The organism is Streptomyces sp. NPDC056486, from assembly GCF_042795295.1.
GTDB lineage: Bacteria > Actinomycetota > Actinomycetes > Streptomycetales > Streptomycetaceae > Streptomyces.
In genome coordinates this window covers 1-56,430 of record NZ_JBHTSF010000028.1, presented here as the reverse complement: position 1 = coordinate 56,430, position 56,430 = coordinate 1, and the positions used below count along the sequence as shown (strand labels likewise).

The 56,430-nt window shown below is 66.8% G+C and carries 49 protein-coding genes, 1 tRNA gene and 1 riboswitch (1 of these 51 only partly in view); of the genes, 27 read left to right on the top strand and 23 right to left on the bottom strand.

Features of this window, described 5'->3' with window-relative positions:
• Window positions 1-368, bottom strand: the 5' portion of a protein-coding gene (locus tag ACFQ7F_RS14475; protein ID WP_383270272.1) for a winged helix-turn-helix transcriptional regulator. It extends 163 nt beyond the left edge of the window; the window shows 368 of its 531 coding nt (coding positions 1-368); the start codon lies at window positions 366-368; the stop codon falls past the left edge of the window.
• Window positions 369-542: 174 nt separating this feature from the next.
• Here ACFQ7F_RS14475 and ACFQ7F_RS14470 point away from each other — a divergent pair, with 174 nt between their 5' ends.
• A complete protein-coding gene (locus ACFQ7F_RS14470; protein WP_383270271.1) occupies window positions 543-2,024 on the top strand; it encodes an MFS transporter in 1,482 nt (493 codons plus the stop codon).
• A gap of 36 nt (window positions 2,025-2,060) precedes the next feature.
• Here ACFQ7F_RS14470 and ACFQ7F_RS14465 read toward each other — a convergent pair whose 3' ends face one another.
• On the bottom strand, window positions 2,061-2,876 hold the full coding sequence (locus tag ACFQ7F_RS14465) for a class E sortase (protein ID WP_383270270.1): 816 nt from the start codon (window positions 2,874-2,876) through the stop codon (window positions 2,061-2,063).
• 197 nt (window positions 2,877-3,073) lie between these two features.
• Here ACFQ7F_RS14465 and ACFQ7F_RS14460 point away from each other — a divergent pair, with 197 nt between their 5' ends.
• The 6 genes from ACFQ7F_RS14460 (at window position 3,074) to ACFQ7F_RS14435 (ending at window position 11,625) form a co-directional block, all read left to right on the top strand.
• On the top strand, window positions 3,074-4,096 hold the full coding sequence (locus tag ACFQ7F_RS14460; protein WP_383270269.1) for an SEC-C metal-binding domain-containing protein: 1,023 nt from the start codon (window positions 3,074-3,076) through the stop codon (window positions 4,094-4,096).
• Window positions 4,097-4,290: 194 nt separating this feature from the next.
• Complete coding sequence (locus ACFQ7F_RS14455; RefSeq protein ID WP_383270268.1) at window positions 4,291-5,841, top strand: ATP-binding protein; 1,551 nt, start codon at window positions 4,291-4,293, stop codon at window positions 5,839-5,841.
• Window positions 5,841-8,837: a Z1 domain-containing protein gene (locus tag ACFQ7F_RS14450; RefSeq protein WP_383270267.1), complete on the top strand. Its 2,997-nt coding sequence runs from the start codon at window positions 5,841-5,843 to the stop codon at window positions 8,835-8,837. Before ACFQ7F_RS14455 ends, ACFQ7F_RS14450 begins: the two co-directional genes overlap by 1 nt.
• A 12-nt stretch (window positions 8,838-8,849) precedes the next feature.
• Window positions 8,850-9,305 carry a very short patch repair endonuclease gene (locus ACFQ7F_RS14445; RefSeq protein ID WP_383270265.1) on the top strand — a complete coding sequence of 152 codons (456 nt, stop codon included), beginning with the start codon at window positions 8,850-8,852 and terminating at the stop codon, window positions 9,303-9,305.
• Window positions 9,302-10,309, top strand: coding sequence for a DNA cytosine methyltransferase (locus ACFQ7F_RS14440; protein WP_383270264.1), 1,008 nt, complete (start codon window positions 9,302-9,304; stop codon window positions 10,307-10,309). The genes ACFQ7F_RS14445 and ACFQ7F_RS14440 overlap by 4 nt, the downstream gene beginning before the upstream one ends.
• Window positions 10,306-11,625: a DNA cytosine methyltransferase gene (locus ACFQ7F_RS14435; RefSeq protein WP_383270263.1), complete on the top strand. Its 1,320-nt coding sequence runs from the start codon at window positions 10,306-10,308 to the stop codon at window positions 11,623-11,625. The genes ACFQ7F_RS14440 and ACFQ7F_RS14435 overlap by 4 nt, the downstream gene beginning before the upstream one ends.
• Here the strand turns inward: ACFQ7F_RS14435 and ACFQ7F_RS14430 are convergent.
• The 3 genes from ACFQ7F_RS14430 to ACFQ7F_RS14420 are packed head-to-tail and all read right to left on the bottom strand — an operon-like array spanning window position 11,594 to window position 17,111.
• On the bottom strand, window positions 11,594-12,481 hold the full coding sequence (locus ACFQ7F_RS14430; RefSeq protein WP_383270261.1) for a DUF6339 family protein: 888 nt from the start codon (window positions 12,479-12,481) through the stop codon (window positions 11,594-11,596). The two genes, ACFQ7F_RS14435 and ACFQ7F_RS14430, sit on opposite strands and share 32 nt — an antisense overlap.
• On the bottom strand, window positions 12,478-13,470 hold the full coding sequence (locus ACFQ7F_RS14425; RefSeq protein WP_383270259.1) for a hypothetical protein: 993 nt from the start codon (window positions 13,468-13,470) through the stop codon (window positions 12,478-12,480). Before ACFQ7F_RS14425 ends, ACFQ7F_RS14430 begins: the two co-directional genes overlap by 4 nt.
• Window positions 13,467-17,111 carry a sigma-70 family RNA polymerase sigma factor gene (locus ACFQ7F_RS14420; RefSeq protein ID WP_383270258.1) on the bottom strand — a complete coding sequence of 1,215 codons (3,645 nt, stop codon included), beginning with the start codon at window positions 17,109-17,111 and terminating at the stop codon, window positions 13,467-13,469. Before ACFQ7F_RS14420 ends, ACFQ7F_RS14425 begins: the two co-directional genes overlap by 4 nt.
• 149 nt (window positions 17,112-17,260) lie before the next feature.
• Between ACFQ7F_RS14420 and ACFQ7F_RS14415 the strand changes: the two genes are divergently transcribed.
• From ACFQ7F_RS14415 to ACFQ7F_RS14400, 4 genes are read left to right on the top strand one after another with little or no spacing between them, the layout of a single operon-like run.
• Window positions 17,261-18,877, top strand: coding sequence for an NERD domain-containing protein (locus tag ACFQ7F_RS14415; RefSeq protein WP_383270256.1), 1,617 nt, complete (start codon window positions 17,261-17,263; stop codon window positions 18,875-18,877).
• Window positions 18,874-22,035: a helicase-related protein gene (locus ACFQ7F_RS14410; protein WP_383270255.1), complete on the top strand. Its 3,162-nt coding sequence runs from the start codon at window positions 18,874-18,876 to the stop codon at window positions 22,033-22,035. The genes ACFQ7F_RS14415 and ACFQ7F_RS14410 overlap by 4 nt, the downstream gene beginning before the upstream one ends.
• Complete coding sequence (gene drmB / locus ACFQ7F_RS14405; protein WP_383270253.1) at window positions 22,032-23,924, top strand: DrmB family protein; 1,893 nt, start codon at window positions 22,032-22,034, stop codon at window positions 23,922-23,924. Before ACFQ7F_RS14410 ends, drmB begins: the two co-directional genes overlap by 4 nt.
• Window positions 23,921-25,024, top strand: coding sequence for a hypothetical protein (locus ACFQ7F_RS14400; RefSeq protein WP_383270251.1), 1,104 nt, complete (start codon window positions 23,921-23,923; stop codon window positions 25,022-25,024). Before drmB ends, ACFQ7F_RS14400 begins: the two co-directional genes overlap by 4 nt.
• Before the next feature lies 1 nt (window position 25,025).
• Here the strand turns inward: ACFQ7F_RS14400 and ACFQ7F_RS14395 are convergent, their stop codons facing one another.
• Entirely contained in the window at window positions 25,026-25,718 is a 693-nt protein-coding gene (locus tag ACFQ7F_RS14395; protein WP_383270308.1) for an ATP-binding protein, read from the bottom strand.
• Window positions 25,719-25,890: 172 nt separating this feature from the next.
• On the opposite strand from ACFQ7F_RS14395, the gene ACFQ7F_RS14390 reads away from it, so the two are divergent.
• The 7 genes from ACFQ7F_RS14390 (at window position 25,891) to ACFQ7F_RS14360 (ending at window position 32,085) form a co-directional block, all read left to right on the top strand.
• Window positions 25,891-26,736, top strand: a complete 846-nt coding sequence (locus ACFQ7F_RS14390) for a helix-turn-helix domain-containing protein (RefSeq protein ID WP_383270249.1) — start codon at window positions 25,891-25,893, stop codon at window positions 26,734-26,736.
• Complete coding sequence (locus tag ACFQ7F_RS14385) at window positions 26,736-26,933, top strand: DUF397 domain-containing protein (RefSeq protein ID WP_383270248.1); 198 nt, start codon at window positions 26,736-26,738, stop codon at window positions 26,931-26,933. Before ACFQ7F_RS14390 ends, ACFQ7F_RS14385 begins: the two co-directional genes overlap by 1 nt.
• 96 nt (window positions 26,934-27,029) lie before the next feature.
• The gene (locus tag ACFQ7F_RS14380; RefSeq protein ID WP_383270246.1) at window positions 27,030-28,763 is read left to right on the top strand and encodes a hypothetical protein; all 1,734 of its coding nucleotides are present in this window, start codon (window positions 27,030-27,032) and stop codon (window positions 28,761-28,763) included.
• A complete protein-coding gene (locus ACFQ7F_RS14375) occupies window positions 28,760-29,281 on the top strand; it encodes a hypothetical protein (RefSeq protein ID WP_383270244.1) in 522 nt (173 codons plus the stop codon). The genes ACFQ7F_RS14380 and ACFQ7F_RS14375 overlap by 4 nt, the downstream gene beginning before the upstream one ends.
• Window positions 29,282-29,310: 29 nt before the next feature.
• Window positions 29,311-29,823, top strand: coding sequence for a nucleoside deaminase (locus ACFQ7F_RS14370; RefSeq protein WP_383270242.1), 513 nt, complete (start codon window positions 29,311-29,313; stop codon window positions 29,821-29,823).
• 164 nt (window positions 29,824-29,987) lie between these two features.
• A complete protein-coding gene (locus ACFQ7F_RS14365; protein WP_383270240.1) occupies window positions 29,988-30,944 on the top strand; it encodes a DUF1963 domain-containing protein in 957 nt (318 codons plus the stop codon).
• A gap of 421 nt (window positions 30,945-31,365) precedes the next feature.
• Window positions 31,366-32,085 carry a 1,4-alpha-glucan branching protein gene (locus tag ACFQ7F_RS14360; RefSeq protein ID WP_383270238.1) on the top strand — a complete coding sequence of 240 codons (720 nt, stop codon included), beginning with the start codon at window positions 31,366-31,368 and terminating at the stop codon, window positions 32,083-32,085.
• A 316-nt stretch (window positions 32,086-32,401) separates the two neighbouring features.
• Here the strand turns inward: ACFQ7F_RS14360 and ACFQ7F_RS14355 are convergent, their stop codons facing one another.
• Both ACFQ7F_RS14355 and ACFQ7F_RS14350 read right to left on the bottom strand, forming a co-directional pair.
• Window positions 32,402-32,734, bottom strand: coding sequence for a hypothetical protein (locus ACFQ7F_RS14355; RefSeq protein WP_383270236.1), 333 nt, complete (start codon window positions 32,732-32,734; stop codon window positions 32,402-32,404).
• Between the two features lie 104 nt (window positions 32,735-32,838).
• Window positions 32,839-34,101 carry an FAD-dependent oxidoreductase gene (locus ACFQ7F_RS14350; RefSeq protein WP_383270235.1) on the bottom strand — a complete coding sequence of 421 codons (1,263 nt, stop codon included), beginning with the start codon at window positions 34,099-34,101 and terminating at the stop codon, window positions 32,839-32,841.
• Window positions 34,102-34,273: 172 nt separating this feature from the next.
• Between ACFQ7F_RS14350 and ACFQ7F_RS14345 the strand changes: the two genes are divergently transcribed.
• Entirely contained in the window at window positions 34,274-34,603 is a 330-nt protein-coding gene (locus tag ACFQ7F_RS14345; RefSeq protein ID WP_383270233.1) for a hypothetical protein, read from the top strand.
• A gap of 23 nt (window positions 34,604-34,626) precedes the next feature.
• Here ACFQ7F_RS14345 and ACFQ7F_RS14340 read toward each other — a convergent pair whose 3' ends face one another.
• The 3 genes from ACFQ7F_RS14340 to ACFQ7F_RS14330 form a co-directional block, all read right to left on the bottom strand.
• The gene (locus ACFQ7F_RS14340) at window positions 34,627-35,088 is read right to left on the bottom strand and encodes a hypothetical protein (RefSeq protein ID WP_383270231.1); all 462 of its coding nucleotides are present in this window, start codon (window positions 35,086-35,088) and stop codon (window positions 34,627-34,629) included.
• Window positions 35,089-35,304: 216 nt separating this feature from the next.
• Window positions 35,305-36,291: a GlxA family transcriptional regulator gene (locus ACFQ7F_RS14335; RefSeq protein WP_383270229.1), complete on the bottom strand. Its 987-nt coding sequence runs from the start codon at window positions 36,289-36,291 to the stop codon at window positions 35,305-35,307.
• Window positions 36,292-36,442: 151 nt separating this feature from the next.
• Window positions 36,443-37,654, bottom strand: coding sequence for a DUF445 domain-containing protein (locus tag ACFQ7F_RS14330; protein ID WP_383270307.1), 1,212 nt, complete (start codon window positions 37,652-37,654; stop codon window positions 36,443-36,445).
• Between the two features lie 389 nt (window positions 37,655-38,043).
• Here ACFQ7F_RS14330 and ACFQ7F_RS14325 point away from each other — a divergent pair, with 389 nt between their 5' ends.
• Entirely contained in the window at window positions 38,044-39,366 is a 1,323-nt protein-coding gene (locus ACFQ7F_RS14325; RefSeq protein WP_383270227.1) for an SGNH/GDSL hydrolase family protein, read from the top strand.
• Between the two features lie 49 nt (window positions 39,367-39,415).
• Here ACFQ7F_RS14325 and ACFQ7F_RS14320 read toward each other — a convergent pair whose 3' ends face one another.
• Genes ACFQ7F_RS14320 through ACFQ7F_RS14305 form a run of 4 tightly spaced genes read right to left on the bottom strand, consistent with a single transcriptional unit; the run spans window position 39,416 to window position 42,809 of the window.
• Window positions 39,416-40,138: a DUF1707 domain-containing protein gene (locus tag ACFQ7F_RS14320; protein WP_383270225.1), complete on the bottom strand. Its 723-nt coding sequence runs from the start codon at window positions 40,136-40,138 to the stop codon at window positions 39,416-39,418.
• A gap of 9 nt (window positions 40,139-40,147) precedes the next feature.
• A complete protein-coding gene (locus ACFQ7F_RS14315) occupies window positions 40,148-41,122 on the bottom strand; it encodes an ATP-binding cassette domain-containing protein (protein ID WP_383270223.1) in 975 nt (324 codons plus the stop codon).
• Window positions 41,123-41,128: 6 nt separating this feature from the next.
• Window positions 41,129-41,995 carry an ABC transporter permease gene (locus tag ACFQ7F_RS14310; RefSeq protein ID WP_383270221.1) on the bottom strand — a complete coding sequence of 289 codons (867 nt, stop codon included), beginning with the start codon at window positions 41,993-41,995 and terminating at the stop codon, window positions 41,129-41,131.
• Window positions 41,988-42,809, bottom strand: a complete 822-nt coding sequence (locus ACFQ7F_RS14305) for an ABC transporter permease (protein ID WP_383270219.1) — start codon at window positions 42,807-42,809, stop codon at window positions 41,988-41,990. Before ACFQ7F_RS14305 ends, ACFQ7F_RS14310 begins: the two co-directional genes overlap by 8 nt.
• Window positions 42,810-43,028: 219 nt before the next feature.
• Between ACFQ7F_RS14305 and ACFQ7F_RS14300 the strand changes: the two genes are divergently transcribed.
• Window positions 43,029-45,596 carry a transglycosylase domain-containing protein gene (locus ACFQ7F_RS14300; protein ID WP_383270218.1) on the top strand — a complete coding sequence of 856 codons (2,568 nt, stop codon included), beginning with the start codon at window positions 43,029-43,031 and terminating at the stop codon, window positions 45,594-45,596.
• Between the two features lie 30 nt (window positions 45,597-45,626).
• Here the strand turns inward: ACFQ7F_RS14300 and ACFQ7F_RS14295 are convergent, their stop codons facing one another.
• From ACFQ7F_RS14295 to ACFQ7F_RS14285, 3 genes are all read right to left on the bottom strand, one after another.
• On the bottom strand, window positions 45,627-45,947 hold the full coding sequence (locus ACFQ7F_RS14295) for a DMT family transporter (protein WP_383270217.1): 321 nt from the start codon (window positions 45,945-45,947) through the stop codon (window positions 45,627-45,629).
• A 48-nt stretch (window positions 45,948-45,995) separates the two neighbouring features.
• Window positions 45,996-46,064: riboswitch (guanidine-III (ykkC-III) riboswitch) on the bottom strand.
• A gap of 64 nt (window positions 46,065-46,128) precedes the next feature.
• Window positions 46,129-46,431, bottom strand: coding sequence for a GroES family chaperonin (locus ACFQ7F_RS14290; protein WP_383270305.1), 303 nt, complete (start codon window positions 46,429-46,431; stop codon window positions 46,129-46,131).
• 120 nt (window positions 46,432-46,551) lie between these two features.
• Window positions 46,552-46,881 carry a DUF3618 domain-containing protein gene (locus ACFQ7F_RS14285; RefSeq protein WP_383270215.1) on the bottom strand — a complete coding sequence of 110 codons (330 nt, stop codon included), beginning with the start codon at window positions 46,879-46,881 and terminating at the stop codon, window positions 46,552-46,554.
• Between the two features lie 205 nt (window positions 46,882-47,086).
• Here ACFQ7F_RS14285 and bcp point away from each other — a divergent pair, with 205 nt between their 5' ends.
• The 3 genes from bcp (at window position 47,087) to ACFQ7F_RS14270 (ending at window position 49,409) form a co-directional block, all read left to right on the top strand.
• Window positions 47,087-47,554, top strand: coding sequence for a thioredoxin-dependent thiol peroxidase (bcp, locus tag ACFQ7F_RS14280; RefSeq protein WP_383270214.1), 468 nt, complete (start codon window positions 47,087-47,089; stop codon window positions 47,552-47,554).
• Window positions 47,555-47,689: 135 nt separating this feature from the next.
• Window positions 47,690-49,186 (top strand): glycine betaine/L-proline transporter ProP, encoded by a 1,497-nt coding sequence (proP, locus tag ACFQ7F_RS14275; protein ID WP_383270212.1) that lies wholly within the window; start codon window positions 47,690-47,692, stop codon window positions 49,184-49,186.
• Between the two features lie 139 nt (window positions 49,187-49,325).
• Window positions 49,326-49,409: transfer RNA gene (locus tag ACFQ7F_RS14270), tRNA-Leu, on the top strand.
• A 69-nt stretch (window positions 49,410-49,478) separates the two neighbouring features.
• Here ACFQ7F_RS14270 and rdgB read toward each other — a convergent pair.
• From rdgB to ACFQ7F_RS14250, 4 genes are all read right to left on the bottom strand, one after another.
• Window positions 49,479-50,084 (bottom strand): RdgB/HAM1 family non-canonical purine NTP pyrophosphatase, encoded by a 606-nt coding sequence (gene rdgB / locus ACFQ7F_RS14265; RefSeq protein ID WP_383270211.1) that lies wholly within the window; start codon window positions 50,082-50,084, stop codon window positions 49,479-49,481.
• A gap of 27 nt (window positions 50,085-50,111) precedes the next feature.
• Window positions 50,112-50,507 (bottom strand): hypothetical protein, encoded by a 396-nt coding sequence (locus ACFQ7F_RS14260; protein ID WP_383270210.1) that lies wholly within the window; start codon window positions 50,505-50,507, stop codon window positions 50,112-50,114.
• 137 nt (window positions 50,508-50,644) lie between these two features.
• Window positions 50,645-51,385 carry a ribonuclease PH gene (gene rph, locus ACFQ7F_RS14255; protein WP_383270208.1) on the bottom strand — a complete coding sequence of 247 codons (741 nt, stop codon included), beginning with the start codon at window positions 51,383-51,385 and terminating at the stop codon, window positions 50,645-50,647.
• A 156-nt stretch (window positions 51,386-51,541) separates the two neighbouring features.
• The gene (locus tag ACFQ7F_RS14250) at window positions 51,542-51,775 is read right to left on the bottom strand and encodes a glucose PTS transporter subunit EIIB (RefSeq protein WP_383270207.1); all 234 of its coding nucleotides are present in this window, start codon (window positions 51,773-51,775) and stop codon (window positions 51,542-51,544) included.
• Window positions 51,776-52,010: 235 nt separating this feature from the next.
• Between ACFQ7F_RS14250 and ACFQ7F_RS14245 the strand changes: the two genes are divergently transcribed.
• Both ACFQ7F_RS14245 and ACFQ7F_RS14240 read left to right on the top strand, forming a co-directional pair.
• A complete protein-coding gene (locus tag ACFQ7F_RS14245; RefSeq protein WP_383270205.1) occupies window positions 52,011-53,336 on the top strand; it encodes a PTS transporter subunit EIIC in 1,326 nt (441 codons plus the stop codon).
• 265 nt (window positions 53,337-53,601) lie between these two features.
• The gene (locus ACFQ7F_RS14240) at window positions 53,602-54,867 is read left to right on the top strand and encodes a PTS transporter subunit EIIC (RefSeq protein ID WP_383270203.1); all 1,266 of its coding nucleotides are present in this window, start codon (window positions 53,602-53,604) and stop codon (window positions 54,865-54,867) included.
• A 75-nt stretch (window positions 54,868-54,942) separates the two neighbouring features.
• Here ACFQ7F_RS14240 and ACFQ7F_RS14235 read toward each other — a convergent pair whose 3' ends face one another.
• Window positions 54,943-55,695: an MBL fold metallo-hydrolase gene (locus tag ACFQ7F_RS14235; RefSeq protein ID WP_383270202.1), complete on the bottom strand. Its 753-nt coding sequence runs from the start codon at window positions 55,693-55,695 to the stop codon at window positions 54,943-54,945.
• Between the two features lie 224 nt (window positions 55,696-55,919).
• On the opposite strand from ACFQ7F_RS14235, the gene ACFQ7F_RS14230 reads away from it, so the two are divergent.
• Window positions 55,920-56,393, top strand: a complete 474-nt coding sequence (locus tag ACFQ7F_RS14230) for a type II toxin-antitoxin system PemK/MazF family toxin (protein WP_383270200.1) — start codon at window positions 55,920-55,922, stop codon at window positions 56,391-56,393.
• The last annotated feature ends 37 nt before the right edge of the window (window positions 56,394-56,430 follow it).

The following is a 56,430-nucleotide window of genomic DNA, read 5'->3' as shown; positions in this document are numbered from 1 at the left end:
AGCTCCGTACCGCAGGTCGCATGCCGGAAGTACCGCAGCCGCTCGGTGTCCGAGAAGTTGTCGCGCCCCCAGACGCCGAGCGCGCGCAGGGCCGGCCAGAGGGCGCGGCCCCGCTCCGTCACGACGTACTCGTGCCGCGACGGCGCCTGCGCGCACGGCCGCTTCTCCAGGACACCGGCGGCGGTGAGCGACTGGAGGCGCGAGGCGAGGACCGCGCGGGGGATGCCGAGGTGGACGAGGAAGTCGTTGTAGCGCCGCACCCCGTAGAGCGCGTCGCGGACGACGAGAAGCGTCCAGCGCTCCCCGACGACCTCGAGCGCGCGGGCGATGGAGCATTCCTGCGCCGCGTAGTCCTTGCCGAGAGCCATGGGTCCACCTTAGCGACTTTCCGACTTCTAGGTTCAATGACTGAACCTAACCTGCTACGGTCATCGAGTCGAGCAGGTTCAATGACTGAACCTTAGCTATGACCTCTGAACTCTGAACTCTTCTGAACTCTGCACCTGAACTTTTGGACGCCGATGCCCCTGAAGGAGCAGGCCATGTCCCCACGGCCGGACCACACCGCCACAGCCCCTGAGGCCTCTGAGGCCCGTGAGGCCACTGAGGCCCTCGGGGTCCCCGCCCCACCCTCGGCACCCGCGGCACCTGGGACGCCCGCGGCATCTGCGGCACCCTCCGCCCACCCGCGCCCCGGCGCCACACTCGCCGTCACCAGCGCGGCCACCGCCGTGGCCCTGATGACGTACACCGCGCCGATGATCACGCTCCCCGACACCGCCGCGTCCCTGCACACCCCGCTCTCCGCCCAGGCCTGGCTGCTCAACGGCACCCCGCTCGGCCTGGCCGCCCTGCTCCTGGTGGCGGGCAGCCTCGCCGACGACTACGGCAGGCGCCGGATCTTCCTCGCCGGGACGGTCGCGCTCGGCATCACCACGGCGCTCGGCGCACTCGCGGGCTCGACGTGGCTCTTCACGCTCGCCCGCGTGGCACAGGGCGCGGCGAGCGCGGCGATCCTGGCGGCCAGCCTCGGCCTGCTGGTGCACGCGTTCCCCGCGGGGCCGGGCCGGATCAGGGCGACCGGCATCTGGGGAGCGTTCGTGAGCGGCGGCATCGCGCTGGGCCCTGTCCTCGCGGGCGGCATAGCGACACTCGCCAACTGGCGTCTGTCGTACGTGGTTCTGGGCGCGGCGGCGCTGCTCGTGGCCGCCTTCGCCCCGCGCGCACTGACGGAATCCCGCGCCCCGCACAGCGGCCGCCCGGACCTGGCGGGGGCACTCGCACTGGGCCTCGCCCTTGTGGCGCTGGTGGCAGCGCTGACCCTTGGCAGGGACGGCTGGCTGCGTACGCCGGTGGCGGCGCTGCTCCTCGCGTCGGCCGTCCTGATCGCCGCGTTCGTGGCGGTGGAACGCCGGTCCGCGTCCCCCATGCTCGACCTGGCCCTCCTGCGCCAGGCACCGTTCCTCGCGTCGTCGGCGGGCGGCTTCTTCACGGGCTTCGCGGTGATCGCCCTCTTCAGCTACCTCCCGACGTTCCTCCAGCAGACGCTCCCCATGTCGGCGATGGCCACGGCGGTCCTGCTCATGATCTGGTCAGGTACGTCGTTCGCGGTGGCCCTGCAGACGCGCCGCCTCGCGGGCAAGGTCTCGCCCCGCCACCAACTGGCCCTGGGCTTCGCCCTGCACGCGGCCGCGGTCCTGACGATGCTGACCGCGGTCGATGCGGGCCCCTGGCCCCTGCTCCTGCCCGGCCTCGTGATCTCGGGCGCGGGCAGCGGCCTCCTGAACGCCGCACTCCCCCAGCTCGCGGTCGCCTCCGTACCGGCCGACCGCGCGGCGATGGGCTCGGGCGCGAACAACACGGCGCGGTACATCGGCTCGGCGGCGGGTGTGGCGCTGATGATCGCGGTATCGACGTCGACGGATTCACTGGCGCACGGGGCGCAGGTGGCGCTGGTGGTGTCGGCGGCGCTCGGGGCGGCGGGGGCGCTGTCGGTCCTGGCCCTACGGGGCCGAGGACGCTGATCCGGGGGAGGGCGCGAGGGGCCCCCTCACCTCGGCTCACCTCGGCCGCATGGACCGCAGCTTCCCCCACACGATGAGCCGGTACTTGGAGGTGTACTCGGGGGTGCAGGTGGTGAGGGTGATGTAGTACCCCGGGGAGCTGTACCCGTGCCCGGCCTTCACCAGGCTGCGGGGCACAGCCCGGATGACGCCGCTGTCACGGGCGGAGGTCTGGGCGAGCGTCTTGCCGACGACGTACGTGTAAACGGCCTTCCGGGTCTCGACGACGACCTCGTCACCGCCCCGGAGCCGATTGATGCGGCGGAAGGGCTCGCCGTGGGTGTTGCGATGCCCGGCGAGCGCGAAGTTCCCGCCCTGACCGGGCTGAGCGGTACGCGGGTAGTGGCCGACGTATCCCTTATTGAGTACGGCGCTCTTGCTGACCCCCTCGGCGACGGGCACCCGTATCCCGATGCGCGGAATGCGCAGGACGGCGTAGGCCTGGTCCCAGCGGGGCGCGGGGGCGGCGACGGGTTGCTGACCGGAAGGGGCGTCGGCGCCTGAGCCACGCGACTCGGGCTCGTCGGCGGCGCCAGGGGAGGCCGAGACAGATGGAGACGACTGGAGACGACTCCCCCGCTCCTGCTCCTCCTGCCCCTGCTCCTGCCCCTGCGCCCATTCCCGCTCCAGGGCGTGGACCTTGCGCTCGGCGCCTTCGCGGGCCTGCCGGTTGGTCCACCAGAGCTGATGGGCGACGAGCAGCAACAACACGAGCCCGCAGGTGACGGCAACTTCGGCGCCACCCCACACAAGGCGAGTACCTCTCCCCCGCCCCTGCACAACAACAGGAACCCGCTCCGCCCGCTCCCGCACGTAGGCACCTCCCCTCTCAAGAGGGCAGCAGATTAAGCCCAAGCCCGCGAACTAGCCATGGCGACCACATGTCGGCCACATCCCGACCACACCCCGGCAGCGCCCCTCGAATCCACAAAAGTGTGGCGGTCCTGATCTGCCCTGATCTGCACGGCAACCCTGCTGCAACGCCCCCTCTCGGCAGTACGGTGTCCCGTATGCGCCCCGACACGCCTGCCGACCACATCGCCGAAGCCGAGCGCCTGGAGCGGACCGCCGGCTTGTACCCCGAGGACACCGAGCACCTGCTGCTCCAAGCCGCGGCCCACCTAGAACTGGCGGGCGAACGCGACCGCGCGACCACGCTCTACGACCGTCTACTGGCCCCGGACGCCCCCCACCCGGCAACGGCCCCGATCCTCATCCGCGCCCTCAAGGCCTCGAACCTCTGGGAGTACGGCCACGAGGCGGAGGCAAGGGCGATCATCGACGGCGTACGGGCGTCGGCACCTCGCGACCCGGCCCCGTGGGTGATCGCGGCGGAGTCCCTGGAATCGCACGACGAGCTGGCGCAAGCGCAGGAAACTTTCACGCAGGCGCTGGAACTCCTCCTTCCTTCCAGCTCCGGCGGCACCCCGTCCTACGAACAACGCCCGTTGCTGTTCGGCCGCCACCGGGTACGCCGCTTGCTGGGCGCGACCCACGACGAGTGGGACGCGCTCGCGGACCAGATCTCGACGTCCCCCGTCCCCCTGGACGAACTGCACGACCCGAAGCGCATCTGGTCCCTGGGCTCGGACAACCCGGCAGAACTCCGCGCGGAAATCTCCCGCATCCAGGCGGAGTTGGGCTCGTACAGGGAGGCCCTGTCCCGCCCGTTCCCGGTGGCGATCCTGCTCTGGCCGACAACGGAACTGGAAGAACTCCTGACGGCGTACCCGGCCCTGGAGTCCGAATACCCCTCCCACGAGGCGCACTTGTCGACCATAGAGTCCTCCCTGCGCGAACTCTCAGCCTCGGGCACCCCCAACTTGGGCATCGTCACAGGCACGGTCCCGTCGTACGAGGCCTTCGCAGCCTCAGAGGGCGCACAGCCGACGGACGTCTCCCTACTACCGCAGTACGCGACGACGCTGGCCGCACGGGGCCGCGCCGTGGGGTGGCCACCGGAGGCGGGGGCGGCTTGTTGGTGCGGGTCGGGGGCGGCTTACTCGACGTGCCACGGCACCTCACAGCCCTAGAGCTGTGACTGGTCGACCTTGAGGGACCGCGGCACAAGAGCGCGACACGGTCGGACATAAGGGCCTGCACCCCTTCACATTCAGAACTTGAGCCCCCTATGTCCGACCTTTGCAGTACCGTCACACTGATTCAGTTCAACTGTCAGGCCGACCCTCCCCCACGCAGGCTCTGACCTGTGTGCGCGAGGAAGCCCATGCCCCATCAGCCCGGCATCGCTTGGCAGTACGAAGTTCCCACCACAGGCAGCATCCGCCTGCCACCGGACGCCGGATACGGCAAGGCGCTGACCAATCAGGGCTACGGCTTCGAAGTAGCCGTAGCAGACCTGATCGACAACTCCATCGACGCCGGTGCCCGTAACGTCGTCGTGCACTTTTTGCGTGACGACACCCGCGTCAGCAGCCTCCTGATTGTCGATGATGGCCGCGGCATGGACGACGAAGACCTCAACGCAGCGATGACTGTCGGCCGGCGTCGCGACTACGGCGGCCACGCACTCGGCCTCTACGGCACCGGCCTCAAGGCGGGCTCGCTCTCCAACGCCGCCTCGCTCACGGCCATCAGCCGCACCCGGCGCAGCCGGGCAGCCGGTCGCAGGCTGACCGCTGCGGGCGTCGAGGACGGATTCCGCTGCGACACAGTGGACCCCATATACGCACAGCGACTTATCGACCGCTATGACGGGGTGATCCAGTGGCAGGGCACAATCATCCGCTGGGACCAGGTGCGGGCCTTCGAGACGATGGCGCCCGGCCAGACCGAGCGCTTCCTCTCCGAGGCGATCAACCGCCTGGAGCGCCACCTGGGGCTGCACCTGCACCGGTTCCTGGCCAGCGACGGCTTCAACATCGACATCGTCGTTGAGCACGTGGATCTACCGGGAGAAGAGCTGGAGCACATCGGTGTGGAGCCGCTGGATCCGTTCGGTTACCGGATCACGGGCCGCTCCGGATTTCCAACCGTCCTTACAGCGCCCCTGGAAGGGGTTGGTGACCTCGCCCTGCACACCCACATCTGGCCGGCGAAATCCAAGCTGCCCGGCTATCGCGATATCGGCCCGATCATCGATCGTCAGGGCTTCTACTTCTACCGCAATGACCGGCTCGTTCAGGCGGGCGGCTGGAACGGTCACCGTACGGCGGAAGGTCATCTGAGTCTCGCCCGTATCGCTGTCGATCTACCCTCTGCGGACAACGACGTCTTCAGTCTCGATGTGAAAAAGGAGACCGTCACCGCCACGCCGGCCTTCGTGCGGGGCATTGAGAAAGCGGCGGATGCTCAGGGCCACACCTTCCGTGCATATCTCGAGGCTGCCCAGGCTGCCTACCGATTGGGAAATTCACGCGCCGAGATAGAGCGAAAGCCCGTCATCTACCCGGGCAAAGGACTCGACCCGAAGATCCGCCGCGCCATCCGCCAAGAGCTTCCGGAGCGTGGAGGTGAGAACCCGATCACCTTCAGCTGGGTGCCATTGGCCGAGGACCGCTTCTTCGACATCGACCGCGACGAGCACGTCATCCTGCTCAACAAGCAGTACAGGAACGCCTTCAACGCGGGTAGCCGCGGGGGGCTCAATGATGCGCCTGTCGCCAAGACGATGCTCTACCTCCTCTTGGAGGACTGCTTCGCCCTCGGCCGCTGGGAAAAGAAGCGGCAGGACCGGCTCGAATACTGGAACACAATCATGCTCACAGCGGTGCTAGGCCAACGGGAGCGCTTCCTCGACGGCAAGGAAACCGCCTGATGGTGACCACCTCAGCAATATTGCTGGAGATCCACTCCGAGGCCCTGGAGAGCATGACGCGCCGCCCACGGCCCTTCGGCGATGCGGCCGCCGACATTGCGGAGGAAGACCACCCTGGCGCCGATCTAGGCGCCGAGGCATTTCGAGCGCTGCTCACCTCGGGCGACACAGCCCTCGTGGACCTATGGACTCGAAAACTCACGACGTGGGACTTCGCCGACGCCCCACGGTGGGGCCAGAACACGCCGGCTCGTAGTGACGAACGCCGTCAGCTGGTCTACGACCGCCTCGGCTTCGAAGACGACCTGCGAAAGGCGCTTGATTCCGCTGCTCCGGTCCACAAGGAGCCGGGCTCGGTGGTCATCACCGGTGAGTTCAATCCCTGGTACACGCCTGAGCGGGCTGCACACCACGCCTTCTATTGGCCCAAATACCGCGAGGTACTGGAGAGAAAGGGCCTCCCTGCTGCGGCCGTCGCCCATCTCGACGAGGCCACTCACGCTGTCGTCGAACGCCTGGCCGACCCGGAGCAGGACACCGCGCGTCAGGCAAAGGGCCTTGTCGTCGGCTACGTACAGTCCGGGAAAACCGCCAACTTCACCGGCGTCGCAGCCAAGGCCATCGACGCCGGCTACCGCCTCGTCATCGTTCTCGGTGGCACCCTCAATCTGTTGCGCGCCCAGACCCAGCGCCGTCTCGACAAGGAACTTGTCGGTCAAGAGAACATCCTCGGCGGCGCCGACCCCACCGACCCCGACACACTCGTCGGCATCGACTACGTCGGCGACGACGACGAATGGGACGACTTCGTCTCGTTTGGCCACCGACCTTCGCAGCAGGGCCACCCCGACATCGACCGGCTCACTACCCGGGACAAGGACTACGTCGGCCTTCAACAAGGAATTCGCGCCTTGGAGTTCGAGAAGCGGAACAAGCGGGCTCCGCTCCACCACCCGGAGAACCTGCACCACACCGCAGCTCGGATCATGGTGGTGAAGAAGAACAAAGCGGTCCTCGACAAGCTCGTCAAGAACCTGAAGCAGATCCAGGCGCAGGGGCTGCTGGCCGAAATCCCCGCCCTGATCATCGATGACGAGTCCGACCAAGCGTCGGTCAACACCATCGATCCGAAGAGGTGGGAAGGCGGCGACCCTAAGCGCACCGCGATCAACGGCTTGATCTCCCAGCTACTCGGCCTCCTCCCCCGTGCCCAGTACATCGGCTACACGGCCACCCCGTTCGCGAACGTCTTCGTCGACCCGGGCGACAGCGAGAACATATTCCCCAACGACTTCCTCATCTCCCTTCGTCGCCCTGGCGACTATATGGGAGTTCAGGACTTCCACGACCTGGATTCGCCAGTCGCAAATGAGGATCGTACGGTCGCCAACTCCCAGGAGTTGGCCCACATCCGCGGTGTGTACGAGTCCAAAGGTGACGACCGCCTCCAGGAATCCCTGGACGCCTTTCTCCTGTCCGGCGCCATGAAGCTGTATCGAATCGAGCGCGACGAGGCGCTGGAGAAGCGTTTCCGTCACCACACGATGCTCGTCCATGAGTCGGTACGTATGGCGGAACATGCCGAGTTGGCCCTGCGTATCAGCACGATGTGGCACAACTCTGCCCCACTGAGCTCCACTGGTCTCGCTCGCCTGCGCAGGTTGTATGAGGCGGACTACGCCCCGGTGAGCAAAGCTCGAGCAGGCGATCTCCCGACCCCCGCCTCCTTTGACGAACTTCGTGGCCATATATCCCGCGCCCGCCAACTCATTAACAGGGGCGACACCCCTGTCATCGTTGTCAATGGCGACAAGGAAAGCGACTACGCCAAGTCCGACCTGGACTTCGACCGAACCCCCCATGTGTGGAAGATCCTGGTCGGCGGTACGAAGCTCTCCCGTGGCTTCACTGTCGAGGGCTTGACGGTCACGTACTACCGTCGGAAGACGCTGCAGGCGGACACCCTTATGCAGATGGGGCGATGGTTCGGGTTCCGGGACGGCTATCGGGACCTGGTACGCCTATACATCGGCCGTGAGGAGGTTCTCCGCCCTGCGACGGCCACCCGCCCCGCCACTACCGTCGACCTGTACAAAGCCTTCGAGGCCATATGCCAGGACGAAGAGGATTTCCGCGCGGAGCTCCGCCGCTACTCAGCCATGATCGACGGCCGTCCTCAGGTCACTCCGGCCCAAATCCCTCCGCTCGTTTCGCAACGCCTACCCTGGCTCAAGCCCTCCGCCCGCAATAAAATGTTCAATGCAGTTCTGGACGAGATGCAATCCCACGGCATGTGGGTGGAGCCCACGGCGTACCCGAAGGATCCGACCGACCTCAGTTGCAATGTCGAGACCTGGATGCCGGCTTTGAAGGCACTGGATGGGGATCCGGTCACTCTGACGTGCACTCTGGAGGAGACTGGCCGCCGCGACAGCCACACGGCTCTGCTGGGAACTCTCTCCCACGAAGAACTACTCAGGATCCTCTGCGATCTCCGGTGGCTGGAGACCGACCAGTTCTCCCCCCATCTGAGGGCGCTGTTGGGCACAGAAGAGGCCCCCGCCGCGATCGACGATTGGTTGATCGTCGCCCCGCAGCAGTCGTCCGAGAATCGCAAAGAGGCGACCGTCTTCGACTCCCGTCCGCTGTCGGTGGCCCTTCGTGCCCGACGCCGCGGCGATTTCTTCGGTGCGATCAGCGAGCCGAAGCATCGCAGCGCCGCCAAGCGGGTAGCCGGCAATCCGGGATCGGGGAACCAACTCGTGGAATCCCTGGTCAGCGATCGGCGAGGGGTTCTCGTCCTCTACCCGGTTATCGAGAACGAGTCCCACCTCCCGGCCGATGGGGCGATCGACCCCCGGCAAGTCGTCATGGCGTTCGCCCTAGTCACACCCACGCTCGCCAGCGGCGAGGCCAAGGCCTACCCACGCTTCCGTACCCGGGACTCCACTCGGCGTGACTCCGCAATCGTGGACCGAGAGGATGTCGGGAAGTAGGACACTGGAAGCATGCGCGCCGCACCTCCCTCCAGCCCCGACGTCTCGGCCCGGATGAGCCGGCAGACCAACCGGGACACGAATGCAGAACGGGCGGTGCGGCAGCTCCTTCATGCGTCCGGATACCGCTATCGGACCCACTATCCGGTGCCGGGCATGCGCAGGCGCAAGATCGACATCGCGTTCACGCGCGCAAGGTTGGCCATCCTGATCGACGGCTGCTTCTGGCACGGCTGCCCGACGCACGCCACCAGTCCCAAGGCCAACGCGGAATGGTGGCGGCAGAAGCTCGATCGCAACATCGAGCGGGATCAGGAGACGAACGCACAGCTGTTGTCCGAAGGCTGGACGGTTCTGCGCTTCTGGGAACACGAATCACCGGACGCCGTCATGCGCCAGGTGGCCGCAGCCGTCGAGCGGGAAAATGCAAGCAGACGGAAACGACAGCGAAAAGGCGGGGGCCAATGAGCGAACTACGATTCGTCGACGTGTGCGCAGGGGCGGGTGGATTGGCCTTGGGCCTGGAGCACGCCGGATTCGAACCCGCACTGCTCATCGACAAGAAGCCTGTGGCGTGCGACACGCTGCGCACGAACCGTCCGACGTGGCAGGTTCTGGAGTCGGATCTACTGGACTTCTCCCCCTCCCGACACAAGGAGATCTACGACGTAGATCTGCTCTCAGCCGGACTACCCCGCGTGAAGTCCAGCGCGACCGTCGCGCGGACCGATACCGGGGCCGAGCTGCGCCTGCTGGAAGCGACCGTCTATCTGGCGCATGCCGTCCAGCCCCGGACACTGATCATCGAGAACGTACCGGGCCTTGTGGGCGCCCCTGATTTTGAGCCGATACGCGATTTCATCCGCAAGGAGCTCGATCACCTTGGCTATCGGTTCCGGTGGTTCGTCCTGAACGCAGCCGACTTCGGGGTGCCGCAGGACCGGAAGCAAGGACTGCTCGTCGCGCTCAAGAAGCAGTACTTCGACAAGTTCCGTCCGCCGGAGCCGACGGTGAGCAAGCATCTGTCCGTAGGCCGGGCCCTGCGCCACTCGATGGCCATGGGCGGTTGGCGTGACGCCGACCGATGGGCGGCCCAGGCGCTCAGCGTGGCTCCCACCTTGGTGGGCGGGTCGGACAGACGCGGAGGCGCGGATCTCGGACCGACAGGAACAAAGAAAGCCTGGGCCCGGATGGGCGTCGACGGAGGCACAGTGGCCGACGATGTTCCCGGTCCGGACTTCGCTTGGGCCCCAGAGACAGGTCGGCACGGGATGGTCAGGATCACTACGGACCAAGCCGCTATCCTGCAAGGCTTCCCGTCCGATTGGAGATTCACCGGGAAGAAGACGGCCCGCTATCGCCAGATCGGACATGCCTCACCGCCGCCGGTGGGCAGGGCACTCGGGCTGGCGGTCCGAGCCGCGCTGGGGGCGCCCGCAGGCCCCGTCGCCGGCTACACTTCAACCCCATGAACAGCCCGGGAACGCAAGCGCACCATCTCGACGACGTCCGCATCTTGGATCTCTTCGCAGGTCCTGGTGGACTTGACGTCGCCGCGCACTTCCTGGGCTTCAAGAGCATCGGGATCGAGTTGGACCGGAACGCGTGCGAGACACGCTACGCGGCAGGTCTGCCGACGATCCACGCTGATGTGAGCGTCATGCGCGAGAGCCGCTTCGACGAGATTCCCAAATCGGTCGATGTGCTCGCCGGGGGGCCGCCCTGTCAGTCCTTCTCGGTCGCCGGAAAGGGCGCGGGACGCAAAGCGCTGGACACGGTGGAAGAGTTCATCCACCGTCTCGTGGGCGGGGAAGACGAAGCCGCGATCGACAAGGATCTGCACGCTCTCGGCAAGGATCTGCGCACCGCCTTGGTCCTGGAGCCCCTCCGCTGGCTGATCAAGGCGATCGAGACAGAGGACCGCGACCCGTACAAGGTGATCGTTCTGGAGCAGGTACCCGCGGTCCTGCCCCTCTGGGAGGTCTACGCAAAGCTTCTGCGTAGCGGCGAAGGACGGCTAAAAGGTGTCAAGTACGAAGCTGAGTGCTGGGAGTTGAAAACCGAGCAGTTCGGAGTGCCGCAGACCCGCACACGCGCCGTACTCGTCGCTCGGCGCCCGGGCCATGGGGCCATCCAACCGCTCGAAACGACTCACCTGCCGTTCGACTTGCATCGGGGTAAACGCAACGCTGCTCAGGCGGACATGCTCCCGACCGAATCCGCGACTCCCAGGACCAAGCAGCCCTGGATCTCCATGGCGGAGGCACTCGATGCGGCGAGCAAGCTGAAGGACTCCCCCATGGCTGTATCCCGACTTCGGACGGGAGGCAAGATGAAGTTCTTCGTCGTCTCGAACTACGGCTCCGGAGGCGACCCGAAGAACCGAGGCAGGCGCCTGTCCTCCGAGCCCTCATTCACAGTCACCGGGAAGATCTCTCGGAACAAGGTCTACAAGAGCAATGCGGAATACGAAGCTGAGAAGTACGACCGCTTCACCATCGCCGAGTCCGGGGTGCTCCAGACCTTCCCACACAACTTCCCCTGGTCTGGAAACGACCGGGCGCAGCAGGTGGGCAATGCGGTGCCACCCCGACTCGGCATGCACGTACTCAGCAAGGCGCTGCGCGGAGACGCTCCCTCCGACGACGAGTTGGAAGCAGCGACCACTTGGCCGAGCGTGCCCCAGACCACCACGGACGAATTGCGCGTGATCGGGTGCGGCGATCAAGGCCGATGTCCTCCGGACGAGCACAAAGTCACTCGCTCTGCTCGGAAGCCCGCCCCCTGACCTGCGCGTCCGCAAACAGCTCCTCGAAGTGACCTACTAGTCTCTCAACCGCATCCTCTGGTGCCCGCTCTTCCTCCGGTCCTTCGGGCAGGTTGTTCCTGGGTGAAGGTAGCGATGATTCGGCACCCGCAATCCAATCGCGCAACGACTCCCCGTCCCGCTCCCCGTCCGGAGCGATGACGTCGTACATCAGAGTCGCCGCAGCAGCGTTGATCGCGGGCGTCAATGCGTTCACTTCTCGACCGGTGCGCACAGTGCCTCGCTCCATCAGCCTGACGAGGGCCAGAGCGGTAGGGCGATGATCGATTATGTCCAGCCGCAGAGCGGAGTTGAGCATGTCCTGGTTGCCGCAAGCCACCACGACGGGACGGTAGTCCGAGCCGTCGCGGAAGAGTTCGGCAGCCCACCAGAGCCTGGCGAACGTCTGCTTGGAGTGCGGTCCGACGAACTTGTCCCGGGACACGCTCCCGTGCGAAGCACCAGCCTTCGGTTCGGACAAATGCCGCCACACGACGTAGTCCGGCGCCACGCCAAGGGCCAGATACGTCCAGAGCCCCTTCTCAGCCGCTTCCCGACGGGTCAGTCGGAGGGTTTCGTGCAGACGCGGTGCCAGCCACGCATCCGCTGCCGTGGGCCGCTCGTCCCGGAACCTGTTCAGCGCTTCATCGATAAGATCCCGTACTCGATGCAGTCGTAGTCGCGCATCGTCGCCCGACAATGCCTCGGCAACCTTGTTCAGCGCGATGGAAGGGACGTCCTCGCGTCCCTCGAGCAGTCCTGTGGAGATGTACTCGGCGGCCTGCACATCGGAGATCAGAGCAAGTCGTTCCGGCAGGTGCTCGGGGCGGGAAGTCACGAGTTGGCCTCCTGGCCCAGTCGTTCGACGTCGCGGACAGTGGCGGTCAACGCTTTTGGGACCTCGGCACGACGGCTGGCTGCATACTGGATCCGCGGCTGCAGGTCCGACCAGCTCCCATCACCCATACGCCGGATGTATACCTCTCGGAGTGCGTCCCCCTCCGACCGCCCGGGCACGATGTCCGGGAGCATTTCGCGGAGCACTGCACCTCGCCAGTCGGGCGGAAAGAGCGGAGTCCCGTCGTCCTCGATGTCCAGGTCACCGATAGCGGTGTGGAAGACCGCGGTCCATACATCGGCGCACATCTGGGCCAGCAGCATCTCGCCCACCACGCTCTCCAGCTGCGAGCCCTGGCCTTCTACGAGGGCCACGAGTCCCTCGAAATCCGAGTTCAGGCGAACGGTGGGCATCCGCCCCGAGGTGTCCACGATCCAAGGGGCATCCCGGAAGCTCCGCAACCACTCCGCACCGCGGGCGAAGCTGACCGTGCTGACCTCGAGTGCGCGATCTCTGAGCGGGGCGTCGGCCGTCACGTCGATCAACCACTCCTGGTCGGTGGAGGCGATGATCCTCCCCGGTGTGCCTCCGACTGTTGCCACCACGTGCACAACGAGGGATACACGGTCCAGGTGATCGTCCCGGTCGAGCTCGATCTCCCCGCTCCACTCCCTGCCACCGTCTGCAGGACGTGACAGCCGTGCGACAGTGCGCAGATTGGTGGCCCCCTCTGTCAGAACGGCGACAACAGTGATGTCTGACCAGTGGCCTTTCGCCTCGATCTCACGAGCCGGCACAGTCGCCTTCAAGGTGAGCCGTGCTGTCTGCCAGTTGTCGCGTTCGGCCCTACCGAGTGCCACGACCTGCTCGACAACCGAGAATGCTCTGGTGTCCAACTGCTCACGGATGTCGCCCGGGCCACGCAGCCGCACGGCCGTGACCCGCGCTGTCACCGCGCCGGTCAGTCGGGGGTACGGGAAGGCCCTCACGCCGTGCCCCCCTTGCTCTCCTGGAGCTCGACAACAAGGCCTGTCAGCGCAGCCCGCACCGGATGCGTGGCCACGTCGGTGACGCCTCGAAAGACTGCACGGCGAGTTCCCGGAGCGAAATACAGTACGCCGTCGTCCAGTTCACAGTTACTGACAGCCACCAGCTCTGCCCACTTCACCACTGGACGAGCGCCGGAACGAACCTCCAGCTTCGCCACAGGACTCATGCGCCATGGCTCCTCCCCGTACGTCACCTTGACCTCGGCGGTGACCTGCCACGCACCGGAGGAGTCGACCACAGCCTGCAGATCGTTCAGTTTCGGAGGTGTCATCACCCCTCTGGCCTTGGTGGTGGCCCTGCCCGAGATCTTGAGCCGCTTACTGACCTTGCTCGTGCCGCGCGCCTTCTTCTCCACGGGAATTGCCACAAGTTCGTGCACGGCCCTGTTGGTCTCCGAAGTCAATGCCTGGATGCGCCGATGAGCCGAAGGCGAATAGCGCATCCTCAACTCCTCCGTCTGCGCCCACTTGTTGTGTTCAGGCGGCTCGGAGAATCGGAGGAAGTCCTCGGCCTCGGCCGCGAACGGGGCGTCGTCCCCGGCCGCCCGCCCTGCAAGCAACACGGCCTGGAACGGGTTGGTCCCGACAGGAAGACGAGGCACCCAGCTGGTTTTGACCGTCATGCGATTGCCACGCATCTGCGTCACACGATTGATCGGGCCGTCGGCATCCGTTGCGTCGGTGACGAGGAGCACTGCCCGGTGCTCACCCGCAGAACCAGCAAGGCCATCCCTTTCCGGGACCTTCAATGGGACCGACGTGACAGCCACTTGGCCCGGCTCGGTGAGGCGTTCCACGGTGGTGCCGCTCAGGAAGGCCCGGAGAGCACGTGAGCGCGCGGGTTGATGCACATCTGGATCGACCAGCTCCTCCGCGATGTATTCCACACCATTGCGCAGTGTCCGTACCGATGCCTCCAGCAGTGGCCGGCGGTCAGCTCCCGCTGTCATCGCGGCCCAGAAGTTGCGCCCGAGCGCCGCGACCAACCTCTGGTGCATGCGCTCCAAGCTGTCTTCGTCGTCGCCGACATCGGCACCCTGGTCCTGCCCTGCCCCGACGAGGCTGGCCACATCATGTGCTCCGACAATCAAGAAGGATGTGCCCGGATCATCGCCCTCGCGGGTGAGATGAAGGTTTTCGACCGTCTCCTCATCAGCCCACCAGGAGCGAACAACCTCCCCGTTGTCCGCTTCGGTATCCGGCTGGCCAAGCCAAGCGGGACCGGCGAATTTCCTACCGTCCACCTCCCGCCAGGGCAGATCGAGACGCCCGATCAGCCGTCGTCGAGTGTGCCCTTGGTGCGGCTCGGAGAGCGTGGAGTTCATGAGGACCAGCCCCAGCCGGCTGGTCGCCCAGAGCGTGGCCTTCCCGAGGCCATATGAACCACCGGCCGCCGCATCCGACTTCCGACTCTCGAGCTGGCGCCGCACCACAGCAGCGAACCGACCGTCCTCGTAGTCGTCACCGGTAAGCCCGTTGGCGTTGTAGTCGTCCACACGAAGAAGAACCAGCCGATCTCGCGCGAGCATCTCCCGAAGACCGGCACTGATGACGCGTCCCACCTTCTGGTCCTGTGCGGCGGCCGCCTCATAGTGGGGATGGAGGTCATGCCAGCGGATCGCAGTGCGAAACCGGGCCAGAATGTCACCGGTCAGTTCGTGCAGGGTGTAACAGACTCTGACCGGGCGGTCGTTCCTCTTGTCGCGCTCGTCAAGGCTGTTCTGGGTTGCCTCACGGGCCAGGATCTCCAGATCCGCCTCGAACGCGAACGCCGCCGCATTGCCGAACTCCCGCCCGCCGTCGTCGTGCCCAGGACGGTGGTACCAGACGGCTGGTGTCTTCACTTCATGGTCCTGTCCCCCTGGCGAAACACCAGGATCAAGCGAGGTTTCCTCCTCAGGCCCCAGGGCCTCCCGCACTCTGGCCAGGAGCTCCGGGCGAGGCACGGAACGGCTACCGAGCCAGGCTTCGACGACCGCACGCGTCGCTCCCAACCGGGCAGCAAGTTGGCCTTCATCGATCCCGATGTCGTGCATTCGGTCGGCCAACCAACGACCAAACTCCGTCTCTTTCGAGGCCACTGCTTCCCCTCTCTCATCGGAACCATTCACCCCACCCGGAATCCCCATCCTGAAGTCCGAGGTCGATTCGTCGACATGCGCCTCCCCCTGATCTGCCGACGCCGCACGAACTTGGGGCGCTCGTTCGGATTTCTTCCCTTCGATGGGGCGAGGGAGCTTTCGATTGCTAGCCTGCGCACCAGGGTCATCAGGGTCCAGTCCTAACTGGACTCTCATCTCCTTCATGGCCCGCTTCTCGATCTGCCGGATACGTTCCCGGGTGACACCGAAATCCTTCCCGATGTCATCCAGCGTCCAGGATCGACCATCGAAGAACCCAAATCGCAGAGACAGAACCTTCCGCATGCGTTCCGTGAACTCACACGCATCAAAGAGCTGGAAGAGCTGTTCGCGCTCGAATTGAGCCCACAGCGTCTGCTCCGGCCCCGGCACCGGGTGGAACCTGTCAACCACCAGCTCCCCGAGGGTCGTGTTCTCACTGACCGGATGCTCCAGCGAGAGAACGAGCCGACGACTGAGCCGCAAACACTCCTGCACCTTCGCCGGCTTGAGTCCGCATGCCAGCGCGAGATCGTCGATATTGGGCACGACGCCTCGGTTCAGGAGATTCCGTTCGGTCTTCCGTACCTTCTCGATGTGGGTCCACATGTGAATCGGGAGCCGAATAGCCGCACCTTCGTCACCGATCGCACGACTGATGCGTTGCCTAATCCACCAGGTAGCGTAGGTGGAGAATTTGTACCCCATGGAGACATCGAATTTCTCCACTGCGCGCATCAGCCCGATCATGCCGTGCTGTGCGAGATCCTCGTACATCAAGCCGCTCTGCGCATGTCCCGAACTCTGCAGAATCTTGTGAACGAGCCGCTGATTGTGAACCACCATCGCGGTGAAGGCCCGATAAGCCTCACTGTCTCTCGGTAGGTGCGCGGCGTATCTGTCGGGCAACGTCTCCGAGGCCGTTTTTCCCTCACGGAACAAGAGGCAGAGTCCGACTTCCTCCTCAGCGCTCAGGAGATGCCGGTGAGGGTGGACTCTCCTACGATCGGTGTCGAGCAGCCGCAGAGCAGCCCGGCGGGCAGCCTGCTGATTGTCGATACGAACCTCGCCACGCCGTGACTCGAGATTCGGAGCCTCTTCCTCCTCTCCCATAGCTGGGTCGAGGGCATCGTCGGTCTCGGCGTCTCCGACGGCTGAGTCGAGATCATCGTCAGCCTCGACGTTCTCTGCGCGTTGATCGCCGAGAGCAACTACAGGTTCGGGCTCGGCCGATTCGCGCGCGACTTCGCCTACGCCACCTTCCAACTCATCCGCTACGAGGGCGGCACACAGCGACCGCTTTTGCTCCAGATCAAGTCGTGCCGCCAACACGATCTGGTCCAGAGCTGTCTGAAATTCGACCCCCTCAGCCAGAAATCGCCGTATGAGACCAAGGAGTACATACCAACCACCGTCACCCACAGCATGATTGGACGCCGCGCCGCGCCGCTCCGTAGCCATCCCGCCCCGTGCCCCCGCTCCATCGCTGTTCCCTCTCAGTCCATCACCAGTCGCACCACCACTGCCAGCGGTTCGTTGCAAAGAACGACGACCTGCGGCATCTGCACTCGATACCGTGAAGTTAGTTGGCGTGACCATGGGGAGAGTTGATGCGGATTTTTCCGAGCGAGATCTCGAGCAGGACCAGGAGCAAGGGGGAGCGCAGCGTCTTCGCCGCGCTCAAGACTATTCAGGATGACCAGAGCGTCGCGCTGCACTCGGTTCATCTCCCTGAGCACCGCAAGAAGCGGGTCGGCGAGATCGACTTCGTCGTCATCATGCCCGACATCCTGCTCTTCATCGAGGTCAAGGGGGGAAGGGTTGTTGAAGACAGTGGAAACTGGTACTACGGGCCGGTGGGCAGGGAAGACGGCCCCAAGGAGAGCCCCTTCGTCCAGGCCAGCGGAGGCATGCACGAGTTTGAGCGCGAGCTCGGCGGCCTGGTCGGCGACTTGAGGAACCATGGTGTCCCCAGCGGGTATTTGGTGGTGACCCCCGACATCGACCTGCCGCCACTGACCGAGTACAAGCCCGAGCAGTATCTCGGCAAGACCGCTTACGACGGCGGACGTGGTCTGTCGCAGGGCATCGAGCGGGCGGCGCGCTACTGGCTGCGCCGGAGCCATTGGGCTCGGACACCCGTCTCGGCTTCATTGCGCAAGAAGATGCTCGAGGCCACCCGTCCGCAATTCGACCTCGTCCCCAACCTTCACTCCAAGTTGCTACACCTCGATGTCGCCTTTGAGCGTCTGACCAACGAACAGCTCGACAGGCTGGACGAGTCGGAGTCCAACGACCGTCTGATCTGGACCGGCGGGGCAGGCACCGGCAAGACATTCCTGGCGGCCGAGGCAGCACGCCGCAAGGCCGTGAACGGCAGTGTCCTGTTCACCTGTGCCAGCACCACTCTTGCCGCCCACGTGGCCGGGATCCTCACAGACGAAGCGATCACCGTCCTACCGTTCGACCGCCTTGACGAGGCTGTCGGCCGCACCTTCGACCACCTGATCGTGGACGAGGCACAGGACCTGATGTCCTTTGAAAGCATGGACACCCTGGAGAAGTTGCTCGCGGGCGGCCTTGCCGAAGGCCGCTGGATCTTCTTGCTCGACCAGAACAACCAGGTGCTGTCCCCTGCCTCGTACGACCCCGAGGCGTGGAGCTATCTACTTTCGATGGGCTCCCGCTACGGTCCTCTCCGGCGCAATTGCCGCAACACCACCCAGATCGTGAAGCAGGTCCACTTCTACACGGGTGCCGACCTCGGGGTGGCCTCCGCCGGCGAGGGCGAGCCGGTCCGCTTCGAGTACGTGGACGGCATCCAACAGGAAGCCGCCGCCTTGGACACCTACGTGAGCGATCTCGTCCAGCAAGGCATTTCGCCCAAGGACATCACGTTGTTGTCTGTATCCGGGAGCTGGGAAGCGAGTTCTGCGCGACTCTCCCAGCGATCGTCCAAGATCGAGCGATTCGCAGATGTCGTCGGGACCGAACGCACCAAGAACCGTCTCACCTGGTCCTCCATCGCCGACTTCAAGGGGCATGAGAACCACGTCGTATGTCTCATCGACCTGGAACCCGAGCATCTCGAAGGTCGACTCGACGCGATCTACGTAGCTTGGACCAGGGCCAGGGCTCAATTGTGGGTCTCGTGTCGCCCAGGGTCCCGCCAGAAACTGAAGGACCTGGGTGTGGCCGGGCTGGAGCGCATGGGTTCCCAGGGATGAACGAGATCGAGAGGCAACTCACCGCACATCGCGCAGAATTCCAAGCGTACTTGCGCAAGCAGTTGGTCGGCCCGGCCATCGCCGAGGACGAGTCCCTCGTCGATCCGCCCGACCGGCGCTATCTCATGGGGACCTTGTATCCGCGTGGCGCCTCCCTGCTTGAGCACTCGCAAGTCGAAGGCGAGCAAGAAGCACATGAAACCGAGGCCGGCAACAGCGAGGAGGACACGTTCGCCGACGACCCGGTCGCAGAGGCGAATGCGTGGCTTCCCTCGTCGCTCGGATTCTCCTTCTTCACGGACGCTCATCACATCGAGGTGACGTGTGGGGCGTCTCGATACCTGACGTCTCGCCAGGGCGGACGCCGCAGTTGGAAACGTCAGCCGCGCCTGTCCGCGACGAAGACTGTCGCCGTGGATCAGAAGGAGGCGATCCGAGTGCTGGACGACCACGGTCGGCTCCACGTGCGCTGGCGCCCATTCGGAGGCGGACACCTCATCACCTGCGTACTCGCCAATGGGCACGATGAGGAGGACAGCACCCACAAGGACCGGGACCTGATGCTCTTCCAGGCCGAGTTGGCCGTGACCACGATCGATGGGCGAATCCTCGAGTATCCGAGCACCAGGCTCAACAGCCGCGACGAGGAAGAACAGGAGCTGCGCGTCCAGTACCGGAATACGGTGACGAGGGCCGTCGGTCACGGTTGTGCCGTCGACTGGAACGAAGATTCCCAAGAGATCACCACCGTGCGGGCCCAGATCATGCCGCAGCAAGTGGTCGCACACATCAAACCCGACGGACCGAAGGATCTGCCGGTACTCAACCTCGGTCACCTGTCGCAGCCCGATCTGCCCGTCGAAGACCTCAAGGCAGAACTGCACTCCTTCGTCCTCGACTACCGCAAGTGGTTCGACACTCAGAAGTCACAAGCAACATCCCTGCGACCGTGGGCCGCAGCCCCCGCCGCACGCATCCTCGACCGCATCGACATTGCACTCGGTCGCATGGAATCCGGCGTGGAGGCTCTGACCGCCCCGACCGTGGGCGGAAGCCAGGCTCGCGAGGCATTTCGACTGGCCAATCGCGCCATGGCACTACAAATGCTGCACAGTCGAGCCGAGTTGGCGGGGAGCCGTCGCCGCAGGGACAGCGACGTCACAGAGCTTTCCGAACCCGACGGCAGTTCCGCGTGGCATCCGTTCCAGCTCGCCTATTTCCTACTCGTGGTCGAGGGCCTGATGCACCCGGAACACGAGGACCGCAGAACAGTGGACCTCATCTGGTTCCCCACCGGTGGCGGAAAGACCGAGGCCTACCTCCTCACCGCCTGCTTCGAGATCCTCTGGCGCCGGCTGCGGTTCGGAGCCGCGGGGGGCGGCACTGCCGTGCTGAGCCGATATACGCTCAGCTTGCTCACCACTCAGCAATTCCAGCGCACGGCTACAGCCGTCTGTGCCCTTGAGTACATCCGCAGAGGGCACGATGGACCACTCGCCCACGACCTCGGCGAGGAACCCTTTTCCATCGGCCTCTGGGTGGGCAAGGACACGACACCGAACACCGTCGCCGCCGCACAGGATGAACTCAGCACCCTGATGCAGATGAACGAACCGGACGACCGGTTCCTGCTGGAACGCTGCCCGTGGTGCGGAACCGAAATCGTTCCGGAACGGCAGGGCCGGCATCAAGACTTCGGGATCAGAGCGGACGGCGTCAGCACCTCGTTCTTCTGCCCACGGAAAACCTGCGTCTTCCATGAGCGACTCCCTGTCACCGTGGTGGACGAGCAGATCTACGAGGAACCTCCAACCTTCGTCCTTGGCACCGTCGACAAGTTCGCCCGGTTGGCGTGGGAGCCGAGAGCGGGCCGGCTTTTCGGCGGGAACGGCACGCATAAACCGTCCTTGGTGATCCAGGACGAGTTGCACCTGTTGGCAGGCCCGCTGGGCACAACAGTTGGACTGTACGAAACGGCGATTCTCGAACTGTGCGCATGGGATGACTTCGTTCCGAAGGTCATCGCCTCAACGGCGACTATTCGACGCTCACAGGATCAGATCCGCAGTCTCTACGGTCGTCCCACACAGCTCTTTCCCCCCGCGGGTATCGACGCCGGACATTCATATTTCGCCTCGCCCGACAAGGACAAACCCGGGCGACTGTACGTCGGCGTCATGGCCCAGGGGCACACAGCTTCGACGTCGACCGTTCATGTGGGAGCCGCCTGTCTCCAGGCCCCGAAGGAGATCTGCGACGACGCCACCCTTCAGGACACGTACTGGACCACGGTCGCCTACCACAACAGCCTTCGTGAGCTGGGCCGAACCGTCACCATCGCGAGGGACGACATCCCCGCTCGCCTCGAGCACCTGACCCACGACGCCACGCGGCGCCGAAACCTGGACGACGACGCGGTTGTGGAACTCACCAGCAACATCCCTCGCGCGGCCCAACCCCGACTCCTCGAACGCCTGGGCAAACACTTCAAGGAACGCGGCAGCATCTCGTTCCTCGCCACGACCAACATGCTCTCGGTCGGAGTCGATGTCCCCCGACTTGGACTCATGATCATGAATGGGCAACCCAAGACGACATCGGAGTACATCCAGGCCACCAGCCGTGTAGGTCGCCGCCAAGTGCCAGGCCTGATCGTCACCCTCTTCCGCTCGACCAAGCCCCGCGACAGGTCCCACTACGAGTCCTTCGGTGTCTACCATCGAGCGCTCTACCGGCACGTCGAGCCGACCAGTGTCACACCATGGTCCGTACCCTCCCGAAACCGCGCTCTGCACGCGGTACTTGTCATCCTCGTGCGACACGCTCTCGGCCTTAACTCGGAGGACCGAGCGGGGGACATCCTCGATCACACGGACGGCGTCACACGGATCCGGGACCTCATCGTGGACCATGTACGCCGGGCGGATCCAACGGAGGCCGACGCCGCGACGGAACAACTCGACTCCTTGATCGCAGCATGGCAACAAGAGGCCGAGATCGCGCGCAACGACGGCAGCCGTCTCTACTTCCAACCTCAGGGGCGTATGCACATGGCGCTCCTCACCGACTTCGGCAAGCAGGGTGGCCTCTGGGAGACAGCGCAGTCGATGCGTAACGTCGACCGCGAATGCCTGGTCGCCGTGAGGGGAACGCCGTGAAGGACATTCGTCGCAAGGTTCGCAGAGGGCAGACCATCGTGCCTTTCGGCGTCGGAGGCATCCTGGATATTCGAGGTGAATCATTCGTCGCCGCGGATATTCGCAGCTGGGCGGCGAACGGCGAGAGGGTGGAATCGGCCCGCCTGGCGAAGAAATTAGGGGTGCAGGACTTTCGCTCTGCTCCTGTCATTCCATCCGGAAAAGCCGCGTACGCAACGCGTATCGGCCCCGTCTACGTACGCTTCCCCAAGTGGCTATTCTGTCCTCAATGCCGCGAAATGACGTACTGGCGCTCGGGGGGCGAGCAACGGGACAAGGCACCAACGTGCGCCCGCTGCGCCGGAAAGCCGCAGCTTGCTCCGATGCGTTTCATCCAGGTTTGCCGTGCGGGGCACATGGCCGATGTCGACTGGCGCCGATGGGCTCACTCAAGACCCGAGGACCATGCTCAGCGTCAGTGCCAGCAAATGCGTATCCGATTTGTCGCAACGCCTGACTCCTCGGGCCTGGACGCTCTGCGGGTCGAATGCGCAGTGTGCAGGGCCAGACGGAGCCTGGAGGGAATCAGTCAGAAAAACATCCTCAAACAGGTCGGCCTGCCCTGCATCGGAAGCCATCCGTGGCAATCACCCACTGACGAGCCCGAAATCTGCGAGGAAACCCCTCAGGCGGTGCAGCGCGGCGCCTCCAATGTGTACTTTCCCATCACGCACTCAGCTCTCGATATTCCGGCACCTGCAGGAATAAATCATCCCGACGAAGTGACCCAAAGAGTCTTCAACAATCAATACTGGCCCCATCTTCTGAGCGCAGAGGGTGGACCTATCACAGACAACTTCAAGGCGATCATCGCGAACCAGTGCGAAACGTCGGAAGAATTCGTCGAAACCCTGCGACGCCGCCACACAGAGGACGCAGCGGCAATGCCGTCAGCGGTGGGCGCCGACGACGACCTCAGCATCGACGAATGGGCGGCCTTCTCTTCCCCGGAGTCAGTCACCGGATCGCAGACCTTCTCCGTGCGGCGAACCGAGCTCGGAGTACTGCATGACGACCCCGACTCCATGCAGGAGCTGGCCGCACGGATCGCGGGAGTGGTCGTGGCCGACCGTGTGCGCGAGGTCCGTGCGCTTGAAGGATTTTCACGATATGAACCCAGCGGGGCAGACAGTGACGAAGACAAGGGCGGCCGACTGGTATCGGTCAATACAGCAACTCGAGCGCAGTGGTTGCCCGCTATCGACACCTACGGCGAAGGAATCTTCATCTCCGTCGACGAGGAACATCTGCACGCCTGGGAAACCATCCCGGCTGTTCAAGAGTGGACGCGCCGGATAGAACTCAACTTGAATGCTTCGTTCAAGGCCGATCGGCTGAGAGGGAAGTCTGGACCCGAACTCCTCCCGAGATTCGTGATGCTGCACACGTTGGCTCATCACTTCATCCGGCAGCTGTCGTACGACAGTGGATACAACGCTGCCTCGTTGCGGGAGCGCGTCTATGCCAGAAGTCATGTCAGGGGAAGTGAACTACCGCCCCAAGCAGGTGTGTTCGTCTACACGGCTGCGGGAGATGCCGAGGGAACTCTGGGTGGACTTGTCCGTCAAGGACAACCACCGAATCTCTTGGAAACCCTGATCCGTCTGCTCGAGTCGGCCCAGTGGTGCTCACAGGACCCGTTGTGCGCCGACTCGACCGGCAGGTCACTTGCCAACCTCAACCGGGCCGCATGCCACGCGTGCACGCTGCTTCCCGAGACATGCTGCGAGATCGACAACTCTCTCTTGGACAGGACTCTGCTGGTCGGCGACGGTGACATCCCAGGGTTCTTCCATGGAGTGGTCCAGGCCGCGCTCGAGGAATCAGCGGAAGCCGTGGAACTTCAATGAAATTCCCTTCCCTTCTCGAGATCGCGGACGAGCAGCAAGCCGTCATCGACCTCCCGTTCCACGGAGCCCATGTGGTCACGGGGTCGTCGGGTGTCGGCAAGACCGTGATGGCCGTCTACCGCGCATGGGCACTCGCCACCGCTCGCCGGCGCGTCACCCTCTTCACCCGCTCGAATCTGCTGCGGCAGTACATCAGTCAAGCCTCGCCGGAAATTACCGAATTCGTCGAGGTCACTACCTTCGACCGATGGATCAGACAGCTCTGGCAGTCCCGCTTCCGCACCCAGCCCCCGTGCACGGACGAGGACGGATGGAACTACTCCTGGTTCGAAATGCATCGGGACTGCATCCTGCAAAGGATCACGTCCTCGACCCATCTGGTCGTCGACGAAGCCCAGGACGTGCCTGTCCCCTTCTACGAGTTGTGCCGCACCCTTGGTGTCGAAGTGACAGCGTTTGCCAACGAGGAGCAAAGGATCGACGACGATCACAGCACCGTTGCCGAAATCTGCCGAGCACTGGCTGTGCAAAGCGACCCGATCGTCCTGCACGAAAATCACCGGAACACGCGTGAGATCGCACTGCTTGCAGCCGAGTTCCATGGTGGTGTCAACCGCAACCCGGTGCACCTACCGACACAGGCCGGCCACCGGCCCGGCATCACCAGAGTTCCGTCCCTGGACTACTTCCTCACCGAGTTCGCCCACTATTTCCAGGCACACAAGGATCGCAGCATCGGAATCATCTGTAGGTCGACCCTCCTACAGCGAGAAATACAAAACAGGCTCACACACCTCAAGCTCGACCAGTACACCCAGGCCTATGTGTCCAACGACCGATACCGCGCTGACGTCAACTTCTCCAGGTTCCCCATCCTGATCGTGAACACGGCCAGCATGAAGGGTCTTGAGTTCGACAGCGTTTTCGTGCCGGACCTGGATACCTATACGGAGGATCCGACGACGGTCCTGGCGCGCCTGCGGTTGTTCCTCCTCTGCACCCGCGCTCGGAAGGATCTCCACTTTGCCTATCGCGGACTACGGGAGCCTCCTATCCTGTCGGGCATCTCGGAATCCCTGCTGACCCGACGTGCTGGCTGACCTAACACCCCGCCTCCTCGACCTCAACTTCGAAGTGTTCCTGCGCCCGATCCAAAGCCTCGTCCGGATCGCAGCCATGCGCCCGCAGCCAGTGAAGGAGGTCCGCGATGACATCGATCGCGGCCTCCTCCGCAACGGCGACCGTCAAGGACGAGCCCACCTCACGCCTCGAAGCTCCCCTCTCTCCGTAGCGGCCGAGCAGAGCCTCAGCACGATCAACCCGCAGACCGCCCGTGTGGCCGGTCGACGACCCGAGGCCCGTGGCCAGTTCACACCACGTGACCTTCGAGTCGCTCCGAAGGATCACGCCCCATCGGTCCGCAACGGCGTCGAGAAGAGCCATGCCTCGCCCGCTCTCCGCGTTCGTTTCGGCCGCGAGCAGGGTCGGGAGGGCACGAGTGTCGGGATCGCTGACCTCGATGCGGACGCACGTGTCCTTCATGGTCAGCCGGAACGTGGTGGGCGTATGCGGACCCACGTGAGTAATGACGTTGGCCACGAGCTCGCTCACACACAGCTGCGCGGCTTCGACGACTTCGGGCAATCCCCACTGAGTCAGATGCAGCCGCACGATGCGCCGCAGGGCTGCCACTTCTTCCGGTTCGGCCAGGAAGGGCAGTTCCCATTCCTTCCGAAGCACCCCGCACCGACAGTCAGACATGCTCGACCAGCCCCCTTCACACAGGGCAGGCATCACTTGCTGCGCCCACCTGGGTACTTAGAGTTGCAGTGGAACTCTCAAAATGGAACTCTCATAAAGGGGTCATGGGAGCACGTGACCCTCGCGCGCGCCCCTGGTCGTACGCCCTTGCTCCGCCACCGATGCACGGGCACTCTCGGATCGATCAAAAAGAAAGGTCAGGAATATGGCAGTTGGGCCGACCACCCGCCGTCGCCAGCTCGGCGCCGATCTCCGCCGCTTGCGCGAACGTAAGGGACTCACGTTGGAGGACGCCGGCGCTCGCGTGGGTATCTCCAAGGCCACCCTCAGCCGATACGAGACCAAAGAGGGAACGGTCAAGTGGCCTGCGGTGGATGCCCTTTGCCGCGAGTACGACGCGGACGACGACGTACGTACAGCCCTGGTCGAACTCGCCAAGGGCGCCAAGATCCAAGGTTGGTGGCGCTCCCTGGCCGACCCCGTTCCGGAGTCCATGAACCTCATGCTGACCCTCGAGGACGAGGTGGTGCGCGAGGATCATTACGCATGCATGTACATCCCCGGTCTGTTCCAGACCCGGGCGTACGCCGAAGCCGTGCACCGGGCGTCCGAGATGGGCTGCTCGGATCGCGAGGTGCAACACATGGTCGACATTCGGATGAAGCGGCAGGAGCTCCTTCAGCGCTCCGAGCCGCCCCACATCTGGGCCGTCATCGACCAAGCCGCCATCCATCGCGTCGTAGGCGGGGCCCACATCATGCGGGAGCAACTCCAACACCTCCTGGAGCTGACCGAGTCCCCACACGTGACGGTGCAGATACTGCCGTTCTCGGCCGGGGCTCATGCCGCCGCGGTGGGAAGCTTCGCTCTCCTGCGAGGACAGAGCCAGGACTTGGATGTTGTCTACGTGGACCTGCTCGGTGGCGGACTCTTCATGGAGAAGCCGAAGGAGTTGGAGCGGTACAAGTTGGCGTTCGATTACCTTCGTGCACAGGCTCTTGATCTGCCATCATCCAGCGAAGCCATTCGCCGAAGTCTCATGGAGTTGTGATGGACGCCCGACGCCCTCTCCACTGGTTCAAGTCCTCCTACAGCGGGGGATCCGGGACAGAGTGCGTCGAGGTGGCAGTGACTGAGCACAGGGTCCTGGTGCGCGACTCAAAGTGCACCACCCACGATCGACTCGCCGTCGAGCCGAATACCTGGGCCGGATTCGTCGCATCCATACGAGACATACCGCGCCCCTGACTCGTCGGGCCCTCCGGGCACCGCTTGGCAACCCCCGTACCCCCTGGCACAGTTACCCGAACGGAACCAGCTCAAGGAGCAGAGGCAGACGGGGGCATGGGGCACACGCGGCGGCGCGCAGCACTCGCACTCGGGGCCCTCGTGCTCGGCGGTGTGGCGTGGCAGTGGCCCGTCGGGCGGGACGACGCCGTCGATGCCACCCAGTTCACCATCGCCTTCTTCGCCACCCTCCTCACCGGCGAAGCCGTCATCTTCGCGCTCTCCTTTTCCGCCGCCAGTTCATGGCCCTCACTCCGCGCCATAGACAGCCATATCGCCTTCCGCGAATGGGTGTTGGCAGGGTGGATCGCTGCCATGTTCACCGCAGGTGGGCTTCTTGGGCAGAGTGAGCGGAGTACGACCTACGGGGCGCTCCTCTTCCTCCTCGCCAACTGCTTCGGCATCTTCTCCTTTGCCCGGCTCTTCGGGCTCGCCAGCATCGGCGGGCGCAATCGGCTGCTGCGGCGCACCCTCGGGCTCGGGATCGCCGAACTCCGGGCGCGGCAAGCCACTCCCGGTCATGAGGATCAGCACCTCAGCGATGACCCCGTTGTCGCCTCCTATCTCGGCGCCCTCGATCAAGTCATCAGCGGCAACGACCCCAACGGCATACGCAATCTCGTACTCCAGCTCACCAGCGCCCAAGTCCCCGCATCGGCGAGCGAGGACGTCGCTGCCCTCCACCTGGAGGTCCTCCATCGACTCTGCCGCGCCGCTCTCGTGCGTGGTACCGATCCCGTCGTCGTGGTCGGGTGTGCGGAGTCGATCGTCGAATCCTTGATACGTCGCGTTCGTGCACTGCCCGATCCCGCCGTCGCGCTCGGTGAGGCAAGTCGCTATCTCGCCTGGCTCGGCAGCACCGCGACGCTGATGTCCCAGCGCGGCATCGCCGACAAGCGTGCCGCCCGCGAGCTCGTCGCCATGTCCGTCGACAGCCGTCGACTCGTTCTCCGGCAGGCCGATCCCGATCCCGTGTCCGTGAGCAGTTCCGCCGATATGGGGTCCGTCTTCGAGAGCCCGATGGCCATGCTGCTCTGGGCTCAGGATTTCACCGAGTTCCATGGTTCGGATCAGGCCGGGGCCTTCTACGGGATCCACCAGTTCCTCACCGGGCGGAAGTTCATGGGGAACTACTGGGACGGCGCCTCCGTGTTGAGCGAGACCCGGGCCGTCCTCTACGGAAACGCCGGCGGACCCCCGGCAGATACTCCCGAGGCTCGTCGGTCCCGTGAACTCTTCAGCGGTGTCACTGAGTTCGATCGCTTCTGGGGGCTCGTCTCCGTCAACGCCCTCGCTACCTTGCGCGACGTGCGGGCCGAGCACCCCGCCGAGCTCATCCGGCCCGAATTCACGCCGGATCCGCAGCTCCTCGGCGCCTATCTGCGGACATTCGCCAGCCATCGATGGTTCGACACCGCCGCGGATGCACAGAAGGCCCTGCTCACCCTCATGGTGCGCAGCGACGGTTTCGACTCACCCTGGGAGCAGGCCGAGCGGCGCCGGGAGCGGTCGGTCATCCGTACACCCGCTCCCCGTAGTGCGCCTCATGGCCGACCCGCTGCCATGGTCCTCGCCGTCGCCGCCCGCCTGGCGCCCCTCGCTTCATGCGAACCGGATGACGAACTCCGCGCCTTCCTCAGTGGGCTGTCCGCACCTGCGCTGAACGCCGCGGCCGGTCTCGCGCGTCGCGTCCTGCCCGGCGCCGCGGGCCTCGATGACCCGCGGGAGGCTGTCGTCACCGGGTTACGTGTTCTCCAGCTCGTCGGCGCCCATGCCGGGAGCACCCCGTGAACTATGAGGAGTGGATCGCGGCCATCGACCGCGTCGGCGGAACCGGCGTACGGGCTGCCCTTGTCGTCCAGTGCGGTCTGGAGTGGCTCCTTCCCGAACGGCTGCCCCTCCGTAACGCCGTCGACGAAGCCCTCATCAACGCCCAGCTACGCGGGGGTACTTCGCTGCGCATCACCCGCGTCCTGCTACACAATCTTCCGGCCGCCATCAGCGACGGGCCCGGGGGGCCGGCCATGGCGCGGTCCTTCGAGCAGTGGAACCACCGGCTCGCGGCGTCCGCCGTGCTCCTCCAGGCGCCCTCCCCGCACATTGAGCGGCTCATCATCGAAGGAAGCGAAGCCGGCGCATCCGTACCGGATATGGTCGATGTCCAGGAAGGGGGCCGCTGGTGCGATGCGCCGCGCACCGCAGAGGTCCTGCGGATCATCTCGAGCCCGGGTGCGACGACGCCTCTGACCGGTTACGACGTGAACCTGGACGGGCCGTTCAGCGATTCGGACCCGTCGGTCCACATGTGACACGTACGACGCGAGGGAGAGAGATTCCGATGCCTTACGCACCCGAGACCGAGCAGGACCGCAAGTTCCTGGAGCAGGCCATCGCCATCTCACGGCACTCCCTGGAAGACGAAGGGAAGACTCCCTTCGGCGCTGTCGTGGTGGTGGACGGTGAGGTCGTGGGCACAGGCACCAGCTCCGTCGTCGAGCTCCAGGACCCGACCGCGCACGCGGAGGTCATGGCGCTGCGCGACGCGGGCAAGCGGCTCGGGCGGCACCTCATGGAGGACGCCGTGATGTACGCGAGCAGCGAGCCCTGCCCCATGTGTCTCACCGCCTGCTACTGGGCCCGGATCCCCCGTCTCGTATACGCCGCGACCAGTCGCGACGTCGCCGCCAACGGCTTCGAAGACCTCCAGTTCTACCGGGAGTTGGCCCTCCCGAACGCCGAGCGCCGCCTGCTGGCCGAGGTACCCGTACAAGGCGACCTGCGGTCCACCGCTGCCGGTTCCCTCGCCGAATGGTCCGCCGCCCTGCCGTTCCCGGTGGAACCCAAGCTCTGAAGCTCTGACCGAGTTCCAGTAAGCCCCCGAAGTCGGCGCCCGCGGCGGGCGCGGTCTATGGAACGCATGGAAGCGGCCCGTGTGGAACAGGCCCAGCCGCTTGAAGTGAAGGCAGAACCTCACCCAACTTCATCGCCGTCCCGACCAACCCAGGAGTAACCCCCATGCCCCGCACCACCCCGCCACCCCTCCTGGACGTCGAAGCGCTCTTCCCCATGCTCAAGCCTCTGCGGCGGGAGGCCGTGCGGCTGCATCCGCGGCGGGGGGAGCCCGGCCCGTGGGACAGTTCCGTGGGCGGGCCCCTGTCGTGGCCGGCAAGTGAGCCTTGGCCGCACTGTGAGGACTCGCATCCGCGGACCCGGCTCGCGCCGGCCGACGATGATTTCGCGCACGCCATGGTCCCGGTGCTCCAGCTGTACGCCCGTGACGTTCCCGAACTGCCCTTCCCCGAGGGCACCGACGTCCTTCAGGTCGTCTGGTGCCCCTTCGACCATGAGGCCGGTTACGTGCCCCGGCCCGAGATCTACTGGCGGGACAGCACGCGGTCGGAACCGCTGATCGAAGAGCCGCCCCGGCCCGTCGGCGCCGGTGACGTCTATCTGCCGGACCCCTGCGTGCTGCACCCCGAGCGTGTCGTCGAGTACCCGAACTGGGATCTCGACGACGAACTGGCCGAGGAGCTGGAGGAGACGTTCGAGGAGATGGAGGAGCGTGCCGCGGAGGACGGAAGTCCCTGCGCCTACCGGTCCCATCTCAGCGTCGCTCCCGGTATCAAGGCAGGTGGCTATCCGAGCTGGACCCAGGATCCGTACTGGCCCACCTGCCCCGGACCTTGCGGGCAGCGCATGCGGCACCTGGTGACCATCAAGAGCGCCGAGTTCGACGGGGTGTCCTGGCGGCGCTGGGTGCCCGTAGAGGACCGGTCCGGCGGAGGGACGGATGACGGCTCGGGGGACGGTTCGGGGGACGGATGGAACGTGCTCGGTCTCCCTTACGAGGAGCGGAAGGCCCTTCAGCGCGCGCCCGACATCATGCTCGGCGACATGGGCGGCATGTATCTCTTCGTCTGCGGGCACGGCTGCCCCGGTATGCCCTTCCGGTATCACTCCGACTGTTCGTGAGAGATACGGAACGGGGCGGGACGGCAGCGGCCCGTTCGCCCCGGCCAAGGAATCGAAGTTACGTGGGTGGCGGCATCCCCCACGCAGCGGCGACCCGCGAACCTCGCGCATTGCAGGAAAGTCCCACGACACGCCGGGCAGGGAGCGGGCGGAGTGGGATTTCTCTGCATTCCGCCCCTGCCGTACACCCTGCCCCGCCCGCTCATCCGCCTGGTCCGCAGCTCCAAGGGCATCACCCACGATCGACTTACCGTCGAGCCAGGTGCAGAGTGCAGAGTGCCGAGTGCCGGGTCCTGTCGTGTCTCGTTTCGTCGATCGCGTCGATTTCGTCGATCTTGTTCGGCCGTACCGCGCTGTTCGGCGCCTCACAAGTGGGACGGTATGAGGGACCGCGTCCGCCCAACGGAAGAGACCCGTCAGCATGGCCGTCATCCACCACACCGACCTCAGGCCGACCAAGCTGGAGTTGCTCACCTCCTGGCTTCCCTCCCGGCCCTGGTACGGCGGCGGCCAAGACGACCAGGGCGAACCAGAGTTGGCCAAGTCCGGCGGCTTCCGGTTGGACGATCCTCGGGGGGAAGTGGGGATCGAGTTCATCGTGGTCACCGACGCCTCCGGCCCCCACCCGACCACCTACCTGGTACCGCTCACCTATCGCGGTGCCCCGCTCGACGGGTTGGAGCACGCCCTCGTCGGCACGATGGAGCACGGGGTGCTGGGGCGACGCTGGGCCTACGACGGCTGCCACGACCCGGTGTTGGTCGCCCAGTTGCTTGGCCTGATCGAGGGCCGGGTCCAGGCCCAGGACCAGAACACCAGCGACACCCCCGACCGGGAAATCACCTGCTCCTACGTCGGTGAAGGCGCGGCCTCCGCGCTTTCCGCGCCCGCATCGGCCTTCACCACCACTGCCACCGACGACCAGGACGGCACCGCGCTCGCTCTCCCGCATGGCGCGGCCCTCCGCCTGCACCGGGCCCTACAGCCCGCCCAGAACGACCCGCCGGTCCTTCCGCAGGGAGCGACCGGCCGCGTCTCCGGCTCCTGGCGCATGCCGGACGGCACCTCGGCCCGGGGGCTGTTCGCCGTCCTGCACACGGGCTTCGGTCGTGACCGGGGAGCGGCGCCTACGACTCACTGATCCGATGATCCGCCGCGAACAGTGAACCGTCACTGAGGCGAGACTGAGGCGAAGGCAGCGGCGAAGACTGCGGCGAAGAACGTCACCCTGAAGCTTTGAGCCTCTCCACATCAGCCGACGGCCGGCCCAGCCGGAGCCGGAGCCGGGGCCTGCGGGGCGCCGGTCGTCGCCGGGCCGTGCGTGCCTGGCGCTCGGCCCGATGCGGGCAAGCGAAAGGGGGCCCGCTCTTGGCGGGCCCCCTTCGCGGCGGCAATCGGGGCTCAGGCCCCGGCATCCCCGGCCCCGCCCCCGAGAGGCTTCGCCGCGGAGAGGTGCCTCAGTGGTTACTGGCGTCCTGCTCATCGTCGCCGCCTGCGAAGTGACCGGCGCCCGAGGTGATGCCCGCGGGGCCGCCGAGGTTCTCGAAGGCGTAGCGGCCCTCCCAGCCCTGGTCGTAGCCGTTGTCGTCGCCATGGTCGTCGCCGTGGTCGTCGCCGCCCGCGCGGTAACCGGCGCCATGGGTGATCCCCGCGGGGCCGCCGAGGTTCTCGAAGGCGTAGCCGGCCTTCCAGCCCTCGTCGTTGTCGTTGTGGGCGAGGGCGGTGCCGCTGGCGCCCAACACGGCCGCGGCGGCGAGAGCGGAGGCAGCCAGGGCGGTACGAATACGCATGGAATCCCTTTCAGGTATGTGACGATCATGCCGTTTGTCCAGGTTTTCCCCTCTTCCCGGACCGCACAGACCTGCCCCGCTGCAATTCACTCGGACAGCGGCCCCTACCCGACCCGCTCGTCCCAATCAATCCGGTGTTCGAACTGCCAGGCCCCCCACACCGCGCTCCCGCCCCCGCCCGCCTTCATTGCCACCGGCAGCAGTGCGTCGCGCAGGGCGCGGCTCAAGGGGCCCGCCGGTTTCGGGGTGGCTGTGCGGGCCGCTGCGGAGGTGGCCGTCGGGGCGGCTGTGGCGTGCTTGAGGATGCGGTCCACTCGGGGGCGGCGCAGGGACTCGTACGCCTTGAATGCCTCGCCGGGGGGCAAGTCCCGCAGGCAGCGCGCCAGTTCTACCGCGCTCTCCGAGGCGAGCGACGCGCCCTGGCCCGATGTCGGGGGCGTGGCGTGGGCCGCGTCTCCGATCAGGATCATGCGGCCCCTGCTCCAGGTGCGGATGGGAGGCATCGTTTCTGTGGGTCCGGTGATCACGAGGTCCGACGGGATCGTGGCCGCCAGCAGGTCCGGCGCCGGGGTGCGGTCGTCCGTGAACGCCTCCCTCAGGCGCTTCAGCCACTCCCCCGCACCCACCGCCTGCGTCTCCGTCGACGTCATCGGCTCGCGGTGCGGCAGGTTCGCCGACCAGACCGCCGAACCGTCGTCCTGGATCTGGTAGGCGAAGTACGCCCTCTTGCCGAAGCACATGTACAACACCCCCTCCGTCGAGGGGAGTTCTGTTGACTTCGGCACGCTTGCCGAGAACGTGAGCATTCCCGCGTAGTGCGGCTTCGGGGTCGACGGGTCGATCAGTGAACGCACCGTCGAGCGCAGGCCGTCCGCGCCGATCAGGATGTCCGCCCTCGCCAGTGAACCGTCCGAGAAGCGGGCCGTCACTCCCGTGCCCGTGTCGGTCGCGTCCAGGAGGCGCTTGCCTCTGTGGAGCGCTATCCCGCGGCGGGCCGCCTCCGCCACGAGCGCCTCTTGCAGCTCCGTGCGCCAGACGAAGCGTGTGGTGGGGAGGTCGGCGGGCGGGGCGAGTTGGGCCAGGTGTCTGCCCGTCCAGCTGCGCAGGCCGAGGGCGGTCACCGGGGTGCCGATGGCGCGCACCGCCTCCGCCGCGTCGATCGCCTCAAGCGCCTGCTGGCCGTTCGGGGCGATCGTCATGCCGCCGCCGAAGCGGGAACTCCGTTCCTTCGAGACGGAGTCGTCGTACGCCTCGTACACCGTCGCCTCAATGCCCGCCTTGTGCAGGGCCATCGCCGCCACCGGGCCTGCGATGCCACCCCCGATGACCAGGGCAGTTCGGGTGCGGGCAGTGGTTCGCGCGGTCATCTCTACTATCGGTCCCTCGTCGGCATCGGCCTTCGAGCGCGCCGCGGATGCGCAGCGCACACCCGCACCAACCTACGTGGCGCAGACCCCCTCGCCGCAAGGCTTTCCTGGCGCGTTAGCCTCGGGCCGAAGGCGCATTGAGGGCGTATCGGCAAGAAGCGGAGGCGCAGGCATGGCGAAGGTACCGGCAGCGGCAGTGGCCGCCAGTGGACTCGTCGGAGGGTTCGCCGTCGCCCGGTGGACCAAGAAGCGGCCGCTCGGCGGCCTCGTGCTCGCCGCCGCGGGGGCCGCTGCCGCGCGGCAGTGGCGGCAGGACGCGGGCGGCAGGACCGCCGCCGCGCTCAGCACCACGTACGTCGCCGCCTTCGCCGGGTCGCATCCCCTCGCCAAGAAGGTCGGGGCCTGGCCCGCGATCTTCGGGGTCGCGGGGGGCGTGGGGCTTGCCTCTTGGGCGCTCGCCGATCGACGCCGGGCGCCGGTCGATCCCACCGGTTCCGTCTGACCCCACCGGCTCCGCGCCTCGGTTCAGGCCTGGGTCTCGCTGTCCCTGAACAGGCGCGCGAACCCCGCCACCACGAGGACGCCCGCCCCCATCACCAGGACGAAGGCCCCCCACGCCAGCGGCCACACCGCCGCGTCCGGCTCCGGGTGGCTGTCGAACGAGACGTACATCAGCGTCGCCGGAGGGCCCGCCACCAGGAGCAGCGCCCAGCCGAGGCGGTCACGGAAGCCGATGTAGGCCGCCAGGGCCAGCATCGAGACGGCCAGGGCGGTGATTCCCAGCGCCGTCACCGGCGTCGTCTCGTTGATCGCGCCGGGCGTCTCGGGTCGGTTGCGCAGATCCCAGGGCAGGCAGAGGAGGTACGCCGCTGCCGCCGCGCCGGCGCCGAGCGCGCGCGTCACCCAGCGCCGCAGGGGAGGGCTGTCGGGCAGGGACCACAGCAGGTTCCGCGGGTTTATGGGGCTCAGTTCATGGCGCGGGCTCATACGCGGGTACATGCGCGGGCTTATTCGCAGACTCGTGCGCGGGCTCATGTGCATCGACTTTGCCGTCATGGGCATGAGCCTGTCGACTTCGCCATGGGGCGCGACAGAGTACGCGTACTCAGACCGGTATGCGGGAGGGGCAGGCGAGGCATGACGGCACGGGCAGCGCGGGCCACCTCAGCTGCCCGTCACCCCTCACCCGTCACCCGCCACCCGTCACACCCCCGTGCCTCTGAACGTCGTCCGGTACGAACCCGGCGACACCCCGAGCCCCGTCTGGAAGTGCTGCCTCAGCGACGCGCCCGTGCCAAAGCCCGCCTCCGCCGCGATGCGGTCGACCGTGCGGTCCGTCTCCTCCAGGAGCTCGCGGGCCCGGTCCACGCGGCGCTGCGTCAGCCACTGCATCGGCGTCAGGCCCGTCTCCTCGCGGAAGCGGCGGCTGAAGGTGCGCACGCTCATGGATTCCTGGGCGGCCAGCTCCGCGAGGGTCAGCGGTTCCGCCAGGCGCTTCTGGGCCCACTCGCGGGCCCGGCCCGTCGACGTCAGCTGAGGCTCCGGCACCGGGCGTCGGATGTACTGGGCCTGGCCGCCCTCGCGATGCGGGGGTACGACGGTGCGGCGGGCCACGTCGGCCGCCACCGCCGAGCCGTGGTCGCCGCGGATCATGTGCAGGCAGAGGTCGATGCCCGCCGCCTCGCCCGCGGAGGTGAGGACCTGGCCCTCGTCCACGTACAGGACGTCCGGGTCGACCGTCACTGCCGGGAACGTACGGGCGAAGAGGTCCGCCGACAGCCAGTGCGTGGTCGCCCTGCGGCCGTCCAGGAGGCCCGCTGCCGCCAGGACGAAGGCGCCTGTGCAGATGGAGGCGATACGGGGGCGGGCGCGGGCGCCGGTGGCGGGCTTGAGCGCCTCCGCGAGGTCGGGCGGGAGCCGGCCCGGGCCCAGTGACTCGTCCTGTTCGTGCGAGGCCGGGATGATCACCGTTCCCACGCCCGCTACCGCCTCGGGGCCGTGCTCGGCATAGACGGGGAAGTCCGCGTCCGTGCGGATCTTGCCGGGGGTGAGGGCGCAGGTGCGGAGGTCGTAGAGGGGCTCTCCGGTGGAAGGGGCGCGCGCGTTGCCGAACAGCTGGTGGACCAAGCCCAGCTCCATGGGGAGTACGCCGTCGCGGATCAGGACCGCGATGCTGTGAGGCTTGGTCACTTGCGCTTTTCCTTTCCCCAACCCCGCCCCTTCCCGAAAACCCGCTCGGCGCGGGGGCCTAGTGCCTTGTGGTTGCCGTCATCACCGGCTTCGCCGCGTTCGTCCTCAAACGCCGGACGGGCTGAAAAAAGACCCCCGGACGGGCTGAGAATCAGCCGCCCAGCGCATGCGACACCGAGTAGATCGCCAGACCCGCCAACGCGCCCACCACCGTGCCGTTGATCCGGATGAACTGCAGGTCTCGGCCGATGTGTGCCTCGATCTTCTTCGAGGTGTGCTCGGCGTCCCAGCCCGCGACCGTGTCAGTGATCAGGGACGTGATCTCGTCCCTGTACGTCGTCACCACGTACACCGCGGCGCCCTCGACCCAGCCATCCACCTTCTGCTGGAGCCGTCCGTCCGTCGCCATCCGCGAGCCGAGCGAGAGCAGCGCGGCCCGCACCCTCAGGCGCAGCTCACTGCGCTCGTCCTCGGCGGCGGCCACGATCATCTGGCGTACGGCAGACCAGGCGGATGCGATGAGGTCCTGCACCTCGCCGCGGCCCAGGACCTCCCGCTTGAGCCGCTCCACGCGCTCACGGGTGTCCGAGTCGGACTGGAGGTCGGCGGCGAAGTCGGCGAGGAAGCGGTCCACGGCACCGCGCGCGGGGTGCTCGGGCATGTCCCGCATCTCGGCGAGGAAGCGGAGCAGTTCCTTGTAGACGCGCTCGCCGACCTTCTTGTCGACGAACCTCGGGGTCCAGCCGGGGGCGCCGCCCTGCACCGCGTCCATGACCGACTCGTCGTGCATCACCAGCCAGTCGTGGGCCCGCGTACAGACCAGGTCGACGACCCGCTTGTGGCCGCCGTCCGCGACGACCTTCTCCAGCATCTTCCCGATGCCCGGCGCGATCTCCTGGGCGTCCGCGCGGCGCGTGATGGCCTCGCCGACGACCGCTTGGACGTCCGAGTCGCGCAGGACCGTCAGGGCGCCGCGCAGCGCCGTCGCCAGTTCGGCCGTCACCCGGTCGGCGTGTTCGGGGTCCGCGAGCCAGGTGCCGAGACGGCCACCGATGCCCACGGCGCGCAGCCGGTCCCGTACGACATCGGATGAGAGAAAGTTCTCACCCACGAAGTCGCCCAGGGACGCGCCCAGTTGATCCTTTTTGTTCGGGATGATCGCCGTGTGCGGGATGGGCAGGCCCAGCGGGTGGCGGAAGAGCGCCGTCACCGCGAACCAGTCGGCGAGCGCGCCGACCATGCCTGCCTCGGCCGCCGCCGCCACATAGCCCGCCCAGGCGCCCGCGCCGGAGTTCTGCGCCCACTTGGCGAGTACGTAGACGACTGCGACGAAGACGAGGAGGCCCGTCGCGGTGATCTTCATCCGGCGGACGCCGCGCCGCTTCTCCTCGTCGGCGGGGCTGTACGTGAAGCCGCCGCCACCGCCCACGCCGGGCACAGGCTCCGCGTGAGCCGCGTCACGAGCCGCAACCCCGGGAACTGATCGATTCCTACGTTCCACTCACTCCACCTGGCCCGTTCGCGTGGTTCGCGTCATCCTCATCCGTATTGTCCCCGTCTCTCGGCTTCTCTTCCTGCCCCCTTCTTGCTCCCTTCTTGCTTCCTTCCTGACCGACTCCTGGAACGGACCACAAGTTCCCGGCGTCTGAATGGTCGGAGGGGGGCAGTGTCGGCCGCCTCGCGGCCCATGACGCATCATGGGGTGATCACATCGGAGCCTCGGGCTCCCCCTGCTCGAGGAGAACAGCCCGCATGACCAAGCGTCACGGTTATGCCCTGCTTGCCGCGGTCCTTGCGGTAATAGTGGTGATTTCCGCCGCCATATACCTCGGTGTATCAGGCACCGACGACGGATCTCAGGACAACATCAGCGCGGGGCCACGCGGCCCGCGCAACTCTGCCGCGCCCGCGTCCTCCGGCACCTGGGTCGGCTCCTGGGCCGCGTCCCCCGCGGCGGCCGAACCAAACACGCACCGCAACGGCTTCGCGGGCCGCTCCATCCGCAATGTCGTGCACACCAGCGTCGGTGGCGAGAGCGCCCGCATCACCCTGTCGAACCTGTACGGCCGGCAGCCGCTGAGCATCACCCACGCCTCCATCGCCGTCGCCCTCGGGTCGAACAACCCGGCCGCGGCCCCGGGCACCCTGCGCCGCCTGAACTTCAACGGCAACACGTCCGTGGTGATCCCCGCGGGCCAGCAGGTGATGAGCGACGCGGTCCGGCTGCGCGTGCCGCACGACGGTGACCTCCTGATCTCGACGTTCTCGCCGACCGCGTCGGGCCCCGTCACTTTCCACCCGCACGCCCGCCAGGTCAGCTACGTCGCCGATGGCGACCGTACGGAAGACCCGAACGGCGCCGCGTACAACCAGCAGAGCACCTCCTGGCGCTACCTCTCGGCCGTGGACGTCCTGAGCAACGAGTCGGACGGCACCGTCGTCGTCTTCGGTGACTCGCTCACCGACGGCATCTCCTCCACCATGGGCGCCAACGCCCGCTGGACCGACGGCCTCGCCGCCCGCCTCCGCTCCGATTCGGGCGCCCCGCGCTACGGCGTCGTGAACGAGGGCATCAGCGGCAACCGCGTCCTCTCGGACGGGAACGGTTCGCCCGCGGACAACCCGAGCGGGCTCTCCCGCTTCGACCGCGACGTCCTCGACCGGACCGGCGTCAAGGCCGTCGTCGTCGCGCTCGGCGTCAACGACATCCTGCGCAACCCGCACCAGAACAACCCCGACCGCATCGTCGAAGGACTGCGGGAGCTGACCCGGCAGGCGCACACGCGCGGGCTGCGGGTCGTCGGGGCGACCCTGATGCCGTTCGGGGGCCACCGGGGCTACGAGCCTTCGCTGGAGAACGTGCGCCAGGCCGTGAACGAGCAGATCCGTGGCGGCAAGGTCTTCGACGAGTTCGTCGACTTCGACAAGGCGTTGCGCGATCCGTACGACCCCCGCAAGCTGCGCGCCCAGTACGACTCCGGCGATCACCTGCACCCGAGCGACTCGGGCTACCTGAAGATGGCGGACACGTTCAACGTGACGCAGCTGCGGGGTTCCGCGGCCGCCGAGCTGTAACGCCGTACGAGGCAGGGGCTCGGTCAAGAGAACGAGCCCCGAGCGAAACTCAGCTCCGCTCCCCGCGCTTGCGCATCTGCAGCTCGCGCCGCTCCTCGCGCCTCTCCACCCGCTCGCGGCGGCGCTCCTCCTTCAGGCGCAGCTTCTCGGCCCTGCGGATCTTGCGGTCCACGCCGACGCCGCCCATCAGGGCGAAGCCCTTGACGACCACGCGCGGCGATCCCGGGGTGCCCTCGCCGGTCGCCTTGTCGTCGAAGCCGCCCATGAAGCCGAAGCCCTTGACCACGACGGTCATCTCGGGCGGCACGATGACCTGCATGCCTCCCATGAGGGTCCAGCAGCGGATCTCCACGTCGCGCTCCGTGAACCGCGCCTCGCGCAGGTCGATCTCGCCGCCGCCCCAGACCGCGATCCCGTCGAACTGCGGGCCGACCACCCAGCCGCCCTTGCGGCTGAACCCTCCCCAGAAGGCGAAGCCGATCTTCGACGACGGTTCGCCGCTCACCATCCGCTCGGACCAGTCGATGGCGGCGGGGTCGTCGCTCACCGGGCCCTTCACCATGGACACCTTGGCGCCCACCGCCGGCAGATCCCGCGTGATCGGCTCAAGCTCGCCGTACGTACGTGCCTTGTACGTCGCGTCCAGGCGCTCCTCGAACTCCTCCATGTCGAGGCGGCCCTCGGCCACGGCGTCACGGAGTCGTTCGGCGACGCGCTCGCGGTCGGCGTCGGCGGCCCTGAGATCGGGGAGATGAGGCTGCTCGTCGGTCATACGAGCAGCCTACGAGGTCGCCTTGTCCGCGTACATCTTGGCGATGACCGCCTCGATGTCGGGTTCCCTGACCGAGAGGTCGACCATCGGATACCGGTCCGCGACCCGGGCGACAAGCGGAGCTGCCGACTCCGCCGCCGGGAAGGCGAGCCACTGCCGCGGCCCCTCCACCTTCACCACCCGCGCCGACTCCACCTCGATGGGCGGAAGTTCGCGCTCCAGGTCCACGACCAGGGTCCGCTCGCTCTCCCCCACCTCGTGCAGACCGGCAAGGGCACCGTCGTACATCAGACGCCCGTGGTCGATGACCATCACCCGCTTGCAGAGCTGCTCGATGTCGGTCAGGTCGTGCGTGGTGAGCAGGACCGTCGTACCCGCCTCCGCGTTCAAGTCCCGCAGAAATCCCCGGACTTTGGCCTTGCTGATCACGTCGAGGCCGATCGTCGGCTCGTCGAGGTACAGCACCTCCGGGTCGTGCAGGAGCGCCGCCGCGATGTCCCCGCGCATCCGCTGGCCGAGCGAGAGCTGGCGTACGGGCACGTCCAACAGGTCTGCGAGCTCCAGGAGTTCGACGCACCGGTCGAGGTTCTCCTTGAAGCGGGCGTCCGGGATCCGGTACATGCGGTGCATCAGGCGGTACGAGTCGATCAGCGGCAGGTCCCACCACAGGGTGGTGCGCTGGCCGAAGACCACGCCGATGCGCCGCGCGAGGCGGGTGCGCTCGCGGGACGGGTCGATGCCCGCGACGCGCAGACGGCCGCCGCTCGGCGTCAGGATGCCCGTGAGCATCTTGATCGTCGTCGACTTGCCCGCGCCGTTCGGGCCGATGTAGCCGACCATCTCGCCGCGCGGCACGGTGAAGCTGATGCCGTCGACGGCACGCACCTCGTGCTTCTCGCGCCGCATGAAGCCGGTCTTCTTGCGTACGTCGAAGACCTTCTCGACGCCGTCGAGCTCAATGAGGTCCGGTCCCGAAGGTTCCATGGCGGTTCAGCTCCCTGTGCTGCGGTACGAACGAAGTCCCGTGCGCCAGGCGAGGCCCGCGAGCGCGAGAAGGGCTGCGGCCACGAGCGGCGGCGTGAACGCCACCCACGTCGGCAGGTCGAGCGGGTAGGGCCGGCCGAGGACGTACAGCGCGGGGATCCAGTTCACGAAGGCCAGCGGCAGGATGAAGGTGGCGCCGCGCACCAGGTCCTTGGCGAAGACGGTCGGCGGGAACTGGAGCAGCGTGGTGCCGCCGTACGTGAAGGCGTTCTGCACCTCGGCCGCGTCCTGCGCCACGAACTGGAACGCCGCCCCGCCCACGAACACCGCCGCGAAGATGCCCGCCCCGCAGAGCAGCATCAGCGGGACCATCAGGACCTTCAGCGGGGTCCAGCCGATGTCCAGGACCACGAGCGAGTACACGAGGACCAGCGCCCCCTGCGTCACGCGCCCGAGCCGGTGGAGGCCGAAGCGGTCGGCGGCGACCTGCGCGATCACCGGCGCAGGCCGCACCAGGAGCGTGTCGAGCGTGCCGTCACGCACCCGCTTGCCCAGCCTGTCCATGGACCCGAGGGCGAGGTCCGCGATCCCGAACGACGTGCACGTGGCGCCGTAGAGGAAGGCGATCTCGGAGAGCGAGTAGCCGCCGAGCCGGTCCACCTGCGAGAACATCAGGAGGATCGCCACGAAGTCGAACGCCGTCACCGCGAGGTTGCCGAGCGCGGTCATCGCGAACGACAGGCGGTAGGACATGAGGGAGCGGATCCACATGCCGGAAATCAGCCGGTAGGCGCGCAGGCCGTCCCGCACCTGCGTAAGGCCGTGCCGCACCCGCGTCGACCCGTCGTCCCGCTCCTGCGCCAGGTCAGCCACCCTGGACCACCACCCGTCGCGTGGCCACGGCCTGGAGCAGCCGCCCGGCCGTGAGCAGCGCCGCGGCCCAGCCGATCTGGAAGGCGTACGTCCACAGCAGGTCCACGCCCGTGTGCTTGCCGAGGAACACGTCGGCGGGCACCTGGAGCAGCGCCGACCAGGGCAGCGCGCGGGCGAGTTCGCCCAGAGCGCCCGGGAAGACGTTCAGCGGGAGCAGCATCCCGGAGAAGAAGGTGCCCGCGAGCATCGCCACCTGGGTGGTGCCCGCGCCGTCCATCAGCCAGAACGCGGAGAGCGCCACCAGGAAGCGGATCGCGAAGCTGACCAGGGCGCCGAGGAACACGGCGAGGAAGAACGCAAGCCAGCGCAGCGGTTCGGTGGGCAGCGCCAGGTCGAAGACGAGAGCGCCGACCACCATCGGCACGACACCGCGCCCCAGGAGCTGGAACAGGGCCCTGCCCAGGTCGGTCGCCAGCCACCAGATCTGCAGGTCAGCGGGCCGGTACAGGTCGACGGCGATGTCTCCCGTGCGGATCCGCTCGATCAGCTCGCCCTCGAAGCCGCCGCCCATCAGGGCCATCACCGTGAGCAGCGCCTGCCCCAGCCATACGAACGTCAGCGCCTGCGCCTGGTCGTAGCCGCCGAGCCCGGGCCGCTCGTCCCAGAGCGCGATATAGGTGTAGGCGAGGATCAGTCCGAAGACCGTGTTGGTGAATACCCCCGCCAGAGTGGCCGTCCTGTAGGTGGCGTACCTCCGGAAGCCTCCTCGGGCGACGGCCGCGTATAAGCGGAACCGTCCTGTACGCACACGCATCCCCTTTAGCGAGAGCCTTGACGTTTTTTGCGAGAGCCTTGACGTAAGCCCTTGCCCGGTCCGGGCCAAAGAGACGGAGCCTAGTGCGGTCGTCATCGCTCGTGCCAGGCATTTTCGGCGCACGGCGCGTGCCTGGCGGGGAACGCAGGAAGCGACAGTGTGCAATGGGTCGTACGAGGCGTACGTGACGTACGACGCGAACCGGGAGTTCCACGAGACATGAGCAGCAGCGACGAGCCGCAGCAGCCGGGTGGCAAAGAACCCGAAGGCTGGGCACCCCGCGAACCCGTGGACCCTCCGGCCGACACCCCGGCCGCCGCCTCGGCCGGCACCCCGGCGAACACCGCCGCCGCAGGCGACACCTCTCAGGGCTCGGCAGCGGCAGCCGCAGCCGCGCCGGACGCGGACGGCACCGGTGAGCCGGGCAAGGACGGCAAGAAGGGCAAGAAGAAGCGCCCCAAGCGCAAGGGCTGGCGGCGGATCTTCCCCACCTGGCGCATGGTGCTCGGCGGATTCGTCCTGCTGATCCTGCTCGTCGTCGGCGGCTTCGTCGCGGGCTACATGATCGTCGACATCCCCCCGGCCAACGCGGCGGCCACCGCGCAGAGCAACGTCTACCTCTACGCCGACGGCACCCAGCTGGCCCGCGACGGCGAGGTCAACCGCGAGAACGTACCGCTGAGCCACATCCCCAAGGAGGTCCAGCACGCCGCGCTCGCCGCCGAGGACCGGGACTTCTACAGCGAGTCCGCGGTCGACCCCAAGGCGATGATCCGCGCCGCCTACAACACCGTCACCGGCAAGGGCAAGCAGTCCGGTTCGACGATCACCCAGCAGTTCGTGAAGAACTACTACCTGGGCCAGGAGCAGACGGTCACCCGCAAGGCCAAGGAATTCTTCATCTCCATCAAGCTGGACCGCGAGGTGAGCAAGGACGACATCCTCGCCGGGTATCTGAACACCAGCTACTTCGGACGTAACGCGTACGGCGTGCAGGCCGCGGCCCAGGCGTACTTCGGCAAGGACGTCAAGAAGCTCACCACCGCGCAGGGCGCCTACCTGGCGACGCTCCTCAACTCCCCCAACGCGTACGACATCGCGACCCACCCGGAAAACAAGAAGCGCGCCGTGGGCCGCTGGAACTACGTCCTCGACGGCATGGTCAAGCAGGGGTGGCTCAGCGCCTCCGATCGGGCCAAGGCCGAGTTCCCCGCGCCGAAGGAGGCCAAGGGCTCGTCCGGCCTCTCCGGGCAGCGCGGATACCTCGTGCAGGCCGTCGAGGACTATCTGACGTCCAACAAGATCGTCGACGAGGACACCCTGGCCAAGGGCGGCTACCGCATCACCACCACCCTCCAGAAGGACCGTCAGGACGCCTTCAAGGAAGCCGTCGACGACCAGGTGATGTCCCAGATCGACAAGAAGGCCCGCAAGGTCGACCGCAACGTGCGCGCCGGTGGCGCATCGATCGACCCGAAGACCGGCGAGGTCGTCGCGATGTACGGCGGCATCGACTACACCAAGCAGTACGTCAACAACGCCACGCGCCGCGACTACCAAGTGGGCTCCACCTTCAAGCCGTTCGTCTTCACCTCGGCCGTGGAGAACGGCTCGGTCACCCAGGACGGCCGCCCGATCACCCCGAGCACGATCTACGACGGCACCAACAAGCGCCCCGTGCAGGGCTGGGACGGCGGCACGTACGCCCCCGAGAACGAGGACGACGTCAACTACGGCGACATCCCCGTGAGCACCGCCACCGACAAGTCCGTCAACTCGGTCTACGCGCAGATGGCCGTCGACGTCGGCTCGGACAAGGTCAAGGACACGGCGGTGTCCCTCGGCGTCCCGGCGAGCACCCCCGACCTGACGGCGTCCCCGTCGATCGCGCTCGGCCCGTCCACGGCCTCCGTCCTCGACATGACGGAGGCGTACGCGACGCTCGCCAACCACGGCAAGAAGCCCACGTACTCGATGGTCAAGAAGGTCACCAAGAGCGGACAGGAGGTCGAGCTGCCGGAGCCGACCACCGCGCAGGCCGTCAGCCGCGAGGCCGCCGACACCACCACGTCCGTCCTGCAGAGCGTCGTCGACGGCGGCACCGGCACGGCCGCGCAGGCCGCGGGCCGCCCGGCGGCGGGCAAGACCGGCACGGCGGAGGAGGACAAGGCGGCCTGGTTCGCGGGCTACACCCCCGAGCTCGCCACGGTCGTCTCCGTGATGGGCCAGAACCCCGACACCGGCGCACACACCCCGCTGTACGGGGCGCTCGGCCAGCCCCGCATCAACGGCGGCGCCTACCCCGCCCAGATCTGGGCGCAGTTCACCAGGACGGCCCTGGAGGACGAGGCGATCACGGACTTCGACCTGGATGTGGAGGAGGGCTCCGACGTACCGGAGATCCCGGACCCCTCGGGCACCGTGGAGGACCCGGCGACCGGCGGAGTGGTCACCGGTGGCGGCGGCGAGACGCCGGGCCAAGACCAGGGACAGACCCAGGGTCAGGACCAGGGCCAGACGCAGGGCCAGGACCAGGGGCAGACCCAAGGCCAGGACCAGGGCCAGACGCTGGGCCAGGACCAAGGACAGACGCAGGGCCCGACGGACGGCGGTGCCACCGTCGACGGCGGAGCGACCGACGGAGGCACCCCCACCGACCCGGGCGCCGCCCAGGGCGGCCAGACCGACGGCGCCACCGCCGACGGCGGAACGGGCGTCGCCGAGGGCGCCGTGGGCGGCCTGCCGGACAACTCGGCGGCCAGAAGGAAGGGCGACTACTTCGAGTAGCCCGGGGGGGGCGGGCGCCCCGGGGTACGGCTAGTGCCCCGAGGTCGCCTTCAGACCCACGACTGCGACGAGCAGCAGCACGACGAAGAAGATCCGGGCGGCGGTGACCGGCTCACCCAGAATCACCATGCCGAGCACCGCCGCACCGGCAGCGCCGATGCCGACCCACACGCCGTACGCCGTACCGATGGGCAGCGTCTTGGCGGCATGGGAGAGCAGCACCATGCTCGCGACGATCCCGAGGCCCGTGAACACGCTCGGCCACAGCCGGGTGAACCCCTCGGTGTACTTCATCCCGATCGACCAGCCCACTTCGAGCAGACCGGCGACGAGCAACAGAATCCAGGCCACGACGGCACCTCCGACACGTGAGACGCGAGATCGCGTCACTTGAATGGGGGTGCGTCGTCTTTGCGGAACCCGGTACGGCGCGTCTCGTCGGGGTCCTTAAAAGGTAGCAAAGAACGCGCAAAAGGGGCTGGTGACGATGGTCACCAGCCCCTCGAAGCTGCTGGGCGCTACTACAGATCTCCTACAGATACAGCCCGGTCGAATCCTCGGAGCCCTCGAACCGGTCGGCGGCCACGGCATGCAGATCGCGCTCGCGCATCAGCACGTACGCCACACCCCGCACCTCCACCTCGGCCCGGTCCTCCGGGTCGTACAGAACCCGGTCACCCGTCTCCACCGCCCGCACGTTCTGCCCCACGGCGACAACCTCGGCCCAGGCAAGACGCCTGCCGACGGCGGCGGTCGCGGGGATCAGGATGCCTCCGCCCGACCTGCGCTCACCCTCGGCGGTGTCCTGCCGCACGAGCACACGGTCGTGCAGCATCTTGATGGGCAGCTTGTCGTCGTGCGGGCTCTGTCCCTGGCTTTTGGCGCTCACGCCCCGAACCTACCCGCAGGCGGCACGCCCGTACGATGCCGGGTCAGCCCTTCGTACGACGCCGGGTCAGTGGTTGCGGCGCCGCGAACCCACCGCGAGCAGCCCCACGAGGCCCACGGCCACCAGCGCCACCGGCACGATGCGCTCCAGACGCGGCGCACCCTCCTCGGTCACGAACTGGGCCCGCACGTCCGACACGACGCGGTTGGCACCGACGTACGCCCGGCCGAGGGTGTTGTCCACACTCGCGGCGACCTTGGCCTTCGCGTCACCCACGATCGTCTTCGGGTGAACCCGCACCCCGATCTCGTCGAGCGTCTCGGCGAGCGTCTCGCGGCGGTGCTTGATGTCCGCCTCGATCTGCGCCGGGGTCCTGATATCCGACGTGTCCGACACCGCGCTGCCTCCGTGGTCGTGTACGGCTGTGTGTTCTGCCTGTTCCTTCTGTACGTATCGCTGTACGTATCGCCGACAGTCTGTCAGCTCCACGCCCACCTCACCCCACGGCACCCCTATTACCCTCGACTCCGTCACCACACGTTTGACGAGCATCCCGTTTTACGAGCATTCCGATACGAGCACCTGCGCGAGGAGACCGAAGATGAGCGAGCGACTCACCCCCGGCGACACGGCCCCGGCCTTCACCCTGCCGGACGCGGACGGCAACGAGGTCTCCCTGGCCGGCCACAAGGGCCGCAAGGTCATCGTCTACTTCTACCCGGCCGCCCTCACCCCCGGCTGCACCAAGCAGGCCTGCGACTTCACGGACAACCTCGACGTTTTGGCGAGCGCCGGATACGACGTCATCGGCGTGTCCCCCGACAAGCCGGAGAAGCTGGCGAAGTTCCGCGAGCAGGAGAACCTCAAGGTCACGCTGGTCGGCGACCCCTCCAAGGAGACCCTTGAGGCGTACGGCGCCTTTGGCGAGAAGAAGCTGTACGGCAAGACCGTGACCGGCGTCATCCGCTCCACGATCGTGGTCGACGAGACGGGGAAGGTCGAGCACGCCTTCTACAACGTCAAGGCGACCGGCCACGTAGCCAAGATCATCAAGGACCTGGGCATCTGACACTCCTCCCGCCCCGCCCCCTCCCCCACCAACTGTGACGAAGCCCCCTTCAAGGCCAAGGGGGCTTCCGTTTGCATCGGCCAAGATCGAGCAAGTGATGCCAGGAGGATTGTTCGCAGAACGGAAGGACTACCCATGGCGGCCCACGACGAGGCAGAGGCCGATACCGAGGCTGTGAAGCGTCACCGCACCCTCTTCCGAGCCGTCAAACGCCGCAAAGATCCGCCGCTGCGCCGCACCGATATCACGGTCACGGACGATGCGGCGGTCAAGCGGGCGGTCAAAGCGGCCTCGCTCGGAAACGCCATGGAGTGGTTCGACTTCGGCATCTACAGCTACCTCGCCGTCACCATCGGCCACGTCTTCTTCCCTTCAGGGAACGACACGGTCCAGCTGATCTCCTCGTTCGCCACGTTCGCGGTGTCGTTCCTGGTACGCCCCATCGGCGGCATGGTGTTCGGCCCGATGGGTGACAAGGTCGGCCGCAAGAAGGTCCTCGCCCTGACCATGATCCTGATGGCCATCGGCACCCTGGCCATCGGCTTGATCCCGTCGTACTCCACGATCGGCTTCTGGGCCCCGGTCCTGCTGATCTTCTTCCGCCTCGTGCAGGGCTTCTCGACGGGCGGCGAGTACGGCGGCGCATCGACCTTCATCGCCGAGTACGCGCCCGACAAGCGCCGCGGTTACTACGGCAGCTTCCTGGAGATGGGCACCCTCGCCGGATACGTCGGCGCGGCGGGCCTCGTCCTCATCCTGAACACCGCGCTCGGCTCGGACGCCATGGAGTCGTGGGGCTGGCGCCTCCCGTTCCTCGTCGCCGGGCCGCTCGGCCTCGTCGGCCTCTACCTGCGGCTGAAGCTCGACGAGACGCCCGCGTTCCAGAAGATGGAGGACGCCACCTTCCACTCGGCCTCCGAGGGCGCCTCCAGCGTGGAGACCACCGCCAAGGGCGACCTGGCGAAGATCTTCACCAACTACTGGCCGACGCTGATCCTCTGCATCGCCCTGGTCGGCGCGTACAACATCACCGACTACATGCTCCTGTCGTACATGCCGACGTACCTCTCCGACGAACTCGGCTACGACGACTCGCACGGCCTGCTGATCCTCATCGGCACGATGATCGTCCTGATGCTGATCATCAGCCAGGTCGGCAAGCTGTCCGACCGCTTCGGCCGCAAGCCGCTCCTGATGACGGGCATGATCGGCTTCCTGGTCCTCTCCCTTCCGGCGTTCCTCCTGATCAAGCAGGGCAGCCTGATCGCGGTCTCCGGCGGCATGCTCCTCCTGGGCCTCTCCCTGGTCTGCCTCCTGGGCACCATGTCGGCAACGCTCCCGGCGCTGTTCCCCACATCGGTCCGCTACGGCTCCCTGTCGGTCGGCTACAACCTCTCCGCCTCCCTCTTCGGCGGCACGGCCCCCCTGGTCATCACGTCCCTGATCAGCATCACGGGGAATGACATGGTCCCTGCCTACTACTCGATGGCGGCGGCGCTCGTAGGAGTCATCGCGGTGCTCTGCATGAAGGAAACAGCCCAGAAGCCGCTGTCAGGCTCGCCCCCGTCGGTGGAGACGAAGGAAGAGGCAGCAGAGATGGTGGAGGCCGCGGCTCCGACCCCGCGGTTCTGAGCAGCCGCGCTATCCGAAACACCGGAACGGCCCGCCTCACTTGCGTGTGGGGCGGGCCGTTCCGGCATTTCGCGCGGATGCCTGATCTTTGGGTCACGTGCCGCTCGAACCCTCGGCCCGATAGCATGACTGACTACCGGCGGCGGTGGTGCAATGGCGACACAGCTGGTTTAGGTCCAGTGACCCGTGACAGGGTTTGAGGGTTCGAATCCCTTCCGCCGCACTGATCCCAAGCACCGAAGGCCCGCCTCGCGCACTCCGCGGGGCGGGCCTTCGTCGTACGTGTGGATCCTCAGGCCAACAGCTCCCGCACCACAGGCACCAGCGCCCGGAACGCCTTCCCCCGGTGGCTGATCGCGTTCTTCTCCGCGGCCGAGAGTTCCGCGCATGTGCGCTTCTCGCCCTCCGGCTGGAGGATCGGGTCGTAGCCGAAGCCGCCGGAGCCCGAGGGTGCGTGGCGCAGGACGCCTCGCAACTGGCCCTCGACCACTCGCTCCGTGCCGTCCGGCAGGGCGAGGGCCGCTGCACAGGCGAAGTGGGCCGTGCGGTGGGTGTCGGCGTCGATGTCGCCGAGTTGGGCGAGGAGGAGGTCCAGGTTCGCCTGGTCGTCGCCGTGGCGGCCTGCCCAGCGGGCGGAGAAGATGCCGGGGGCGCCGCCGAGGACGTCGACGCAGAGGCCGGAGTCGTCGGCGACCGCGGGGAGGCCGGTGGCCTTGGCCAGGGCGTGGGCCTTGAGGAGGGCGTTCTCGGCGAAGGTGACGCCGGTTTCCCTGACGTCGGGGATCTCGGGGTAGGCGTCCGCGCCGACGAGGTCATGGGTGAGGCCTGCGTCGGCGAGGATCGCCTTGAGTTCCGTGATCTTGCCGGCGTTACGGGTGGCGAGGATGAGGCGGGTCATGACGACCAGTATCCGCGCCCGCGGTCGTCACGGCGTGCAGACCTTGGTCAGTTCGCCTGCCGCGTCCGTGATCGGGCTGAGGTCCGGGGTCGCGTCGCCCTTGTCGATGGAGTCGCGGACGTTGCCGACTGCCTTGTCGAGGCTGTCGACGGCCTTGTTCACATCGGTGTTGTCGGTCTTGTCGCCGATCTCGTCGATGTTCTTGTCGATGTCGTCGAGCGCCTTGTCGGCCTGCGTGGGGTCGTCACCCGCCTTCTCGACGGCCTGCTGGAGGTCGGTGACGCTGTCGGCTATGGCGTCCGCGGTCTGAACGCAGTCGAGCGCCTTCTCGACGGCGCTGCAGCCGACAAGTCCGACGCCCGCCGGTACGGCGATCAGAACTGATGTGATGGCGATGGCGATACGGCGGTGGCGCGCGGCCATGCGTGGGTCCCTCCCCGAGTGCTGGTGCGGGCGCACAGCTTTGCCCGTGCGCCCGCATTGGTTAGAACGCTCGTGGGGGGTCGATGGTTGCTTGTCCGGCCGCAGTTGATGGTCCTGTGACGGTCCCGGCCGGTCGGCTACTTGGTTGCTTCGAGCGCCTCGCGCTGGAACGCGGCCAGGTCGTCGCAGCCGCCGACGGCGAGGTCGAGCAGCGCGTTCAGTTCCTTGCGGTCGAACGGCTCGGCCTCGGCGGTGCCCTGGACCTCGACGAAGCGGCCGTCGCCGGTGCAGACGACGTTCATGTCGGTGTCGGCCTTCACGTCCTCCTCGTAGCGCAGGTCGAGGAGCGGTACGCCGCCGACGATGCCGACGGAGACGGCGGAGACGGTGTCGGTGAGGGGCTTGCGGCCTGCCTTGATGATCTTCTTGCCCTGGGCCCAGGCGACGGCGTCGGCCAGCGCCACATACGCGCCGGTGATCGCCGCGGTGCGCGTGCCGCCGTCGGCCTGGAGGACGTCGCAGTCCAGGACGATGGTGTTCTCGCCGAGCGCCTTGTAGTCGATGACGGCGCGGAGGCTGCGGCCGATGAGGCGGGAGATCTCGTGGGTGCGGCCGCCGATCTTGCCGCGTACGGATTCGCGGTCGCCGCGGGTGTTGGTGGAGCGCGGCAGCATCGAGTACTCGGCGGTGACCCAGCCTTCGCCGCTGCCCTTGCGCCAGCGCGGGACGCCTTCGGTGACGGAGGCGGTGCAGAAGACTTTGGTGTCTCCGAAGGAGATGAGGACGGATCCCTCGGCGTGCTTGCTCCAGCCGCGCTCGATGGTGATCGGGCGGAGCTGTTCGGGGGTGCGGCCGTCGATGCGGGGCGTGGAAGGCATGCGGCTGACCCTATCGGCAGATGGCTGAGGGGCCTTATTCGCACATGGCTGCCACCTGGATGTCCGTGGCTGCCCGTGGTCGGCACACGGCTGAGGGACCCTCACCCGTTTCCCGGGAAGGGTCCCTCGGCGGCTGTGCTCAGCTGTGTCGGCTGCTCACATCAGGTCTTCGATGTCGGCGGCGATGGGGTCCGCGTCGGTGCCGATGACGACCTGGATCGCGGTGCCCATCTTGACGACGCCGTGGGCGCCTGCGGCCTTCAGCGCGGCGTCGTCGACGAGGCTCGGGTCCTTGACCTCCGTGCGGAGGCGGGTGATGCAGCCCTCGACCTCTTCGATGTTGTCGATGCCGCCGAGCCCGGCAACGATCTTCTCAGCCTTGCTGGCCATGGTGTTCTCCCTGTTCTCAAAGGACGCGGCCTCACCACACCGTAGGTCCGCTTTTTCACGGTAACGCACGGTTGGAGCATCTTCGCGGGCGGTTACGGCACTCGTACCGAATGATGGCGATCAAGGTGCCACCCCTCATGCCATTCCTGCCGGGACGGCACCGTACTCGTTCCGCAACTGGTCTACACCAGTTTTCAACGACCGCCAAACCAGGCTTGTTCCGGAGGGGACGCCGATGAGTACCGACGCAGCAGCGGTGCCGCAGAGGAAGCCGCAGAAGAAGTGGTGGAACGGCCTCTTCCAGGGCCTCCAGAAGATGGGCCGCAGCCTCCAGCTCCCCATCGCCGTCCTGCCTGCCGCCGGCATCCTCAACCGCCTCGGCCAGCCGGACGTCTTCGGCACCGACGGCCTCGGCTGGGACAACGTCGCCAAGGTCTTCGCGGCGGCGGGCGGTTCACTCCTGGACTCCACCCTCGGTCTGCCCCTGCTGTTCTGCATCGGTGTCGCGATCGGCATGGCCAAGAAATCGGACGGCTCCACGGCGCTCGCGGCGGTCGCGGGTTTCCTCGTCTACTACGCCGTGCTGCGCGCCTTCCCCGACGCCTGCCCCGCCGACACCACGTTCGGCGTCGCGGGGATGTGGAGCGGCGTCTGCGTGGCGAAGGACGGAACGGTCGCGCAGGCCGCGTACCAGAATCCAGGGGTCTTCGGCGGCATCGTGATGGGCCTGCTCGCCGCGTGGTTCTGGCAGCGCTACCACCGCGTGAAGCTGGTCGACTGGCTCGGCTTCTTCAACGGCCGCCGTCTGGTGCCGATCATCATGGCCTTCGTCGGTCTGGTCTTCGCCGGTGTCTGCGTGTGGATCTGGCCGCCCATCGGCGACGGTCTGACCAGCTTCTCCAAGTGGCTCGTGGACCTCGGGTGGCTGGGCTCCGGCATCTTCGGCGTGGCCAACCGCGCACTGCTCACGATCGGCCTGCACCAGTTCCTGAACACGTTCGTCTGGTTCCAGTTCGGCGACTTCACCAAGCCGGACGGCACGATCGTCCACGGCGACATCAACCGCTTCCTGGCGGGCGATCCGACGGCGGGTCAGTTCACATCGGGCTTCTTCCCGATCATGATGTTCGCGCTCCCCGCGGCGGCCCTCGCGATCACCCACGCGGCCCGCCCCGAGCGCCGCAAGGTGGTCGGCGGCATGATGCTCTCGGTCGGCCTGACGTCGTTCGTCACCGGCATCACCGAGCCGATCGAGTACTCGTTCCTCTTCATCGCGCCACTGCTGTACGCGATCCACGCGGTCCTGACCGGTGTCTCCATGGCGGTGACGTGGGCCCTGGGGGTCAAGGACGGCTTCAGCTTCTCGGCGGGTCTGATCGACTACGTCATCAACTGGAGTCTCGCGACCAAACCCTGGCTGATCATCCCGATCGGTCTTGCCTTCGCCGTCGTGTACTACGTGCTGTTCAGCTTCGTGATCCGCAAGTTCGACCTGCATACGCCCGGGCGAGAACCCGAGGAGGAAACGGAAGCGCAGGACGCGGAGCAGACGAAGGCTTAGCTCCAGCAGGAGCGGAGCGGACGCCCCCGCGCGCGGCCGCATGCGGAAGCCCCTCGGACCTTCGGTCCGGGGGTTTTTGCCGTTCATTTCGCGTTATGGCAGACCCCACAAATCTCGTGGGTTCCTTACGTCACCTTCACCGTGCTACAACAGGTCTACACCACTAATTGGTGTAGACCATGCGGCCGTCCGCCGCGGTCCCCGGAGACGCCGCCGTCCCCCACTTCCATGTCCCCAGGCGGCGCCTTGCCCACTGGAGGAAGTTGTGTCCACGGCCAGTTCCGCTCCTGCGGCAGAGAAGAAGAAGGGCGCCGGCGCGATGGCTGTCATGCAGCGCATCGGCCGCAGCCTCATGCTGCCGGTCGCCGTGCTGCCCGCAGGCGCCCTGCTCATCCGCCTCGGCCAGACCGACATGCTGGGCCGCGAGTCCTTCCCCGAGTTCGTCACCAAGATCGCCACGTTCATGGCGGCAGGTGGCAGCGCGATCATCGACAACATGGCGCTGCTGTTCGCCGTCGGCATCGCGATCGGCTTCGCCAAGAAGTCGGACGGCTCGACCGCTCTCGCCGCCGTCACCGGCTACCTGGTCTTCCAGAAGGTGCTCGGCACCTTCACGGACAAGAACCTGCCGAAGGTCGCCACCGCCGTCGACGGCAAGGTCGTCATGGTGGACGCGCCCGTGGACGCCAAGGTCCTCGGCGGTGTGGTCATGGGCATAGTCGTGGCCCTGCTGTACCAGAAGTTCTACCGGACGAAGCTGCCCGACTGGGCGGGCTTCTTCGGTGGCCGCCGTCTGGTCCCCATCCTCTCCGCCTTCGCGGGTCTGTTCATCGGCATCATCTTCGGCTACATCTGGCCGGTCCTCGGCACGGGCCTGCACAACTTCGGTGAGTGGCTCGTCGGTTCGGGCGCGGTCGGCGCGGGCATCTTCGGTGTCGTCAACCGTGCGCTGATCCCCGTCGGCATGCACCACCTCCTCAACTCCTTCCCGTGGTTCCAGGCCGGTTCGTACGAGGGCAAGAGCGGCGACATCGCCCGCTTCCTCCAGGGCGACCCGTCCGCGGGACAGTTCATGACCGGCTTCTTCCCGATCATGATGTTCGCCCTCCCGGCCGCCTGCCTCGCGATCGTCCACTGCGCACGCCCCGAGCGCCGCAAGGTCGTCGGCGGCATGATGTTCTCCCTCGCGCTCACCGCGTTCGTCACCGGTGTGACCGAGCCGATCGAGTTCACGTTCATGTTCATCGCGCCGGTCCTGTACGCGATCCACGCGGTACTCACCGGTGTCTCCATGGCGCTCACCTGGGCGCTCGGCATGAAGGACGGCTTCGGCTTCTCGGCCGGTGCGATCGACTTCTTCCTCAACCTGGGCATCGCGACCAAGCCCTGGATGCTCGTCCTCGTCGGCCTCTGCTTCGCGGCGGTCTACTACGCGATCTTCCGCTTCGCGATCACCAAGTGGAACCTCCCCACGCCGGGCCGCGAGTCCGACGAGGAGCTCGCCGAGCTCCAGAAGGCCGAGGCGAAGTAGGTCTCGCCGCACGAATCGGGAGAGCCCCGCACCGTTGGGATCAACGGTGCGGGGCTCTCCCGTCTCCAGGCGACGCTAGATCTCGTAGCTCCGGCCGGCCGTTGCCAGTTCGGCTGGGCCGTCGTACGCCGTTCGTGCGTCCGCCAGGTTCACCTGGGGGTCCGTCCACGGCGGGATGTGGGTGAGGAGGAGGCGTGCGGCCCTCGCGCGCTGGGCCGACTCGCCCGCCTCACGGCCGTTGAGGTGGAGGTCGGGGATGTCCTCCTTGCCGTGCGTGAACGCCGCCTCGCAGAGGAACAGGTCCGTGTCGGCGGCCAGTTCGTCGAGCGCGCCGCACGCACCCGTGTCTCCCGAGTACGTGAGGGACTTGTCCCCGTGCTCGATACGGATGCCGTACGCCTCGACGGGGTGGCACACCTTCTCCGTGCGGACCGAGAACGGGCCGATGTCGAACGAGGCCGGCTTGACGGTGTGGAAGTCGAAGACCTCGCTCATCGAGGAGGCCGAGGGGGTGTCGGCGTACGCGGTGGTCAGGCGCTGTTCCGTGCCCTCGGGTCCGTAGACCGGGATGGGGGCGCAGCGACCGCCTTCGTGCCGGTAGTAGCGCGCCACGAAATAGGCGCACATATCGATGCAGTGGTCGGCGTGCAGATGGCTGAGGAAAATCGCGTCCAGGTCGTACAGACCGACATGGCGCTGCAACTCGCCCAGGGCACCATTGCCCATGTCGAGAAGCAGCCGGAAGCCGTCGGCCTCGACGAGGTAGCTCGAGCAGGCCGAGTCCGCGGACGGAAACGACCCCGAGCAGCCGACGACGGTGAGCTTCATGGAGCGGAAACCTCCGGGGGCGAAACGGGGGTTGTGCGGGGGCCTTGCGGGGGCTCTCGAAGGGGCCTGCGAGCGGCTCTTCGAGGAGTTCTGCGGTCCGTCGAGCGTAAGGCGCGAAAGTGCCGGTAGCTCCTCCGCCGTGGGCCGTTGTGGGAGAACTCACCTGCTCTGTCACCGGTTCGGGGGGCGCGCGGGGCGGGGAGCGCGCCGGTACGGTCTGCGGTATGGATACGTCGTGGTGGCTCGCGCTGGCCGCTGTGGTGGTGCTCGCCGTGGTCGCCACAGTGGTCGACGGCTGGGGTCGCGGCAGCCGCGGACCACGTGGGCGGACCACCCGGCCGCCGGGTCGACCGCGGGACCGGCCGCGCGGCCCGCGACGGCAGTCGCCGGCGCCGAAGCCCGCGGAAATCTGGTGGGCGCGGGTGCCTTACGAGGACGGTCCCGGTGACAAGGACCGGCCCTGTCTCGTCCTGTCCGTACGGGGAGAGACCGCGGTCGTCGCGAAGATCACCAGCAAGTACCACGACGAGCGGCCCGGGGTGATCCCGCTGCCGCCGGGCTCTCTGGGGGACGCTCGGGGGCGGCCCAGCTTTCTGGAGACCGACGAGCTGCGGGATGTGCCGGTGTGGGAGTTCCGCAGGCGGGCGGGGATCGTCGATCCGGCGTTGTGGGATCAGGTGCGGCACTTGGCGCGGTGATGAGCAGCAGAAAACGCCGGACGGGCTGAATGAATTC

What these genes read in the sequence shown, in the direction of transcription:
- ACFQ7F_RS14340 (WP_383270231.1), bottom strand. Translation starts at nt 35,088, where the DNA reads ATGAGCCCGCGCCATGAACTGAGCCCCATAAACCCGCGGAACCTGCTG.
- ACFQ7F_RS14250 (WP_383270207.1), bottom strand. Translation starts at nt 51,775, where the DNA reads ATGGCCAGCAAGGCTGAGAAGATCGTTGCCGGGCTCGGCGGCATCGAC.
- ACFQ7F_RS14260 (WP_383270210.1), bottom strand. Translation starts at nt 50,507, where the DNA reads ATGGCCGCGCGCCACCGCCGTATCGCCATCGCCATCACATCAGTTCTG.
- ACFQ7F_RS14440 (WP_383270264.1), top strand. Translation starts at nt 9,302, where the DNA reads ATGAGCGAACTACGATTCGTCGACGTGTGCGCAGGGGCGGGTGGATTG.
- proP (WP_383270212.1), top strand. Translation starts at nt 47,690, where the DNA reads ATGGCGGCCCACGACGAGGCAGAGGCCGATACCGAGGCTGTGAAGCGT.
- ACFQ7F_RS14450 (WP_383270267.1), top strand. Translation starts at nt 5,841, where the DNA reads ATGGTGACCACCTCAGCAATATTGCTGGAGATCCACTCCGAGGCCCTG.
- ACFQ7F_RS14395 (WP_383270308.1), bottom strand. Translation starts at nt 25,718, where the DNA reads ATGCCTGCCCTGTGTGAAGGGGGCTGGTCGAGCATGTCTGACTGTCGG.
- ACFQ7F_RS14390 (WP_383270249.1), top strand. Translation starts at nt 25,891, where the DNA reads ATGGCAGTTGGGCCGACCACCCGCCGTCGCCAGCTCGGCGCCGATCTC.
- ACFQ7F_RS14415 (WP_383270256.1), top strand. Translation starts at nt 17,261, where the DNA reads ATGCGGATTTTTCCGAGCGAGATCTCGAGCAGGACCAGGAGCAAGGGG.
- ACFQ7F_RS14360 (WP_383270238.1), top strand. Translation starts at nt 31,366, where the DNA reads ATGGCCGTCATCCACCACACCGACCTCAGGCCGACCAAGCTGGAGTTG.
- rdgB (WP_383270211.1), bottom strand. Translation starts at nt 50,084, where the DNA reads ATGACCCGCCTCATCCTCGCCACCCGTAACGCCGGCAAGATCACGGAA.
- ACFQ7F_RS14355 (WP_383270236.1), bottom strand. Translation starts at nt 32,734, where the DNA reads ATGCGTATTCGTACCGCCCTGGCTGCCTCCGCTCTCGCCGCCGCGGCC.
- ACFQ7F_RS14235 (WP_383270202.1), bottom strand. Translation starts at nt 55,695, where the DNA reads ATGAAGCTCACCGTCGTCGGCTGCTCGGGGTCGTTTCCGTCCGCGGAC.
- ACFQ7F_RS14325 (WP_383270227.1), top strand. Translation starts at nt 38,044, where the DNA reads ATGACCAAGCGTCACGGTTATGCCCTGCTTGCCGCGGTCCTTGCGGTA.
- ACFQ7F_RS14380 (WP_383270246.1), top strand. Translation starts at nt 27,030, where the DNA reads ATGGGGCACACGCGGCGGCGCGCAGCACTCGCACTCGGGGCCCTCGTG.
- ACFQ7F_RS14365 (WP_383270240.1), top strand. Translation starts at nt 29,988, where the DNA reads ATGCCCCGCACCACCCCGCCACCCCTCCTGGACGTCGAAGCGCTCTTC.
- ACFQ7F_RS14420 (WP_383270258.1), bottom strand. Translation starts at nt 17,111, where the DNA reads ATGGCTACGGAGCGGCGCGGCGCGGCGTCCAATCATGCTGTGGGTGAC.
- ACFQ7F_RS14385 (WP_383270248.1), top strand. Translation starts at nt 26,736, where the DNA reads ATGGACGCCCGACGCCCTCTCCACTGGTTCAAGTCCTCCTACAGCGGG.
- ACFQ7F_RS14320 (WP_383270225.1), bottom strand. Translation starts at nt 40,138, where the DNA reads ATGACCGACGAGCAGCCTCATCTCCCCGATCTCAGGGCCGCCGACGCC.
- ACFQ7F_RS14460 (WP_383270269.1), top strand. Translation starts at nt 3,074, where the DNA reads ATGCGCCCCGACACGCCTGCCGACCACATCGCCGAAGCCGAGCGCCTG.
- ACFQ7F_RS14345 (WP_383270233.1), top strand. Translation starts at nt 34,274, where the DNA reads ATGGCGAAGGTACCGGCAGCGGCAGTGGCCGCCAGTGGACTCGTCGGA.
- ACFQ7F_RS14230 (WP_383270200.1), top strand. Translation starts at nt 55,920, where the DNA reads ATGGATACGTCGTGGTGGCTCGCGCTGGCCGCTGTGGTGGTGCTCGCC.
- ACFQ7F_RS14410 (WP_383270255.1), top strand. Translation starts at nt 18,874, where the DNA reads ATGAACGAGATCGAGAGGCAACTCACCGCACATCGCGCAGAATTCCAA.
- ACFQ7F_RS14330 (WP_383270307.1), bottom strand. Translation starts at nt 37,654, where the DNA reads ATGAAGATCACCGCGACGGGCCTCCTCGTCTTCGTCGCAGTCGTCTAC.
- bcp (WP_383270214.1), top strand. Translation starts at nt 47,087, where the DNA reads ATGAGCGAGCGACTCACCCCCGGCGACACGGCCCCGGCCTTCACCCTG.
- ACFQ7F_RS14455 (WP_383270268.1), top strand. Translation starts at nt 4,291, where the DNA reads ATGCCCCATCAGCCCGGCATCGCTTGGCAGTACGAAGTTCCCACCACA.
- rph (WP_383270208.1), bottom strand. Translation starts at nt 51,385, where the DNA reads ATGCCTTCCACGCCCCGCATCGACGGCCGCACCCCCGAACAGCTCCGC.
- ACFQ7F_RS14350 (WP_383270235.1), bottom strand. Translation starts at nt 34,101, where the DNA reads ATGACCGCGCGAACCACTGCCCGCACCCGAACTGCCCTGGTCATCGGG.
- ACFQ7F_RS14445 (WP_383270265.1), top strand. Translation starts at nt 8,850, where the DNA reads ATGCGCGCCGCACCTCCCTCCAGCCCCGACGTCTCGGCCCGGATGAGC.
- ACFQ7F_RS14300 (WP_383270218.1), top strand. Translation starts at nt 43,029, where the DNA reads ATGAGCAGCAGCGACGAGCCGCAGCAGCCGGGTGGCAAAGAACCCGAA.
- ACFQ7F_RS14305 (WP_383270219.1), bottom strand. Translation starts at nt 42,809, where the DNA reads ATGCGTGTGCGTACAGGACGGTTCCGCTTATACGCGGCCGTCGCCCGA.
- ACFQ7F_RS14290 (WP_383270305.1), bottom strand. Translation starts at nt 46,431, where the DNA reads ATGCTGCACGACCGTGTGCTCGTGCGGCAGGACACCGCCGAGGGTGAG.
- ACFQ7F_RS14435 (WP_383270263.1), top strand. Translation starts at nt 10,306, where the DNA reads ATGAACAGCCCGGGAACGCAAGCGCACCATCTCGACGACGTCCGCATC.
- ACFQ7F_RS14400 (WP_383270251.1), top strand. Translation starts at nt 23,921, where the DNA reads ATGAAATTCCCTTCCCTTCTCGAGATCGCGGACGAGCAGCAAGCCGTC.
- ACFQ7F_RS14245 (WP_383270205.1), top strand. Translation starts at nt 52,011, where the DNA reads ATGAGTACCGACGCAGCAGCGGTGCCGCAGAGGAAGCCGCAGAAGAAG.
- ACFQ7F_RS14315 (WP_383270223.1), bottom strand. Translation starts at nt 41,122, where the DNA reads ATGGAACCTTCGGGACCGGACCTCATTGAGCTCGACGGCGTCGAGAAG.
- ACFQ7F_RS14370 (WP_383270242.1), top strand. Translation starts at nt 29,311, where the DNA reads ATGCCTTACGCACCCGAGACCGAGCAGGACCGCAAGTTCCTGGAGCAG.
- ACFQ7F_RS14470 (WP_383270271.1), top strand. Translation starts at nt 543, where the DNA reads ATGTCCCCACGGCCGGACCACACCGCCACAGCCCCTGAGGCCTCTGAG.